This window comes from Richelia intracellularis HH01 (assembly GCF_000350105.1).
GTDB lineage: Bacteria > Cyanobacteriota > Cyanobacteriia > Cyanobacteriales > Nostocaceae > Richelia > Richelia intracellularis.
In genome coordinates this window covers 1-57,671 of sequence record NZ_CAIY01000011.1, presented here as the reverse complement: position 1 = coordinate 57,671, position 57,671 = coordinate 1, and the positions used below count along the sequence as shown (strand labels likewise).

Genomic DNA, 57,671 nt, shown 5'->3' with positions numbered 1-57,671 from the left:
TATAATAACCTCGTAGATTCCTCGTTTAGTTAGAATAGGTTTATAGACCTCTTAAATACTCTGTAAGAAACAATGGTATTGATTCAAAACGAATACTATATATCAGGGCAAGAATACTTAAATAAAGAGAAAATAAGCACTATTAAGCATGAATATATTGATGGCCAAGTATATCAAGTTTCTAGTACGAGAAGTGATGCCCATGTAACTATAAACTTAAATTTGGCTTCTCTATTATTAGGCCAGCTTCGTAACAAGGGTTATCGGGTATATATGGCTGATATGAAAGTACAAATAGAGGCTATCAATCGTTATTTTTATCCTGATATACTTTTAACTGGAGATTTACGGGATAAAGAGTACAAGTATTTTAAACGCTACCCCTGTCTTATAGTAGAAATCATATCAGATATGACAGAAGCATATGATAGAGGGAAAAAATTTGCTGATTACCGACAGTTGAAAACTCTTAAAGAGTATGTATTAATTTCCCAAGATATTATGAGTGTGGAATGTTTTCGTCGTAATGAATATGGACGCTGGGAACTATTTCCCTACACGAGGGGCAATAAAGTTGATTTTGCCAGCGTTGATGTTCGTTTTGATATTGGAAATATTTATGAAGATGTAGATTTGATTATTGATAATACACCGTAGAATCTCATTAATAGGAACAATAAGCTTGAGCAGTCAAAACAAATTATATACCGAATTTAATATTAGTATAAACTTACCAAGTATAAGAATTATTATATTAACTCAAGTAGTTAATATTACTGCTATATGAATAATATAATCATGGTTATAAAAGATATCATAGTGTGTGATAATACTTTTCAAGTATCCATCAATTCCTTAGTGTTAGAATATAGAGTCATTGAATTCAGATAGAAAATGATAAGTAAGAAAATACTAGTTTTACGTAAAAATTTTGACTATGAATTCACACAATACTAATTCATTTATCTTACTTAAGAGCCTATTATATAGAAGATAGAAATCAAATTTGATTTCTATCTTCTATATTCATGTGGGATTATATATTCATCAAACACTCTATTTTAATTGTTATCAAATACTCTTGTATTGCCATAGTATCCAATACTGGTACAGGTATCACTTAAAAAAACGGATAATTAACTTACTGACTGAGTATTTTCTTATACTCTTTTAGGTAGAAGTTCTACTAAATTCAAATATCATTGAGAATTATTTGAGTTCAAAATTAAGATTAGAGGTTGTTCCTTTTAAGTTTAGAGTAAAACTTACTTGTTGCTTACAGATGGGAATAAGTAGGTTCTCATTACAACCCTATGAATTCCCCTTTTCAATCTGGTTATTAGTTATATTAATACTCTTAATTTATAACCCAACAGCCTAACTGAGTAGCTTTATTTTTAAAGTTTTAACCAGCTTACTAATTTCTGTTTTCTAACAAATTTATGGGCTAGAGTTAAGTTGATTGACTAGCAACTCACATCTCAAACAAAAGAAACTATTTTCAAAAAAAATAAACCCTTATTTTAAAAAGTCAATAAGGTCGAAATTACAATAATTTTATTTGCTAAAGAATTAAAACATACACCTTCTCCAAAAATTTGATTCAAGTGTTACCAAAAATGGGGATAATTAAAATTAAAATTACTCGCATACATAGGACTGAAAATAGCAATGACCTGGTTTGTCAGGATAGAGGAAGGTAAGGTTGATAAATCTACCTTTGATAAATATGTGCCTGCCCATACAATTTACGTGCAAGAGCTAATTTCCAAAGGGCACAAGGCCAAAAGTGGCTATTGGGCAAAAAGAGGGGGAGGAATGTTATTGTTTGAGGCTAATTCACTTGATGAAGCCCAGGCAATTGTAGAAGCTGACCCCCTAGTAAAACATGATTGTATTAACTATCAACTAAATGAATGGCGAGTTGTTACTTAACAATACACAATCTGCGCATTTAGTGTTATACTCGGATAAGACCTGGACCTATGCAACCATGACACTTGAACTTTGTCAGGACCGGAAGGTAGCAGCAATAAGAGACGCTTATGGTAGGCTTAGTCTCCGGGTCGCCCACTCTATTGAATTAATAGCCATAATGCCTGGTTTTGGAGACATTGTAAAAAAAGCCTTTTATATTGGTGTAGGTATAGCCTCTTATGCGGGTGAGAAGACTGGTAATGCATTAATCGACTTGCAGTCGCACATCCAAAAACTAGCTGATGAAATGGTGGTAAGGGGGGAAATGAACACCGAAGAAGCCCGTCTTTTTATCGAAGATATGATGAGACAAGCTCAAAAGGCACAATCCCAATATAAAGCCCAGTCAGAATATAGTGTTGAATATAAGAAAAAAGGAGATTCAGAACCTCGCCATATTGAGATTTTGGACGAGGGTGGGCAGTCGACAAAAGAAAGCTCCTCAACAGTTAGCGTATATGGTTTACGAAAACGGGTTTTAAGCCTACAGGAAGAATTAAAACGCCTACAAGAAGATAAATAGTAATTACTAACTTTGTGATATTCCTTTGTAAAGGACTCTATTACTTATTTCTCGTTCATGCAATCCTGCCATTTGGATTAAATGCTGGGGGGTTATAGATATTTTCTTTTATGTATCTATGTCTGGATTTTCCAAATCACTGGTTTCTAATCTATTAGATTTAGAGAAAAGTTAGGCAAAAGTTTTTGGAAAGCTATTCAATATGTAAACTATAAAGTAGTGAAGCTTCTTGTCTGTTTTAATGGGATACCATATTATTTTTCCGAATTCACTGAATAAAAAAATGTATAAACTCGTCAATACAGATTGTGAAGGTTTGTTTGATCGGGTTATCAGAATGTTGAATTATTCTATCTTATAATATTAAAATACAATAAGAGATTTTAACTTGGTTTCCACGTATAGAGTGGATTAATTACTTGGGATACTAGTGTGCATGGTTTGCATTTTTTATCATAGTCTGTTTATAGAAATTTAATTATAATTATGTTTGCAGATTGTTAGCATGTATAATTAGGGATGAAAATACCGATTTTTTCGGATATTATAGACTAACTCTTAGAGTAGTTCAATTGAAACTGACCCTGATAATATATTACTAATTAATCATTTATTCTATGGTACAAGAAACTACATCAACCTTCAACCAGACCGTAAAATATGGCGAAAGGAATATTGTAGAGGGCAAACTAATTACATTCCCAAATCCGCGCATTGGCCGTCATTATAATATTAACATTAGTCTGCCAGAATTTACCTGCAAGTGTCCTTTTTCTGGATACCCAGACTTTGCCACTATTTACATTACCTATATACCATATGAGAAGGTAATGGAGCTCAAAGCCCTGAAACTTTATATTAATGGCTATAGAGATAAATATATATCCCATGAGGAATCTGCAAATCAAATACTTGATGATTTTGTAGAAGCTTGCGATCCTCTAGAAGCAACTGTCAAGGCAGATTTTTCTCCTCGCGGCAATGTGCATATGATAGTCGAGACAAAATATAGTCAGAATAATCATTAATATTAATTAGCCATATTGACGACTGAGTTTGGGGTTTAGGTTTTAAATATGGAAAATTCTTGAGTAACGGTTGAATATACATAATAAGTTTTCTTCTAATTCTCTTAATCTGAAAATGTAATGCCCCTGCTAACTAAAACTATAAAGGTTAAACTCTTTAGGGAGATACAGAAAAGTTTGGGAATATGAGAAAACATGACAAGAAGTTTTTTAGCTTTTGTTGCTTATTCAAATATCTATCGTTCTAAAGATTATAAAACATCATGTTTGTATGTATAGTTTGTATGAATTACTTGCATTATTTTCAACTTATAAATCTTTAGGAATGCTAATACATCAATCCAAATATTTACAAATTTGAGACGGTTGTTTAAATTTTTTATTAAACTGATTTTAAATAACAGTTGAATCAGTTACAATATCGAAATAAACTTTGAGATTAATATTTTCTAATAACTATTCTAAAGTTTTTATCTTTGAAAAGTTATTTTTTCTGTTTAATTACTTGGAATAGGCGATCTTGTATTTAGACATAAACACATACAATTTTTGATTTAAATAACCGGGATTTTTATTTCTCCTGGGAATAATCAAGTTGATCGAAAATATACAAAATTTCTTTTTCAAAAGTAATTTGAGCACGATTAGTTTTTCCGCCAATGTACAACCTACAATCTTTTTGCAATGCCCAAATTTGTGAGTGGGAAAAGTAACTGATTACCACGCCAAATATCAAAATAGCAAAACCTGTATAGACTCCTATTATTCCAGGGTCAGACTTGATTTGCAAGCCAGTACTTCCAACTATATCTAACAATTTCAAGGTTGCTCCATTAATCTCAGTAGACATTCCCGTACGTAAGATAGTAATTAGTTCACCTCGAGAATTATAAATTGATACTGTACCTTGTAAATCGTTAGTAACAAGTGAAACTCCTGAACTCAAATCTGATTTAGTGGGAATCCAAGTACCCCATAGCTTACCTTTACCTCGTTTATCAATTTCAGCCATTGGCAATTGAAAAATAGGACTGTTATTAATTTGGACTTTCACCCCCACAATATTCCAGCTGGTTTGGTAAAAAGTTATACCTTGGTAGCGTAGAGGCTCGTTAACAAAAATTTTTTTGTGATCAACTTCTTCTCCCCGAGCATTTAATACTGACATATCAGAATAGAATTGATCAATTCTGCCATTGGCAGTGTAGTCAATCCAAAAGCGATTGACCCGCACAGACCAGTCTAAAGCAAGTGGTTTTACTGCAAAAGGCCCGGTAGTTACAATATTTTTGATTTTGAAAGTACTTCCACTGGGTATCATTTCCTGGGCAACAAAACCAGTTAGTGCTCCCCAGATACTACCTAATAGGATTGTAATAATACCAATGTGTACGATAATTGGCCCAATTTTTCCAATAATCCCCTTGCGGGCATATAGGAGTCCTTGCTGTTCTGGAAAGACTTTATAATGACAATCATTTAATAAATTGCTCAGTTTTTCTATGGAAGCATAATTATTTTGGTCCAAATTAAACTCTGCACTCAATGCCAGCTTGGTAAACTGCTGTGGTTTATCATAAAACTTCCACCGTTGTGCAGCTTTTAGCATTGGCAATTGGCGGGTAAAGGTACAGGCAGATAAGCTTATGCCAAAAAATATAATTAATACCAAAAACCACCAAGTCCGGTAAACATCATTCAACCCCAATAACTGGATTACTTTCCAAGATAAAAAACCTAATATGGCTGGGCTTTCCGGATAATTAGCCTGATAAAAACTAGGTGGTTTACCCTGCTCAATTACAGTGCCAGTTACACTGAATAGAGCTATGAGTAAAAGTAGAATGATTGCCAAACGTAAATCTGTAATTAAATGCAAAAAACCCCTGGGCAAAAGTCTTTGCCCATTAAGCCACAACTTTGATGTTTTGTTAGTTGTATTATCTAAAGTCATTAATTAAAACTACTAATGGGAATCCGAGACATCAAGGAAAATATGCCAAATCCTAAGAGCAATACACCACTAACAGGGTTAATCCATGTTGACCAACGACGCAATTTCAGGACCCTCTTTAGTGAGGCAGTAAAAGTACCTACTATAATCAGAGGAGTTACGTAACCAAGAGTATAAGCAAGTAGCATAAGACCACCCAAGGTCAAATCCTGGGTGTTAGCAACCCAGCCCAGTAAACTTGCTAACACAGGAGTACTACATGGTGATGCGACTAAACCAAAACTTAAACCAGCTAAATATGCCCTTACTTCTGGTGGTAGTTCCTGAGAAATCCAATCAATCCCTCCCAAATTGGGCATTTTTAATGGCAAAGCCTCCAGTAAATTTAGACCCATGAGAATCGCAATTATGCTTACAATAATAGGTAAACCAATACCAATCTGCCCATAAACCTTCCCAATTGCAGCTGCTGCAATACCCAAACCTGCCATAGTTGTTGCTAGTCCAAAGGCAAACCATGTAGATTGAGTTGTAGCCTTTAGACGACTTTTATCTTCATAACCACCGATGTAACCAATAGTTATAGGCAGCATAGAAAGCATACAGGGAGTAAAGCTAGTAAATAGCCCAGCTGTAAAAATCACACTAATACTTATCAAACTGATATGGGTCAATTGATTTGCCACTAATGTATTAGCAAAATGTTGGATTATATAAGTCTGGGTTTTCAGAGTTTCCAGCATGGAGCCCATGGAAAGATGAAATACTTGAAACATTTAAATTCTAGCTTATTTTCCCTTATTTAATACTGAAAGGAAGATATTAACATCGAAAATAAGAGCCTTGGGAAATAAGAGCAAGCATTTACAATTAGTGGTCTGATACTGATAATACTAAACATGATATCTGGAACATTATGACGAAGATCTGCTAGTATTATGAAATAATTTAGATCAAAAATAATATTATCCAAAACCTAGTATTGCAAGAGTGTGTACTAGTTATCTGAAATTAATTAGAATACGTTAAAACTTTAGGCTAAAACATAGAAAAATCATCAACTAAATTTGAGGCAGTTGTCAGCTTCTGAGAATGTACGTGATAGTAAAATCATTTGTCAGTATATATTCAGCAATTTTATCGAAGATTGATCAAGTTATAATAAATAGCCAAGTTATGACCTAACGATGCAAAAATAATAAAATATCAGTTGTGATCCTAGTCAGGACTAGCATAATTCGTGGAAGATACTCTTTTATATATAAATATAAATAAAAAGACAAAATGAAAATCCAATTATCTTAACAGGTAGCTAAACATAGATGTTGTAATCAAATTATTAGTGTTAATTAGTTATTTATAATGTTTTGAAAAAATGTATTTATTAATCAATATAAAAGATAATGGCTATCCTAGTATTCTAATAATCTGGAAACTAATTGAATAAGCTATTAAAATTTATTCCTAAAATAACTTTTAAATACTCTTGTAGCCAAGATATATTTAGGGTATTTTGTGGTAGTTCTCGCTACTACAGTTATAGATGGATAGTGTTACTACAGAATGGTAAATTATGAGTCAAGTTATGATATTGATAAAAGTATAATTCGAAATCTATTATGTTTTATATCTTGCTAAGACTTGAGTAAATGCGGAATTGTATATTAATATCCTATGATAGGAAAGTTATAAGCCAAACTATATAGCTGAAGATTGAAAAAATAAAAATTCAGAGTATATCTAAGTTTACCGTAATTATTAAAGTGATTTTATGGGGATATCATACTAAGATAATGCAGATATAGATATTATAGTTAAACTTAAAATTCTGACCATCTTAAATTTGCTACTGCCAGATCATAAGATTCTTAATTTGATAAAAATCTCTAGTGACTTTCACAAAAAGTAGTGTCACAATAACTGCAAGCTAAATCCACAATTATTCCTCAAAAATTATAATTGCAATGGTTAGCAATAGAATAGCTTATGGATATAGTCGTTAAACAAAAGCAGACTGGTAAGTAGAATAATTGAATTAAACATAGAAAAACTCAATCTCAATGGAAGCATGGGTAAATATAGTAGTATGTGAAAGTATAAACAATTCTCCCTATTTTATCCGCTTTAGAGTAAGTAATTATTGAGAAAATGACCTTATAAAAAATAACTGAAGATATTAATTATGTAGTAATTATAAATTACTCTTGATATAACTTTATGTTTTTTAATGGGAGCACATTCATAGTTCGTAATTTGTTTGTAACAGATTATGGATATTTATTGTAAAAACTAGTAATTAAGTAGGAGACTTAGTTACTAGTTTTTACAATTACAATTATGGATACTATTTCCCCTTTTGGATACAAACGTCACTTTTGGCAAAATATTATTATCTTGACTTTGGGGTTTTGGCTCAGTGCCAATCTAATTATAGACTGGTTGATCATGCCTGGTTTATATGTTTCTGGAGTAATGAAGCAACCTGGTTTTATCCAAGCTGGGTATACAGTTTTTTGGAACTTTAATCGTATTGAGTTATTATGTGCAAGTTTAGTACTGACAGGAATCTTAGTCCTGAGTAAAAAGGAAGCGAAGTTAGATTTGACCATGTTGTGTTTAGCAGGATTATTACTGGTGATATGCCTTGTAGATACTTATATTTTGACACCGCAAATGTCTGCCATGGGCTTACAGATGAATCTATGGCAGATGAATATCAAAATTGCCAATATTATGAATACGTTACATGGATTTTATCTAATCATTGAAGCAGTTAAATTAATAGCTGTTTGCACCTTGTTTTCTCTATATTGGGGCAAATATTGTACAAGAAGTAAAGAGACTTAGGATAAAGGATGAATCTTAAATCCTAATCTAAAGGTTATCTACATATATCTACATATTAGATTATTAATTTCTAAGAGTTTAGATTTGCCAGGCTTTTATTTTCTCGTATCTTCTAATCTATTTATTAACTTTCTTGCCATATTAGAAATAGATGGCCAGTTTCTGCTGCGAATGCATGTCTGAGGAAATAACTGTCCACCCAAACCCACAGCGATTGCACCTGCTTGAATAAATTCCCTAGCGTTATCTAAATCTACACCACCTGTAGGTATTAAGGGAATTTCCCTCAAAGGGCCTTGAAGATAATTAATATAGTTGGCTCCTCCTACTGTCATTATGGGAAATACCTTAACACAACTTGCACCCATATTCCATGCAGTAACAATTTCTGTGGGAGTCAAAGCACCGGGTATCATTGGTATACCTAAAGATTGAGCATAGGTAATCATATTTGGATCTACATGTGGGGCAAACAAAAACTGTGCTCCTGTGGCAATTGCATCTTTGAGGTGATGCATATTTAGAATAGTTCCTGTTCCAATCCAACAATGGGGTAATTCTAAACGTAATTGAGCAATCAAACTCCCTGCTTCTGCGCTGTTCCAAGTAATTTCAATTATTTCCATACCTCCTGATACTACAGCCATAGCCATTTGATATCCTAATTGCCTTTCCGAAGCACGAATAACTGCAATTGCGCGATGTTGTTTAAGAACTTGCAACCAAGTCATACTGAGTAAAGTTTCCTATGACAAAACAAGCAGTTATATGGTTTCAAGCCACAAAAAAATACCTTGACTTCCATGCAGCTATATTTATATCAAATTTGTGTACATAAACTTTCACCAATTTGCTGACATATCTAACGGATGCATCTCAAACATAGCTACTCCTTATCATTTTGTTTTTTTTAAATAGGCTTATAATTTAAGTACAACATTTGTACTAATAAATACATTTATATGGGTCTTATTATGAACTGTTACTATTAATTTAACGTCAAATTAAAAAATAATAAGCCATACTAAATGTTATATACCAGAGTCATTGTTATGGTTTAAAGGCATTTACCTATAATTAATGAAGTATTAAGACTTAAATTTACTATGGGAAAAGAATACTAAAATAGTATCAAAGTAAGAACCTCTTTTATTTTGGATTTAAAATTTAATCGTTGAAGTTATTGATTCATGCTTTTTAATTCTTAGACAAAACATCTACATGCATAAATATATCTATTGTATCCAACAATTTATATATTATCATCAATTGAAAATAATACTGATAATTGGGTATACTTTGTAAGTACTATATTATTAATTTTTTATCATTACTGAGTTTCTATCTCAAAGTTCTTTATGGCTTATTATTTAATATAAATTTGCTGATAAGATTTACAGCTATTATTATCATAATTATGATAGCAGGAGTATTTTTATTATGGTTGTTATATTTTATATTTTTACATAAATCATAAGGCTATTAATCAGCTAATATTAACATTATTGTATTTACGGATATGATATTAGGAACTGTGTAATTATTATTTTTACTATATTTAATTCATATTTTCTTAGTTCAATATTATGTTTTTATATACAAACTTATGAATAGGAGTTATACAACTAGTAAAGTCTAATTGAAAGTAATACAAACTCACTAAACAACAAATAAGTGAAATTACAGATATATTCCGGTGCTAATATATCTGTTTTAATAAACCGCTTGAAAAATCCGTTATTTGTATTTTTGATACTACTTGGTACTTAAAAAAAATATAGTAAATTATAGTTGCCATATTTTTAATTCCTTGAATATCTAGAATTACCTCATTATATGTTTTTTGAGACTTAATATACAATCCCTGATAAAATTGTGTGTCTGCTATTTAATTTCCTTATTTGCAATATTCTATGAAAATTTTTGTATACTATTAACTGTGGAGGTCAATCTTTCAGATGGGAACCAATATAATTAATCTTTCCTTATAACACCCCATATATAGCAAAATATGGCTTCCTGTATTTTATAATCAGACAAGATTATAGACTTCATGACTCTAGTCATCTATTATTATGGGTTTTTGGAATAAAGTTACTGACAAATTCATATTGTTCATATGTTAAGTTGCTTGGGTACACTTTACTCATTTAACTTAATAAGTGAAATTTTTACTATTTGTGCACTATCTATGCTTAGAAAACTTTTTTTACTCTTATACTTGACTTTTGACTTTTTAAAAGCCTTTTTATTTTTATGGAGAGAATACAGAACAAAATTGCAATACCCATACTTTCAAAAGTATATTTATCTATTATCCAGTATTCATGTTTTATAAATGCTCATAGAAGATTTAACTTTAACTCCGTGTAAATACTTAATTTAGCTTTAGTCAGCGAACCCCATGAATCCACTGAATAATGGTTTTACTATATTCTTGAGTCTGCTAATTGAAGCAATACCTTTTTTGTTAATGGGGGTTTTATTTTCAAGTTTTTTATTGTTTTTTATCGATGAGCGTAAACTTTTAGCGATGGTTCCCAGGAACCCCTTATTAGGTGCGATATTTGGCTGTATGATTGGCTTTGCATTTCCTGTGTGTGAATGTGGTAATGTACCAGTAGCACGAAGATTTTTAATGCAAGGAATACCTGTTCCCGTGGCAATTGGATTTTTGTTGGCCGCACCAACAATTAATCCAATTGTTATTTGGGCTACTTGGACGGCATTTCGAGGACAACCGGAAATTGTTTTTTTACGGGTGATTTTGTCCTTTGTAATAGCTTCTATTATTGGCTTTATATTTAGTTTCCAAAAAGATGTATCTCCTATCGTTCAACCAAAATTAGCTCGTTATCTAAGGTTTAATCCGACGACTAAGCAAAGACAATCATATATAAAGCAAGAAAGCTTAATATCTCAGCCAGCATATAATTCAAATTTCTTGAAATCGGGGAACTATTGGTTGGGTAACCAAGCCAGCTTGACCTCAAATATTGAGAGTAATTTATCAGGTACTCTTGAACCTATAGCTAGCAAATCAACTCTAGATAAAATACAACTAGTACTGTCAAATACCATACAAGAACTACGTGAATTAGGGGCAGTACTAGTATTAGGAAGTGCTCTTGCAGCCACAATTCAAGTGTTAGTTTCCCAAGAATTAATTATCAGTCTTGGTGCAGGTTCAATCTCCTCAATTCTTGCCATGCTAGCATTAGCTACGGTGGTATCTATCTGTTCTACAGTAGATTCTTTCTTTGCTCTATCTTTTGCTTCTACTTTTACTAGTGGTTCCTTGTTAGCATTTCTTGTATTTGGTCCAATGATTGACCTCAAGGGTATTGGTTTACTACTATCAATTTTTAAGCCCAAAACAGTATTTTATTTCTTTGCCTTGGCTGGGCTATTGACATTTTTGTTTACTCTGTTTATTAACTTGCATATCATTTAAATGACTAGTCATTTATTTCTGCCTATTTCATATAATTTCACAATGACTAATAGATATGAACTTGCCTAATTTCGGAGTAAGAGTCTACAGAATTTTACTCCCCTGGCTAGATATTTTAGCAATATCAGCCTGGGGAATTTTGATTTTGAAATACTGGTCTACAGGCAAGCTGAGTTTGTTGATTCACCCTAATTATTTTACCCTGGTTTTGCTTACTGGTATTATCTTAATAATTATCAGTATTGCTAGAAGCAGGCAGTTGTGGCAACAACGTCATTGTGAAGTAAGATACTCAGTTCAGCACATTAGTATTTTTCCACCTGGTTGGGGCAGCACTTTACTTTTGGTCACAGCAGTTTTGGGGTTTGTGTTCACCCCTCAGGTTTTTGCCAGTGATAAGGCAATACAAAAGGGAATAAATGATTTATTGGGCTTATCTCGTATACAACCCCAGTCATTTAGGGTTTCCGTAAATCCTGAGGAAAGATCACTCATAGATTGGATACGCACTTTAAATGTATATCCAGAACCAGATGCATATGTAGGGCAAAAAGCCAAAATTCAAGGTTTTGTGATTCATCCTCAAGATTTTGGAGATGATTTTTTTTTGCTTGCACGCTTCGTACTTACTTGTTGCGCTGCAGATGCTTATCCTGTAGGATTACCCATCAAAGTATTAACTTCCCGTCAGGAATATAAACCAGATTCATGGCTGGAAGTACAAGGAATCATAGGAGCAACAACTCTATTAGGGAAGCGCCAATTAATTATTAATGCTAGTTCCCTAAAAAAGATTCCACAGCCGAATAATCCCTATGAATATTAAGTTGGGCAGAGGAGGTAACAGAAAAATCGTTATTGCTAATTCAAAATTACGTCATGTCTATCAATAAATTTTTTTTACAACCACTTGATCGAATTGCAATCACTATTTTACTGTTTGTCTTTTTGTTAATTTGGTTATTGATTTTACGAGGTGATATTGTCCAGCCTAGTGTTAGGGAATTCAGTTGGGAAAACAAGAGAATCGGAGCTGATGAAGTATCCTTTGGGTTGACTTTTAGTCGTCCCATGGATATCAAAAGTGTGGAGGAGAACCTTATAATTGATCCTCCCCTAGCAGGCAAGTTTAGCTGGGTAGGACGGCGACGTATGGTTTATACTCTGTTAACTCCAGCACCTTATGGGACGGATTATCAAGTTAAATTGCAAAAGGCACAGGATTATTTTGCAGCTAAAGCAGGTGGTAAAAAATTTATTCAGCCTTTCATCGGTAAATTTTCCAGCCGTGATCGCGTGATTCTTTATATTGGAGCAGAATCAAATAACCAAGGTCGCCTAATCATGTACAACTTAACACGGCAACAGAAACAAATACTAACACCACGAGACCTAGTGGTTACGGAATTTAAACCTTATTCAAACCGAGAGAAAATCCTATTTACTGCTCATTCTGCTCGTAATGAAGATATACTATCTGCAAAATTATATACAGTTACTACAGGTCTTTCTACTCGGCAAAATAAAAAACCGACCCAACCAGGACAGTTCAAATTAACTCTAGACAGTGAAAAATACCAAATACTCAAATTTGATCTATCTCCTAATGGAAAAACCATCGTAGTGCAAAGAGGTAATAAAGACAACCCAAGTGATTTTGGATTGTGGTTTATGTCAGATACAGGTGGAGAATCTGCAAAAGACTTTCAAAAACTGGAAAGTCAACCAGGAGGGGATTTCATAATTACTCCAGATGGTCAAGCAGTTGCAATTTCCCAAGGACAGGGAACTGCAATTCTACCCCTACAAATAGATGCTAATAAGCCTTTAGATTTTCTACCCCAATTTGGGTTGGTGAAAGCATTCTCAAAAGATGGGGCTTCAGCTGCAATGGTTAAATTTAATGCAGACTATACCCGCGAACTCTTTTTAGTTACTAATCAGGGTCCTCAGAAGCAACTTTTTAAAACAACAGGTTCTATTTTGAGCTGTCAATTTGATTCTGCATCACCCACGATCTACTGTCTATTAACACGGGTGTTGTCTGGAGAAATTTATCAAGAACAGCCTTATATAGTGGCAATCAATTTGAGAACTGGGGAACAAAGACCATTACTTGTATTGCCTACAGGACAAAATAATATCCGTATGAATCTGTCTCCTGATGGTTTGGGTTTATTATTCGACCAAGTATACTTGCAACCCACAAATTTCCAACAATCTCCTGGCATCAACTTGAGAACGGATGGTGGTCAACAAATTGCTAGTAGCCAACTATGGTTAATGCCTTTGTTACCTATTGCGGATCTGAAAAGCTCCAAGGCTATAACACCAGATAAACTCCCTTTAGTTGGTTTTAATCCTCAATGGCTGCCTTAGTAATTTATAAATCGATTATTCTATGTGAATTTAGATCTAAAAATAATCTAACTATTTATCTGCCCCAATATTTATTAGGGTTGTTAAGAAATAACAGGTAACAGACATTAGATTGAGTAGAAATTATGGCAGGAATGTTAAATATTAAGCAGGACTTAAAACGATAGGGAAGAGAGCAGAGATAAATTGTTATATTATGACTGTTTAACTTCAAGTTTTATTTTATTTTTGAGGCCGAATGCTATTTTCGTTTGATATAGTTATTGATTCAAGATGATGACTAGTACTCATAGAGTATAAGAATTTCTTCTATAATAAACTGGGATTAAGATAGACGAAATCATCAAGAAATATAATTAAGATGATATGGAGGAAGTTTTAAGCCTTCTGGGGAAATTAAGTAGGCTATGATTAGTTAATTTCAATGCCTTGAGTTTAAATGGATAAAATAGGCTTTCATAACAGCAAGGGGGTATTAGTTATAAATAAGTTATTCTTATTAGGAGAAGTTATTTATAAAAGGTTACCATTGCCCATGAAAAAATGAGAGTAGTTTTTTAGTAGTACTCTTAACAAAAATTTATTTGTAATTTCTTTGAATGTGGAAAATTTGAAAATAGTAATATAATATTTACTATCCCCCATACAAATATTAAGTAAGGTAGTGAGTCCATCCAAATATGGGGGAGTGAACTTAATTACAATCACTACCATTAATTTACAGATTAAAGCCAGAGCAAATGTTTAGCTATAAGACTGTATAGCTTCTGGTCACCGAATACCGATAAATAAATGAATTAATATGTCTAAATATTTACACAATAATCAAAAAAAACCAGGGGGAATTTCTATGTCTAATAGGTCTATCCTAAAGCCAGGAGCTGCAATCATAACAGCAATTTATATTTGCACAAGTGCAATTCTACCAACAGCATCCTCCTCGCCTGCGATAGCACAAGTGCTTTCCAACCAAGTTAGAAGACTTGCAATTAGTGCAGGTGCGGTATTGCCCACTACATATTCTAAAGATAAAATAGTTATTACTTCTAAGAAAATACAAGAAATTACATTAGAAATACCCAATAATATTATTGACAAGAACGGAAAAATACTAATACCAGCCCGCAGTCAAGTTAAAGGGCGACTAGAACCAGCTAGTCTTAATGGGAAAGTTGGTTCTCAATTCATTGCAGAAGAAATAATATTTCCTAATAGTATGAGAAGAAACATAAATGCTACCTCAAATATTATTACTAATAAAGGAGCTATGAGCAAAGTTAATAATAATATGAGGGTTCTAGAAGATACAGCTGCAGGTATTGGTGCTGTGGCTCTCATTTCACTACTAACAGGTGATAAAAAGATTAATGCATTGGAAATTTTTGCTGGTGGTAGCTTAGGTGCAGTTGCTGGTACATTATTCAGACGGAAGAAAATCGCAACTGTGGTGATTGAGCCAAATAAAGGGGATTTGAATATAACTCTGCGTTCTAATTTTATAGTCCCTGATAAATATTAGTATTGTAAATATTAATATTTTTGCAAGCACCTATGATACAACTTAACAGAATTATTGATAATGATTTTATAGGCTTAAATCAGCACTTCGATTACTTTGTATAAATTGTAACAAGTATTTGCTCTAATTTCCATTGTTGTTATGACTAAAAATTATTTCACTGTCAATAATTGTATATTGAAGATATTGTCTAAGAATTAATAGTAGATACAAGACAACAAAAAAGTTCTACCCTTAAGTCTTACTCTATAGAGGAAATAGTTACAATCAAGTAGTCATAGAGTTAATCTTAAGGACCTACTTTAATGATTAATATTACGCAGGAGAGTATTGATTTTCAGCAAAATATCAGGAAAGAAGTTTATGATGAAAGTCTCTATGTCTATTAATAATTAAGTTAAAGCCAAGTTGAATATAGAAAACAGCTAATAGCTTTTGATTATTTACTGGTAGTGACTAGATTAATTATCTAGTCTGATAATTCTTTTTGGATAATAACAACTAATTTATTGAGCCATTTTTGTGCAAGTTCGGCAACTTCAGCTTCTACCATCACCCTGATACATGGTTCTGTACCAGAAGCACGAACTAAAATTCTTCCTCTATCACCGATTGCATTTTTTGCAGAGGCGATTACCATTTGTAATGGTTGACATTCTTGCCAATTAGCAAACTTGCTTTTATCTTCCACCCTTATATTTCTCAATAATTGAGGATAAGTTTGGAAGCTTTTGTCTACTATTTCTGAAAGAGAAACCCCTGATTCGTTAACTAGAGATGATACATGTAAGGCTGTTAACAAACCATCTCCAGCAATTCCATAGTGATGGCAGAGTATATGCCCAGATTGTTCACCACCAAGCATACTTCCAGTATTGAGCATTTCTGCCTGAACATGCTGATCTCCTACTTTTGTACGAATAAAGTTGCCACCATTTTTCTTCCATACCTTTTCAAGGCCTAGATTTGCCATTACAGTGGATATAATTAAGTTGTTTGGCAATTTTTGTTTTTGTCTTAAGTAATTACCCCATATATAAAGAATATAATCCCCATTTACTTCTCTACCTTGATTATCAACTGCCAAGACGCGATCAGCATCTCCATCAAATGCAAAGCCCAAATCTGCTTCATTTTGTTTAACACTGGCCTGTAAAATATCCAAGTGAGTAGAACCACAACCCACATTAATACGATTGCCGTCAGCACTATTATGTAAACATATAACTTTTGCACCCATGGATTCAAATACTGAGGATGCCAATCCTACAGATGCACCCCAGGCAACATCTAAAACTATTTTCATCCCCTGTAGTTGATTGGTAGAAAATGGCACCTTTATTGCTTCAGAATAATTCTTTATGAGTTCAGGACGAGCGTAGCATTTCCCAAGGCCAGAAATGGTGATAGTCGGACATACATTTTCTCTAATACCCGTTTCAATCTCTGCCTGTAGCAATTGGTTTAATTTGGTGCCATTAGAACCAAAAATTTTAATTCCGTTGTCTTCTGGAGGATTGTGGCTGGCAGAAATCATTGCTCCACCCATGGCATTAGTCTGATTTATTAAGTAAGCAACACAGGGTGTAGGACATAAGCCCAAATACCAAACTTCTAATCCTGCTGCTTTTAAACCAGCACTTAATGCCATAGCCAAAACACCACTGGAGTTACGAGAGTCTTGACCTAAAATGACAGGCCCAATATGGGAGGTATGGATATTTAATACCACACCAGTCCAAAAACCAATTTGCAATGCCAATGGTACATCTAGTATATCCCCGACCTTACCTCTAATCCCATCAGTTCCAAACAGAGGAGTTTTAGGAAGGTTAAGTTTATCCCAAAGCAGGTTATTTGTGAAATTATTTACAGTAGGATTCAAGCTAATATTGCTTTGATTCCGAACTATTGGGGAAGCCATAAGTTCAAACGCTCCACGCAATCAGATTGGAGGACATTTAATCATATACCCGATTATTCAATTCCTCTTAAAATCTTAATAATTTATGGAGGAACTTGGTTGGTCACTTGTCATCTATAATTCAACATATGTAATATTTAAAGTACTTTAGAAATCAACAATCTTGGGTATTATAGATAGTAATGTCCATATAGAGTGCTTGTTATACAAAAATGCCAATTATCTCCACTACCATTTGTAAATAGTTGATAAGCTTAGAGATAATTAACCATGACAAAATATTGAATTTTAATTATATAAATAAGTTTGAGTACATTAATTTTTGTAATCAACCCAGTGATAGTAAGTATAAGGTAAAAAAATTATGATGGTTAGACGAAAGCATAATTAAATGAAGATATCACTTAAAAATTTTTAATAAAAACTCTCATTGAAAAGTTATAGTGTATTCTCACTAGTGACTTTTTTGAAGTCCACTGAATAATTTGAAAAACTCTCTAGATTATTTGTTTATTTGAGAAATTTAGCATGAGCAGCAATTTAGCAGGCAAATTGCGTGTAGGTACTAAGAAAGCCCACACAATGGCAGAAAACGTTGGATTTGTTAAGTGTTTTTTAAAAGGAGTAGTAGAAAAAAACTCCTATCGCAAATTAGTGGCAAACCTCTATTTCGTCTATTCCGTAATGGAAGAAGAAATGGAGAGACTGCAAAATCACCCCATTGTGTCTCAAATTAACTTTAAGGAAGTATATCGCAAACATAGTTTAGAGAAGGACTTAAGTTACTACTATGGTCTTAACTGGCGAGAGCAAATTCAGCTCTCTCCATTTGGTAAAGCTTATGTAGAGCGCATTAGGGAAGTTGCAGCAAACGAGCCAGAATTATTAGTTGCCCATTCTTATACTCGTTATTTAGGGGACTTGTCTGGGGGACAAATATTGAAAGGAATTGCCCAAACAGCTATGAATCTTACAGATGGTGGAACAGCATTTTATGAATTTACTGATATTAGTGATGAGAAAGAATTCAAGAATAAGTATCGTCAGGCTTTAGATCAGTTACCTATTGATAATGACACTAGTAATCGGATTGTAGATGAAGCTAACAATGCTTTTGGTATAAATATGAAAATGTTCCAGGAATTAGAAGGTAACTTAATTAAAGCAATTGGAATTATGGTTTACAATGCCCTTACTCGTCGTCGCAGGAGAAATACAGAATTGGTTACTGTTGATTAATATCATTTAGCATTTAGCGAAAACATAGAAATCTGGAATAATTATATATGTGGGGCAGAAACTCTGGATAGATGAAAGGCATATAATGCTTATATTCCTAGAATAATTGCCCCTGATTTGTTCCTTTGCAGTAATTAATATATTATGGAATAATATGGGAGCAAAAATACCTGTTACGATCATTACGGGCTTTTTAGGAAGTGGTAAAACCACTTTAATTCGCCATTTGCTGGAAAATAATCAGGGAAAGCGCATTGCTGTCTTGGTTAATGAATTTGGCGAGCTCGGTATTGATGGAGAGTTGTTGAAATCCTGTCAGATATGTCCAGAAGATGGAAATATCAATAATCGTATATTTGAACTAACTAATGGCTGTTTGTGTTGTACAGTCCAAGAGGAATTTTTGCCGACAATGCAAAAATTATTGCAAAGTCGAAATAGTATTGATTGTATTTTGATTGAAACAAGCGGTTTGGCTTTACCAAAGCCTTTAATTAAAGCTTTTCGGTGGCATGAAATTCGTTCTGGTGCAACGGTAGATGCAGTAGTCACAGTGGTAGATTGTGCTGCGGTAGCTGTCGGTGCATTTGCTAGTAACCCTGATGTAGTTGTAGGACATAGAGAAGCAGATAAGGGCTTGGAACATGAAGCTCATTTGAAAGAGCTATTTGAAGATCAATTAGCCTCTGCTGATTTAGTAGTTATTAATAAAACCGATCTAGTGGATAAAACAACAAAAGTTGCTGTTGAGACATTAGTAAAACGGGAATTATCTGGGTTTGTAAAAGTTATAGATAGTTGTGAGATAAAACTGGAACCTTCTCTTTTATTAGGATTTAATGCCGCTGCGGAAGATAATTTAAATGATCGCCCTAGCCACCATGATACAGAAGATGATCATAATCATGATGAAGAGATTGCATCTGCTCATTTTGTTTTAGATCGTACTTATGAACCAAATGAATTATTAAGACGTTTGCGATTGCTAACACAGGAATATGATATTTATCGTATAAAGGGGTTTGTCGATGTCCCTAATAGGCCTATGCGTTTAGTAGTACAGGGAGTAGGTAGGAGATTTGATCAGTTTTATGATCGCCTTTGGCGAGTTAATGAAACTAGACAAACCACTTTGGTGTTTATTGGTAAGAATTTAGATACTGCTGCAATAAGGCTAAAATTAGTTTAGGTGTAGAATTTTCGTGTCAGTAGTTAAGTTGATAAAAGTTAGTTTAATTCTAAGCTATATAAACAGATAAGAGTCCATATTACTATTTCAAGTTTCTACCTGGATTTATAGAATTGATAAGAGTTGGAATATCAATCTTAAGGCTTAGCATATAACTATATTCTACTTAGTCCTGACCAAGAAAATTTATGTAGTGTAACTTAATATAACCTAATATATGTGCTTAATATCACAGCAGTATAAATAAATCCTTTTAGACGATTTGAAAAATAAGAGCAAAATATGAAGCTTACAATGAGAATATTGGCAAATAACAACTCTTCTTCTATATAGAATTTCAGAAATTAAAGTGATTTTCCAAAACAAATACGAAAAAGTATGTCTAAAGGAAGTAATCTTCCAAAGATATTAATTGTTAAACTAATCGATTAATAATCAGAGTTGAAAATAAATAAATATTATGCTCCTAATATAGCTGATAAGCACTCAGAATATAGAAATAATATATAAATAATCATAAAAGATTTGGGTTGTTGGATATGATTATGCTTAAATATTTTCTGGAGCTGATTACTTAAGTATTAGTATTCTAATAGTTGTTGAATAATTATTTCCTAAAGGATTTAGGTCTTTCCCAAAATAATTAGCCCAAGAATTACACTGTTATAGATTCATTCAAGAGTATTTGTCGCAAATAGCATGAATTACAATATCAGCAAAGAAAAACCACTTAAATATTTAATATATAAATTAGGGATTTTAGTAACTATTCAGATACGCAATATTAATAATTAAATTACTTGAAATATCTTTGATGAAAACGATATTTCAACGCTATTTTTTGCTATTACAATGAAGTTAAACTTAATATATTGAACTCATTTTAATAGCTTTTCATAGCTCTTTGCATGTCTCGTTGATCCTGTCTTTGTTTAATAGTTTCTCTTTTATCATAAACTTTTTTACCTCTAGCTAGGGCAATGCTTACCTTCACCCAGCCTCGTTTTAAGTAGATTTTTAGGGGTACTAAGGTTAATCCTTGCTGTTCTACTTTACCGATTAACTTGCGAATTTCCTGACGATGTAATAATAGCTTACGAGTACGACGGGGTTCGTGGTTAAAATATTGACTACTAGCATTGTAAGGGGAAATATGAGCATTCAATAGCCAAGCTTCTCCATTCTTGATTAAAGCATAACCATCTTGAATATTTATCCTACCTGCACGAATAGATTTTACTTCTGTTCCGAATAGTTCAAGACCTGCTTCATAGGTTTCAAGGATTTCATATAAATAGCGTGCCTGACGATTATCACTAACTATTCTATAACCATTGTCTCGATTGTTATTTGTATTACTCTTGCTATTTTTGCTGTTCATCAAATATTTGGTTTAATTTCAATCCGATTAAAAAATAGATAATCAAAAATAAATATCTTGCTAGGTTAGTTAAAAACACTAAATAACATTATTATAACTAAATAATACATAGATTTATATATTTATCGTAAGTTAGTAGGTTGTCTTATGGACTTTACTTAGCATGAATACAGCTTACAATTGACTAAAATAATTAGTCAATTTTTATAATAAAATTTCTCTAAGTAGATTTGAGATAATTCATCAGTTAATTGACTAATTGTATGATATGATTTCAGGACTATTATTATATGTATCTGTTGGTAAGACTACCTAGTTTTATTAGATAGCCATTTAGATACAGAAAAAATAATTGAGAACTTATATCACTGGTGCTTTCAACAACCATGGGTTATATCAAATTCATCTTGGTTATGATGTAGAATCTAGGTTTAGAATCAAGCATTATAATCCCAAACATATCTCAATGCTTCATATGTTAAATATTCTGTAAAAGACCTTTTTCTAAACCCTTCATATCTCTGATTTTTATGCTTACCATTCTGCATATGAAAGTATGTGAGCTCTTCCAAATAGTTGATATAATAAATTCAAGTATAAACCAACAATTATTTATTATACTTAGATATGAGCTATATAATTACAAGTATTAAATAAATATATAGAAAGTTATAAATGTATTTTTTGTGTTTTTATAAAGATTTGTATGATAGAGCTTTCTAATAAATATATGCCTACAGAGAATAATTATTCTGTACACTTATACTCCTAATAAATAGCCAGAGCCTAGCTGTTATCTAGCTTATAATTTATAATTATTTCGGTAATTAAAATTTGACAGAAGTGGAACCTAATAATATTTAATTTGAGGTAATTGTTAATAATAAAAATATTAAAAGTATAGCAATGGTTAAGTCAAAATTTGAATAAGGAGATAAATCATTTGACCGCTATTTAAAACTTGGAATTATCCCTATAAGCCTTAACAGAGACCCTATTTGAAAACTACTTGGTTGCATTGCAGAGTATATAAAGATAATTGAATATAATCTATTTATCGGGACATAATTCAGGATTCAAGTTCAAACTTTACAAGCATATTTGCTTGTAAAGTTTGCTTACCAAAATTGGATTATAAAAGCTTTGCTTTTATTTGAGATTATGATGTGAGCCGAATAATTAGGCATGGCTACTTACGCGTAGATCTGTCATTAGTTAGTTCTATACTTATGCAAATATAATATTTGGATGATAGTAAAGATTTAGTATATTTAGCGGGTAATTTAAATTACTAATGCAGTGTGTACTTTTTAGATTATATCCTCTATTTGCTGGTTATAATTGAGGTAAATATTTTCCTCTAAGCTAATAAAAAAATTTAGATACTTATGGCAGTAAAAAGGATAGAAAAAGTTATTAATACTAGGAATTAATTGATGTATCTTTAATTTTCATGGTAGTTACTAAGATAGTTAGTATATTATCTCATTGGTAACTTTTTAGACAGGTAATATCATCTTATTCACAAAATTTATATAGACATAGGGCACTTAGGTTACAAAAGATACAGATTTTTTTGTTTGACTCATAATTAAATTGTACTCATCAGTACAAATTAAGCATCCCATAGGAATAAAAGTAGAAAGAATACTCAATAATTAGAAATTTTTGAATTATCTTCGGTTTGGTTTTGCCTTATGGGAGTCCAATAACTAGCAATTATACCTAACATCAGCCACCATAGGGTATGTATAGATGGGCGATACCACACAGTATCAACTAATCCATGTGTAAGCATTCCGATCATGGTTGCCAATGCACCCATTAACCAAAAGGCATCTGTCTTATCTATTACTCGCAAACTTTGTATCTGTTGAGTGGCAATATTGAAGGAGACTATAAGTAACCAAAAGAAACCAGCTAAACCAACAAAACCAGTTTCTACAATTATTTCTAAGAAAATAGAATAAGCGCTTAATGCAGTGTAGCCAGGAACTTGGTATAGTGGATAAATTTTATTAAAAGAATTATGCCCCGGTCCAATACCAATTACTGGGCGATTACTAATCATTTTAAATACAGCATCCCAAACATTGTGGCGAAAATTATTGCTGCTGTCCTTCCGGCCCACAAAAATACTAAAAAACCTTTCTCTCACCGGTTCTACAAATGCGAGTAATAGAATGAATAATATTGTTACAACTCCAACAATTGCTACAGGTAAATAAGTTCTCAGAGCAGGGGGAACTTTAAGGTTCCACCAGTAATATAAGAGAGTTATAAGGGCAAATAATGCCGCCAATAAACCAATCCAACCGCCACGGCTAAAGGTAAGAATTAAGCAAATGCTAGTAACTACAAGCATGATCATGGCTAATGTCTTTTGTAGCCAAGTTTGCCAAGCAAAAATAGCAACTGCACTTAAAATTACAGCAGCAATTAAATAACCAGCAAGTAGATTAGGATTACCCAAGTAACTATAAACCCTAGTTGTCTTTGATAAGGAAGATTCTGGATCTACCCAAGTAGCAAGTGCTGGTGTACCAATAAACCACTGTCTTATACCATATATACTAACGAAAAGAGATGTATGTAAAAATACTGTAATTACAATGTTACGCATCAGTGATGAACGCAACACCCTTGCACAAAGAAAAAATAGAGGTATATACAAGCTGAAAGTCGCTAAATCTTTAATTGAATCTTGTTTTGTTGGTGATAAAGCTGCAGAAGTTGCAGCAATTAACCAATATAACATTACAACTATATGAAGTGGGGTAATACTTGCTGCATTTTGTTTAGATGTATCATCAGATACTGTAATTAATCCCCAAAAGAGAAAGCAAATACCAAGTAGCCAACCGATTAAAGCAGTAGAGCTGTACGGTGATAAGATATACAAAATGCTAATAATTATTGTTGCAAGAAAATCTCCCCACTGCATGAATATACTACCCTGTTGCCACGACTTAAAATGACCTACAGTAATATGATGTAGTAAGCTTGTTGAAAGGTATGCTTTCATAGGAAAACTACGTAAGGTAAATATTTGCCAAACTAGATTCATTTAATACCCTCAGGATGTTATTGCTATAATGTTAGTCTGAATAATGTAGATATTGCAGTAATTAATTAAGTTCGATATTCACATTTAATTATTATTTCTCAAAAAAATTTGACTTAAATTAGTGACAATGATTAACTGAATTTCATTAATACTAAGAAATAGTTTGGGAAGTAAGTTTTAATTTAACCTTGTTGTATAACTTAAGATATATTCTTCATATATCCTAAGTTATTATTAATCTTTATGTCAGAAGCAGGTTTATGGTCTACAACCATACTAAAAAATTTAGTAATAGGAGTAAAAAATAATGTATGAAGCAAGATGACTATCCAGGAGTATCAATTTTTGGGAAATCAGTAATACCAATACAAAAATTAACTTTGTAACATAGCTAATGGATTTTAAAAAAGCATTTATGAATTTAGAGATAATGAACAATCAACATATTTATAGTCAAAGATAATCAATACATAACAATACAGTAATAATTTACATTGTAATGTCAGTACACTATTTCTTATAGGTAATGCTAGGTTAGCATCAAAATCTGTGTCTTATTATTTTCCTGCTTTTCTTATAGGATGTGTAATGATAACTGTCATTACACTATTAGACCAAGGTAAATTATTGTATAATTAGTGGTATCCTAAAAGTCTATTTACCCGAATTATATTCTAATAAGTTACTATCCCATTTACTCTGAATAGTGAAAACCTTAAATAATTCTTACTATTTCTAGATAGTAGCTTTCTAGTTTTAATTGATAATTCCCTGAAGGTAAATTTAGTTGGTTAGAATATTAGTATCAAACGCTATAGTGCTTCCGCAGATAAAAATCAAACCTTTAGTTATATTAAACATACAAAAATAATATTAAATATTACCCAATGGGCACATTCCCAGGGTTGACAGCATGAATATATTCGCTGCCAGATACGGGAAAATTTCTCCGATAAGCAGCTAACTCCACTTTACCCCACCCCAGTTGTAAAATGATTTCCAGAAATTGTGGATTTTCCCATTTCCACAAGCTACACCATTCAGTTCTGTAGGCTATTCTCTCCACATCAATTTCTTCAATTGCCTGATATTGTTTACTATTGTTTATATTCAGATACAAATCCATACACCCAGTAACTTCATACCAAAAATTCAAAATGGAACTCTTAGCTGCCTTGAGTATACCTAGATCACTAGGTAAAGTAATTAATTGAGAGTCAACTACTGGATAATGTAAGGTTTTTCCTTTGACATCTATTATTTGGCTAGTTATACCTGATACTTTATATTTTCTTTGATATTCATGAATTGAAGCTTTGAAATCTTGATAGGCTGTGAATTTTTGTAGACCCTCAGTTTTAATAAATTGGTCAATTACAGGATTACCTGATACGTTAACTTCTAACTTTAAACGTTCTCCTTTAAGGCAAGCACGACGTTCGTCTGCCAAAATTTGAATTAGCTCTTGGGTTGTGTAAACCTGGGACATAGTCATTCAATTTTGGATTTTGAATTTTGTATTGCATAGCCACGCTATGCTCCGTATTAACTTAAAGGCTTGAATTATAGAACTGTTAGTGTTCTTTATAGGTAAGTATAATCACTTGCACCCATTGGGTGATTGATTGTTTAATACTTTTTAGCGGAATATACAAAATTATCCTTGATTAACAAACAGGATGTCGTATCATATAGAACGAAAAAATAGGGCAGAGAAATATTTTTTCTGCCCATTAAATTATGGAGTTAATTCGCTACTGAACTCATTAAAAGAACGACGCTTTAGTGTTACTGACTCCTCACGTGGCAGTAAATTGAATACTACCCTTAATTTGTCATCGATATCTTCGTAGGGAACTTGACCATTCTTATTGAAAACTACCTTGCCAGCTTGGTCAAATACTACCACTTGAGGAACTCCTCCAGAATAGTAATAACCTGCTTCCGTTAGTTTAAAACTTTCCTTCTGGGGAATGGCATCTACATTAATGGGAATTATTTCTGCAGCCCTTCCGTAGAATTCCTGTAATTGGGAAACCACAATTGCGTACTGTTTACAATTGCTGCTGTTATCTACATAAAAAGTCAAAATAGCAGGTTTGTGTCTAGCCAAAGTCTCTTCCAGGGTTTGTGCTGGTGGTATAAGGGAACCATTACCAGCATAAACAACAAAAATGTTCCCATCATATCTATCATCATTTATGCCAGCAACTACTGGCTTGACAATGATAATAAACAGGCCAATTATCAGTGCAGTTATAAATAAAATCCTGCCACTAGAAGCGAATTTATTTTGTGGAAAATGTAGTTTAATACCCTTCATTAATTAACCTTTGAAATCCTTATTTTGTTCCTAATAGTCAACTATACAAGTCATGTAGGAAAGTCCCCAATTCTACTGATAAGGCTTTTTCTATGATATAGAGACTTTTCATCCTTGGCAGATTGGCTTTATGCTCATCAAAAGCAATGTAGTCGAATGCTATTTGCTGAATTTTATTAATTTACTTTGATAGTATGATTATGTTAAACTCCCACTTTTCAAGATAGCTCTAGATGTATAATGAAGAAATCTGGGGTTAATTAGGTTATTTATTCTCTTATTTTTTCCTACACATGATAGATAGAGTTTTTGGAAAATAAGAGGAGCTAGAAAACTATTAACTACAATGATAACAATTCCGATTATTGAGCTAACACTGAAACAAAATTGAGCAGACTAAGTAATTGCCTGCTAGACTAAGAAAGTCTTTAGTTCTATTGTATTATCAAAGGGTGATTGATAAAGTAATTCTAGGTTACCCTGACTAATCTCTTTTACAGAAAATAAATCTGTAAACTTATAAAATATCTAATTCCCACTCTAATTTACTTAAGACATCACCTATTATTGAATCTAGAGTAACTCAATATTTGATATGTACCACTTTGCTTCAGCAAACTTATGAATATATATATATATATATTTCTTGCAAATAAATTTAGAATATAATCTAGCAATAAAGTCACATTGCTATGATACAAATTAGTTATTGGAAGTATGATATAGCAAACTGGTTGAGTCTTTTGATTGAGTCGATATGTTTATGAACGAAAAAGTTAAACGTTTTATTCAAGGTATTAAATATCTAGAAAAATGAGAATAGAGTTATTATAGTGCCAATTGAGTAAAGACTTATAGCTATTTGATAGTTTTAAGTTTCAACAATATAATTTCTAGCACTTAATTACAGTAAGATCAGTAGTTTTCTATCATAAAAAACTACTGATCTTACTGTAATTAAGTGCGTAGCATCAGATTTATCTGATGATAACTTTCCTCCCATATTCATAAAAAATACCAAGTATCTTGAATCTATTTTAGAATAAAAATAAAGAGGTAATTTTATCAACTAAAGCCTTTAAAATATTTTTAATAGGTTTAAATAATATAGTAGAATTTGTTTTTATTATAAAAATGGCTGATAGATTTCAATGGAATTATATATTGCTTTATGTAATGGTAATACAGGATAAACTTCATAAACAAATAGGGTTAAATAATTGCGGCCTTAACTCCAACCTTCTTGGGAAAAAATCTAATCTCAATAATTTACTTAATAAAAGTCATTAGGAATTAGCGAGGGTAAGAATATGGAAAGGAGTATTAAATTAATAGACTGGTTAAAATTAGGTATTGCGGTTTTAGTCGCCAAGACAGTAACTTTAATACTACGATCACTACATCTAGGTGCAGCAAGTGTTTTACCAGGCTCAATTGCCCGTTTTATTGCACCAGGATTATTAGAACAATTTAGTCATCAGGTTAAGAGTGGGATTATTCTAATTACGGGAACTAATGGCAAAACTACTACCTCCTTACTATTAAGAGGAATATTAGAATGTGAGGGTTATCGGGTTGCTCACAATTCCACAGGAGCAAATCTGGAAAATGGGCTAGCAACAGCACTTGTGGAAAGTTCCAATTTAGTAGGTAAGTTAGATGTAGATTATGCCATTTTGGAAGTAGATGAGAATATTGTGTCCAAAATAATACATACTATTCAACCTCATATTATCCTATGTCTGAATTTATTCCGAGACCAGCTAGACAGATACGGAGAAGTAGACAAACTCAGTAAGTGTTTGAACGAAGCCATCACAAACTTTACTTCTGATGCGGTAGTAATTTTAAATGCTGATGACCCAATTTTGTCTTATATTGGCCAGCAACTAAACCAAAAAGTATACTTTTTTGGTTTAACAGAACCTGAGCATTATTTAGAAAGTATGCCCCATGCAGTAGATTCGATTTACTGCCCTAACTGTGGACATGCCCTTAAGTATCAAGGAGTTTATTTATCTCATTTAGGGGATTTTACCTGTCCTAGTTGTAGCTTTAGTAGGAGTCAACCTACCCTCAACAGTCAGGAGTGGGAACAGGTACTAATTGGCTTATACAATAAGTATAATACTATGGCTGCGGTTACTGCGGCTCAGGAATTGGGAGTTGGCATAGAAACCACAAAATTTGCAGTCAAAGCTTTTCAAGCAGCTTTTGGAAGAGCTGAGGAGCTAGAGGTTAATGGAAAACGAGTAAGGATTTTGTTGTCAAAAAATCCTGTAGGAACCAATGAAACCATTCGTGTAGTTACAGAGAGTGGAGATACCACTACCTTATTTGTATTAAATGATCGCACCCAAGATGGTAAAGACATATCTTGGATTTGGGATGTAGATACAGAAAAACTAGTAGAAAGAGGGGGGACTGTAGTTGTTAGTGGTAATCGTGTTTATGATATGGCATTACGTCTACAATACAGTCAGGATAGCCAGCACAGTAATGTCAACTTGATTGTAGAGCCAGATTTATATCGAGCGATAACTACAGCTCTAGAGAAAACACCTGCAGGGAGAACTTTACATATTTTACCCACATATACAGCTATGTTAGATGTACGAAAAATTTTGACTGGTAGTAAGATTAGATAAGAATTAAATGATTTGTCTTAGATGCCAGAATCTTCAGAAGGTGATACATTGAAGTTTTATTTAAATCAATTATCCTTGCACAATCTTGACTTCCTCATTAAATAAATCTGGAACAAATTGAAAATTATTTGCTGTAGGTTCTAATAAGTCTAAGTATGGATTTTAGACTAATAGTTGACTCATTTTATTAGGTATACTTTAACTCTTTTTCTTACATCAGAAATGTCAGTTTGAATAACCCCACTACCTAATTCAAATAGAAGTAATACTTAACTGGTCATTAATGTATAATAGCCCATATTCTAATGCAAATCTTCTAATGCGAATCACCATTAGATGGGTTCTCAACATTAATATATTATTATTATTTGTTCTTTATAAAATCAAATATCTGTAATTATTAATCTACTCCTGAAAAACTTTTAATATTATATTAATCTTTTATTTTACCCTCAATCTTAATTTCAGTTTATCTGAATACATTGATTGAATATTTACTAATCATTAATTTCCCCACTAATGTCTTTATGAAGATTAACAGCTTTTCGAAACATTCCCATCTTAAGTTAAATGTTTAATTTATTCTGGGGGCATGATAGAAAATAGGTACGCTTGCTTTTCCTATGCCTTAATTTATTGCTTCGATTTTTTATATAAATAAGTGTAAATATAATCTGGCATGAGGTATTCTTTTTTATTATTCTTATTGCAATATTATTGATATTAGTAAAACTTCGTAGTGCTCTTTTTAGTTATAGCTTTGATTAATAGAAAGCTTAATTTATCCAGATGCTTTTCAATCAGCAATATTACTTGAATACTCAAATTTTTTTGAAAATTTTTTAATGCTAAATATATGCTTTTATCTCAGTTTTTGTGGGCAGTAATCGTAAAATTAATGCTCAAATATTAATCTTAACATCTTCACTTTTGAAGTTTTGACTGTTAATCTTGATATACTCTTGCGTAATGTTATATTTTTATCTAAGCTTAATTATTTGAAAGACCATGTATTATTTACCAATAAATATATTCATACAATCAATAGTATGAATATATTTTACATTATCTTTAACATTGCATAGTTATCAGACAATATCTACTTATTATCTAAGTAGTTGGAGCACAATATAAAGTCACTTTACTTTTAATCTTATAGCGCCATATAGTTTTAATCTATCTGAATGAAGGTTGCTTGGCATAAATTTAAAGTATAAGTCATGAAAATTTTATAGCCAAATATTCATAGGAACTAAAAATTAAAGGGTATTCCTTTGATGAAAATACTTATTTTGTATTAAGATAAACCGGACTGAAATTTATAGAGAGATTAATACAAACTAATCAATAGTGCCATACTAATCAAAGCAGATTTGTAAACCACATAGGAAATAAAAATAATAAATCATGTAACTTCTTCATATCAATCAAATTATAACTCCACCTGCAACCAATTATTTTTTCTTTGTTGTAGCTTTAGCAGCTTTGCTCGTCTTTTTAGCAGCTTTGTCCCGCGCAATTGCAGTCAATCTATCTTTTTCTTTCTCCTCAGCAATTTTACTGGTATAATACTTATAGTCGCCTAGATAGACTCGAAATTCTCCATCCCTAATTTCCACAATTTTGTTGGCAATCTGGGAAATAAAGTAGCGATCATGAGATACCAGCAATACAGTACCATCATAGTTTTTAATAGATGATTCCAGCATTTGTTTTGCTGGTATGTCCAAGTGGTTAGTTGGCTCATCCAGAATCATTAAGTTGGCAGGGCTAAGCAACATTTTTGCTAAGGCTAAACGTGCCTTTTCTCCTCCACTTAAATCAACTACTTGATTAAACACAGTATTCCCCCCAAACAAAAATTTACCTAGGAGGGTTCGGACTTCCTCATTATTCCAGTCAGGTACCTCAGTATGAATAGTTTCCATGACTGTCTTTTTTAAATCTAAAGCTTCAGCCTGATTTTGCTCAAAATAACTTGGAATAACGTTATGTTCTCCTAAGCTTACCCTACCTTCTGTAGGTACTTCTATACCCATAATCATCCGCAGCAAGGTGGATTTACCTGCACCATTGGGGCCCAGAAATGCTATTTTATCACCTCTTTCAATTAACAGATTTGCACCTAAAAAAAGGACTTTATCATCATATACATGTGTTAGATCATTAATCTTCACAACTTCTCTCCCACTGCGAGGAGCAGGAGAAAACTGAAATTGCAAAGTCCTTACACTTCCTGCTATTGATTCAATACGTTCGATTTTTTCTAACTGTTTCTCCCTACTTTTTGCTTGAGTACTGCGGGTGGCACTGGCACGGAAACGTTCTATAAAGGCTTGTTGTTTCTCAATCTCTTTTTGTTGACGTTCATAAGCATTCATTTGTGCAACTTGGCTTTCCTCTTTTTGTTGCAGATATGTGGAATAATTACCAAGGTATGTTGTGGAGATACCCCGCTCAGTTTCAACAATCTGAGTACACAATCTATCTAAAAACTCTCTATCATGAGATACTATCACTATTGCATTATTTAAGCTTTTAAGGTACTTCTCTAACCACTCAATAGTTTCTAAATCTAGATGGTTTGTTGGCTCATCTAATAATAGCAAATCCGGCTCTTGAAGGAGGATCTTACCCAAGCCTATCCGCATTTGCCAACCACCACTAAAAGCACTGACCAAACGATTACTATCTTCTGCCTCAAACCCCATTTCTGGTAACATCTTGCCGATGCGTGCTTCTAAAGCATAACCATCAAGAGCTTCGAATTGTCGCTGTGCGCGGTCTAACTTGTGAATTAATTTCTCTAATTTTTCTGGGGAAGCAGTCTCCATTTCCTGTTGTATCTGGATTGAGGACTGCTGTACTTGATTTGCCTCTGTAAAAACAGTCCAAAACTCCTCTTTTACTGTGTGTGATGGTTCTACTTCAAATTCTTGATTCAGGTAAGCTATATTCAAGTTAGCGGGACGTATAATTTCCCCAGCAGTAGGCTCAATTTCTCCTAAGATGATTTTTAGCTGAGTGGATTTTCCTGCACCATTAACACCTACTAGACCAATACAATCTCCACTTTTCACTTCCCAATTTACATTTTTGAGAACTTCACCTGTGGGGTATATTTTACTGATATGTTCTAATCGCAGCATCAATTATCTCCAAGCTAGGACAGGTGGGTATAAGAGTTGTTTCCCGATCCTAACAAAATTTAATTACATTTTCCGTACAGCTTTTTCTATAAGGAGAATAATTTTGTCATTTGGAAGTTCTTATCAGTTATATCTAGAGCCAGCAAAGTCCTAGGCAGAAAACTTAGGACTTTGCTCTGCATTTTACACACCTTATACTTTATTCAATGATTAAATAAATTATAAACAAATAAGATAAACTTGTTTTATACTATTTTGCCTTTGTTCCACATTTATCTTATCTTTTTGCCTATATGAAGTTTTATTGGTAGCATTTTTATTCTCAATTACTTTAATATTTTTGGAATTTCTACTTTCCCAGATGAGAGAATTATCAACCAATATCACTTACATTATTTATAATAATTACTCTTACAAACTCCCATTCTTCATATCTTAGTTGACTATGATAATTAATCATTTGGGCTAATTAAATAGATAATGATAAGATCATCTTGAATTACTATTTTAAGTAGTATTAATTTGATGGATCTCATTAATAAATGATTTACAAGTCTATAGTTGATTATGGCAAATAGCAAGCCTTGGAGAAATAATAAGTTCTCTAGGTATCGAAATAATTAGATTTGATATTACTTCGTAATTTTGTCTAAACTTTTAGTTGTCAGTAATTTTATTGGAATATGCTTAAATTAATTTCACTAATCTAATTATAGATTATAAGGATATATCATTTATGATACTTGAGTGATAATAAGATATTAATACAAGATAACCTAGACACTATAAAAAGACTGATTAAATTTTTATTAGTAAGCTTAATCTACTAATTCAATATCATATTATTCCTAAATAATAAGAAATTTATTTTATTTTGTAACAAGTAAATCAGTATTATCTTGAAGTAAGATAATTTCAGAGAATGCATACAATAAGAAGTTAGAAAACTATTGATATAGATAAGTACCATTGATGATTTTTTGATAAATGAAATTAAAAATAAATGTGATTAGTAAAACTAAATATCTATATATCTATATACTGAAGCACAATTGCTATTGTTAATAAGCAACAGAATCAGGATCCTAGCTTAAAAGCTTCAACATACATACTATAAATGAAACCTACCTTAAAATAGTTAAGTGATTCTATCCAAAGAATATGTTTGTGCTGAGGCTTCAAACTATAAAATATTTTGCTACCTATCTCAGTAATTACAGTTATAATAGCAGCAATAATAATATCTATACTTTCTTGCTGGCCAGCGGTAGTCGCAACTACTGTGCCCATGAATGATCCAACTAAAAAGCTTATAATTAGCAAAGATGTACGTCGCCAAGGGTTTATAAACCACTGGCCTAAATTTCTAGAAATATCATCAAGCAAATTATTAAGGCGGGTATTTTGCATTATGTTGAGGTATTACAAGTATAAGTATTACTAATAGTATATTAGTAATACTTATACTTGTAATAGTCATTCTTTCTACTATCTGCAAATAAAAAATTATTTAAGTCAGATAATTATCTTATATCAAAAATACTCTGATGTGTGTATTTTTAGTAACTCTCATTAAGTACGCTAACTAAGCAAATATTAGTAGTCATACTCCTTTTGGGAATTGAAGTTTGCTAGACTCTCAATAATTACAGAAATAAAATAACCTATAAGGCACCTTTGATATTTTCTCAAGTAGTACACTTGGATAAATAGTTAAACCCTCAACATTTTTTAGGTTAGTATTTCTATGGTGGATAGGTAGCTATTACTTACAATTATTTGTTAGTAATGAGATTTTAACCTAAGTAACGTACCTGACAGTAGTTATTTTTATTGACTAAAAGTATATTTATGACAAGCTTATTTTAGCTAACATATTAGATTAAATTGATTAAAACCTTCATAATTTTTGATACTGGATAGCTTGCAGGAGAGAGTGTTGCAAATATTGTGTATGATTGACTTGAAAATATATAAACTCACTTGGTAACAGATAAAGGTAAAAGTAGAGGGAGCTTTCTAGGTAGAGTTAGTAGTTTTATGACTTTGAATAAAATTAAATAAATAACAAAAAGAGAAGCGTTAACAAAGCAACGCTTCTCGGGTTAACTAAACAATTATTTGTTCACTGTAAATAATAGTTATCTTTTAACTAGGTACTGCCATAGTTAGTTCTAGAGGCTCCCATCGGAAGACACGATCACCTCCTCTTTCCACGACAACTCTAACCCTCGGCTCAGAATTGGGTAAATTTACTAGGTAATCGATTTCTTGATCATCAAGTACATGTCCCTCAATAATCCATAAGACTAAACCATTAGATTTAGGGGGTAGTTGTTCTAGTTGGGAAGTGACAATCGGAGGTATATAGTACACATAACCTACTGCTGCACTATTAATATTACTCTTTTTACCTAGATGGGGAGGTCTGACCCCATGAACTCCAGTCAAGTAAGCTGCAATATCTCCTAAACCCTTTGCAGTTAGGCTTATTGTATGATAGCCTGCAGAACGCAATCGACGACAGTACCTCCCTTCATAACCACCCTCTAAAGGCGCATATACACCGAGAGAACCAAACTTTTTCAGATTGTGAATGAAATTCTTACCAGTGGTAATTAGTGTCATAAGTTTTCTTTCTATCCCACTTAGATATATATATTATCTACCCTAAGCACAACTATTTTGTACCGAATTACTGATTATTCATTCAGATCAACTTTAATCTCTATAAATCAAAGCTAGAGTTATTTATTGAATTTAACAAGTCATTAATCTTGAATGGATTAAACCGGAGAAAAATCACTGTCTCTCAAAAGCGCCTAAAGTTTCCACTGGACAAATATAAAATGATGAGATACAATTTAAGACTGTGGCTGGGTGTATATATTTTGGATCGCTACTTAGATATGGCAGTGGTAGCTAGTTACTGGTGACTTACACTAGTAGGTGAGAACAGTCAAAATCAGTGCTGATTATAACAGCAAGTCGGTCAGCGATATACAAAGTATTACCAGGCCCCGAGCTAGGATTTTTCCTCTTGAATGGGAACCAGGTTCTCTGAGATAATTCAGCCTTCAGAGATATCCTGAATGATATGAAATCAAGTGATTTAGTTAGAAATAACCCATGACTGAACTCACTGGTATGAAGTGTTAATAAGAGGGCTTAACTAATGGATACTGGATGGCTTTCCATTTAAGTCCTAGCCCGGTTCAGTAAAATGTGCCAGCCCAATATTGTGGCATTCGTGTAGTTGATGCCTTGGATGCCTACTTTGACGGGTTTTGTGCTTTTTCCTCTGGTTATTGGTGCTTTCCCATTTTGCCAATTAAGAAAGTTTAGCTATTTGGGGTAGTGGATTTAGGTTTAACTACTCTGAATGGCTTCCAGGCAGGAGTATATGGTGTTCATCACTAAACGCAAGTGAAAGTTGATTTGATTGGTTTAATCACAATTTAGAAAGGAGAATCAGTAACTGTGTCTGTAGGTATTCTCGGCACTAAACTGGGCATGACTCAGGTCTTTGACGAAACAGGGAGAGTTATCCCTGTTACAGTTGTTCAGGCAGGACTATGCACAGTTACACAAGTTAAAACGCAGCAAACCGATGGCTATTATGCTGTTCAGTTGGGTTATGGCGAAGTTAAGCCAAAGGCATTAAATAAACCTTTGCTTGGGCATCTTAAAAAGTCCTCAGCACCACCCCTTCGTTATTTGCGTGAGTATCGCTTGAATAACACTAGTGAATATACTTTAGGACAAAAAATTAAAGTAGATATTTTCAGTGCTGGTCAAGTTGTTGATGTTATTGGTAAGACTATTGGTAGGGGTTTTGCAGGAAACCAAAAGCGCCATAACTTTGGCCGGGGACCAATGTCTCATGGTTCGAAGAATCATAGACAGCCTGGCTCAATTGGTGCCGGTACCACTCCTGGCCGTGTTTACCCTGGGAAAAAGATGGCAGGTCGCTTGGGTGGTAAACAAGTAACTATCCGCAAGTTGACAGTGGTACAAGTACATCCAGAAAGGAACTTGTTATTGATTAAAGGGGCTATTCCTGGTAAGCCTGGAGCAATATTGAACGTTGTGCCTGCAAATATAGTAGGTAGTGCAAGATAAGTATGCACATCTTGTGTTAGAAGCTAGGATGAGCTAACAAATAATAACTAATGAGGGACACTCAAGGTGTTTAAGTGTGAAGTAAAGAATTGGCAAGGAGAGCAAGTTAGTCAACAAACCTTTGAACTAGAAATTGCCAAAGAGACGACGGCGGCTGGAATTGTTCACAGAGCGTTAGTCAGACAAATGACCAATGCCCGTCAGGGAACAGCTAGTACCAAAACGCGATCAGAAGTTAGAGGTGGTGGTCGTAAGCCTTGGCGTCAGAAAGGTACAGGTCGTGCCCGCGCTGGTTCCATTCGTTCTCCCCTTTGGCGTGGCGGTGGTGTAATTTTTGGACCCAAACCCAGGGATTATAATCTGAAGATGAACCGTAAGGAAAGAAGATTAGCATTGCGGACTGCCTTTGCTAGTCGTCTGGATGATTTAATTATAGTTGAGGAATTTAACAGTTACTTCTCTTGTCCCAAGACGAAGGAACTTGTTACCGCAATTGTTCGTTGGGGCTCACTATTAGATGAAAAGACATTGCTGATTCTTTCAGAGAAAAACGAAAATATTTACCTATCTGCCCGCAATGTGGAGAATCTAAAACTCCTAATTGCTGATCAGTTGAATGTGTATGACTTACTACATGCTGACAAATTAGTTGTTACAGCATCAGCCTTGGGGAAAATTCAGGAGGTCTACAGTGAATAATTTTGATCCTCGTAAACTCCCTGATTTAGTACATCGCCCTATTGTGACTGAAAAAGCAACTATGCTCATGGAGTTTAATAAATACACCTTTGAAGTATCTCCTAAGGCAACAAAACCTGAAATAAAAGCGGCTATAGAAGACTTGTTTAATGTCGAAGTGGTCCAAGTAAACACAATTTTGCCTCCCCGTAAAAAGAAACGTGTAGGCCGGTTCATTGGTTACAAACCTCATTATAAGAGGGCTGTAGTTACTGTAGCTAATGGAGATGAGGAAAAAATCAGACAAGTCTTATTCCCAGAAGTGTAGTTATTTGAGTAAGTGATATGGAACTATCCAAACTCACTTTGAAAATAATACAAACAATTAAAAACTCCTAATTCAAAGAATTTATTATGGGTACTCGTTCTTATCGCCCTTATACTCCTAGTACCCGCCAAGTCACAATTTCTGATTTTGCGGAAATCACTAAATACGAACCGGAAAAGTCCCTGACTACGACTGTACATCGTGCTAAAGGTCGTAATAACCAAGGACGTATCACAAGTCGTCGTCGTGGAGGTGGACATAAGCAGCTATATCGGATTATTGACTTTAGAAGAGATAAACGAAATATTCCTGCTAAAGTGGCGGCTATTGAGTATGATCCTAATCGGAATGCTCGTATTGCCCTGCTTTACTATCAAGATGGGGAAAAGCGCTACATTCTACACCCCAATGGATTGAAAGTCGGCACCACAATTATAGCTGGACCTGAAGTACCTATCGAAGATGGTAATGCTTTGCCTCTATCCAAAATTCCCTTAGGTACTGGAGTACACAATGTAGAACTTATTCCCGGTAAAGGTAGTCAAATAGTTCGTGCTGCCGGCGCAACAGCCCAAGTAGTAGCAAAGGAAGGTGCTTATGTCACTCTGAAATTGCCTTCTGGGGAAGTACGAATGATACGCCGAGAGTGCTACGCCACCATTGGACAGGTTGGTAATGCTGAAGTGCGTAACCTTAGTGCAGGTAAAGCAGGTCGAAACCGATGGAAAGGCAGGCGTCCTAAGGTGAGGGGCAGTGTTATGAACCCTGTGGATCACCCCCATGGAGGAGGCGAAGGTAGAGCACCTATTGGTAGATCTAATCCAATGACCCCTTGGGGAAAACCAGCATTAGGTAAAAAGACACGCAAGCCCAAGAAGGCTAGTAGTAAGTTAATAGTACGTCGACGTCGTAAGTCTTCTAAACGTGGTCGTGGTGGTCGTAATTCTTAAAGTGAATATATCGCATTTGTTGTTAGTCCATAGAAGATCGAAGATTATGGTTCAAGGTAACACAAACCATAGTTTTGACTATTAACTATAATATTTCTCGATGCAAAATTAATAGTGTTTAAATTATGGGTCGTTCTCTGAAAAAAGGTCCGTTTGTTGCTGATCATTTGCTCAAAAAAATTGAAAGACTGAATGAGAAAAATGAAAAGCAGGTAATTAAAACCTGGTCAAGGGCATCAACTATTCTACCTGATATGGTGGGTCATACTATCGCTGTCCATAATGGGAGACAGCATATACCAGTATTTATTTCCGACCAAATGGTAGGGCATAAACTAGGAGAATTTGCTCCCACACGTACTTATCGGGGACACTCCAAAGATAAAAAAGTCAGTAGGTAGTCATTGTTTTTATAGCAATGACAAGAGTGGAGAAAATTATGGCAAATAGTACCAAACAAGTTAAAGCAATCGCTCGTTACGTGCGAATGTCCCCTTTTAAAGTACGACGTGTTCTTGACCAAATACGTGGGCGTTCTTATAGGGAAGCACTTATTGTCCTGGAATTCATGCCCTATCGGGCTTGTAATCCTATTCTGAAACTTCTGAGGAGTGCTGCTGCTAATGCTGAGCATAATGAGGGATTAGAACGGGCACGATTATTGATCACCCAAGCCTATGCGGACCAAGGTCCGGTATTAAAAAGATTCCAGCCTCGAGCACAAGGTAGGGCTTACCAAATACGTAAACCGACCTGTCATATTACCATATCGGTCGCTGAAGATGCCAAGGAGTAAAATTACCTTTGCAAACAATATTTTGAGGAAATATTTATGGGACAGAAAATTCACCCAACTGGTTTTCGTCTAGGGGTCACGAAAGAACATCAGTCTTGTTGGTTTGCCGAACCTAGTCGCTATCCGGAGCTGCTTCAGGAAGACCATAAACTACGTCAGTATATTGACAAAGAATTAGGCAGATACGCACAAAATAATGCTGGAATTTCGGAAGTCAAAATTGAGCGTAAAGCAGACCAAGTTGATCTGGAAGTATATACAGCTAGGCCTGGTGTAGTTGTAGGTAGAGGTGGTCAAGGAATTGAAAAATTGCGTACTGGACTACAAGAGGCTTTGGGTGGTAAACGGCAAATCCGCATTAATGTAGTTGAAGTACAAAAAGTTGATGCTGATGCCTATCTAATTGGGGAATATATTTCACAACAATTAGAACGACGGGTATCTTTCCGTCGAGTAGTACGTCAAGCAATTCAACGTGCCCAAAGAGCAGGAGTTGAAGGTATTAAAATTCAGGTTAGCGGTCGTTTAAACGGTGCAGAAATTGCAAGGACTGAATGGACTCGTGAAGGAAGAGTCCCTTTACATACTCTCAGGGCTAATATTGATTATGCATACTGCACGGCAAAAACAATTTATGGCATCCTTGGAATTAAAATTTGGGTATTTAAGGGAGAGATAATTCCTGGGGAAGAAGAAAACACAATGCCATCAAGCGGACACCGTGATCCTCGTCGTCGTCAACAGCGACGTCGTCAGCATTTTGAAGACCGCTCCAATGAAGGATAGTGGTTAGTCAATACTACTTATTAACATAGGGGCTTTTATACAGTTCGTACTATTTATGGTTTATCCAAAAATGTACATGATCAATAATAAACAACTAGTAGTAAACCATGTTAAGTCCTAGAAGAACTAAATTCCGCAAACAACATCGTGGGCGGATGAAAGGTGTTTCTAAAGGTGGTAATAGCCTCAATTTTGGCGATTTTGCTCTCCAAGCACAAGAGCCTTCTTGGATTACCTCCCGTCAGATTGAAGCTGCCAGAAGGGCTATGACTCGTTATATCAGACGAGGCGGTAAAATATGGATTCGTATTTTCCCTGATAAGCCAATTACAATGCGTCCAGCGGAAACTCGTATGGGTTCTGGTAAGGGTTCACCAGAGTTTTGGGTGGCTGTAGTCAAACCAGGGAGAATTATGTTCGAAATTGCCGGAGTCTCAGAAACTACTGCAAAAGAAGCAATGCGACTTGCCTCCCACAAGTTACCAATTAAAACTAAGTTCATCACACGTTCTGAGCAGGAGCCTCAAGTGCAGGAGTAGAAGTAGGTTATGTCTCTTCCCAAAATATCAGAAGCAAGACAACTAAGTGACATACAACTATCAGAGGAAATTGTCACTATTAAAAGAAAATTGTTCCAACTACGTCTACAAAAAGCAACTAGACAGTTGGAAAAGCCCCATGAATTTAAGCACTTTCGTCACCGTTTAGCTCAATTACTAACAGTAGAGGTAGAGCGTGGACACGCAGCGGTTCAATCCACTAATCAGGAATAGTAAAAGATTATGGCAGTTAAAGAACGAGTTGGCTTGGTAGTTAGTGACAAGATGCAGAAAACTGTAGTAGTTGCTGTAGAAAATCGTGCTCCCCATTCAAAGTACGGCAAAATCATGGTCAAAACTCGGCGTTATAAAGCTCACGATGAAGAAAATAGTTGTAGAGTTGGTGATCGGGTCCGTATTCAGGAAACTCGGCCTCTGAGCAAGACTAAACGCTGGCAGATCAAAGAAGTTCTGACAAGATAATGTAATTATTATAAGTCAAGTTTATTACTTGTTGTTAACAATACCAAAAGGGAGAATAGTCGTCGTGATTCAACCTCAGTCTTATCTCAATGTTGCAGATAATAGTGGTGCCCGTAAACTAATGTGTATCCGTGTTCTAGGCGCTGGTAATTGCGTTTACGGCTATATTGGAGATCGTGTGATTGCCGTAGTTAAGGATGCCCAGCCTAATATGGCAGTAAAGAAATCTGATGTGGTAGAGGCGGTAATTGTTCGTACCCGCCATACTATCCGTAGAGATAGTGGTATGAGTATTCGCTTTGATGATAATGCTGCAGTCATTATTAACAAAGATGGCAATCCTAGGGGAAGTCGGGTTTTTGGACCTGTAGCGCGGGAATTGCGTGAAAAAAGCTTTACTAAAATTGTTTCCTTGGCTCCGGAGGTTCTCTGAAATGTTGAATAAGAAACAACAACCCAAGTTTCAGAAAATGCATGTTAAGACAGGCGATATGGTCCAAGTAATTTCTGGTAAAGATAAAGGTAAAGTGGGTGAAGTGATGCGTGCTTTACCGCAAATAAGCAGAGTTATTGTCAAAGGTGTAAATATAAAAACCAAACACGTTAAACCTCAAGCAGAAGGAGAATCTGGGAGTATTATTACTAAGGAATCTCCAATTCATAGTTCCAAAGTCATGCTTTATTCAACCAAACATAACTCTGCTAGTCGTATTTGTTATACATTTATTGAAAAAGGGAAAAAGGTACGAATGCTGAAGAAGACAGGGGAGATCCTTGATAAATAGTTATTAAATGAGGGGGAAAGTTAGTAAATGCCAGAAATCATAGTTATTTTTATGATTATCCCAAGATACTTTAGGAGAGAAATTTATGGCTGTTCAACTCAAACAAACCTATCAAGAAACAATTGTCCCCAAACTTATGAGGCAGTTTGATTATTCCAACATTCACCAAGTACCGAAGTTGGTAAAAGTAAACGTAAATAGGGGTCTAGGAGAAGCCTCTCAAAATGCCAAGGCACTGGAAGCATCTTTAAGCGAAATAGCAATAATTACAGGTCAAAAACCTGTAGTGACAAGGGCAAAAAAAGCCATTGCTGGATTCAAAATTCGGGAAGGAATGCCTGTGGGGGTCATGGTTACCCTTAGAAGCTGCAAAATGTATGATTTTCTAGATCGTTTAATTAATTTGTCCTTACCTAGAATTCGAGACTTCCGTGGTATTAGTCCCAAAAGTTTTGATGGCCGCGGAAACTATACTTTAGGCATTAGAGAACAGCTGATTTTCCCAGAAGTCGAATATGACAGCATTGATCAAATTCGGGGAATGGATATTTCTATTATTACCACAGCAAAAACTGATGAGGAAGGGCGAGCTCTACTAAAAGAAATAGGAATGCCTTTTCGGGATAAATAAGTTCATCTAAAGGGGAAGTGATGGCAGTAAATGATACAATTGCAGACATGCTGACGCGCATCCGCAATGCCAGTCTAGCAAGGCATCAAATAACAAAAGTGCCTGCAACAAGAATGACCCGTAGTATTGCCACAGTTTTACGGGCAGAGGGTTTCATACATGAATTTGAAGAAGTTGGTGAGGAGGGAAAACGTGATTTATTAATTTCCCTTAAATATAAGGGGAAAAATCGTCAACCCCTAATTAATGCCCTAAAACGGGTAAGTAAGCCAGGACTGCGAGTTTACTCTAATAGGAGTAACTTACCTCGGGTATTAGGGGGTATTGGTATTGCTATTATTTCAACTTCCAGCGGAATTATGACTGATAGAGAAGCACGACGCCACAATGTAGGTGGTGAAGTGTTGTGTTATGTCTGGTAATCAATAGCTATTAGTTATTAATAGCCATAATTGATAACTCCTAACTAATTGAAAAAGGAAATTTATGTCTCGAATCGGAAAACGCCCGATTTCAGTTCCAGCAAAAGTGCAAGTTATAATCAACGGCACTAATAACATAGTAGTAAAAGGTCCTAAGGGAGAACTGTCTCGTCAACTACCTGTTAATATTAACCTCTCCCAAGAAGGGGAATTATTAATGGTAAATCGTCGGGATGACACTCGCCAATCAAGACAATTGCATGGTTTGTGCCGAACATTAGTCGCCAATATGGTTGAAGGGGTTTCCCAGGGATTTCAGCGCCGTTTGGAAATTATTGGTGTTGGTTATCGGGCACAAGTACAAGGGAAAAGTTTAGTTTTAAATATTGGTTATAGCCACCAGGTGCAAATAGCTCCCCCAGAAGGTGTTGAATTTGCTGTTGAAAATAATACTAACGTAATTGTTAGTGGTTATGACAAAGAACTTGTTGGTAATACTGCAGCCAAAATTCGTGGTGTTCGCCCCCCAGAGCCTTATAAGGGTAAGGGAATTAGATATTTGGGGGAAACTATCAGGCGTAAAGCTGGTAAAACTGGTAAGGGTGGTAAAAAATAATGAAGCTCACTCGTCAACAATCAAAACAACGTCGCCATCGACGTATTCGTGGCAAAGTCTTTGGCTCTTCAGAGCGTCCGCGTTTTTCTGTATTTCGTTCCCAGCAACACATTTACGCTCAAATCATTGATGATACAAGTCATCATACCCTAGTGGCAGCTTCTAGCCTAGAACCGGAATTAAAATCCAAATTGTCTTCTGGAGCTAATTGTGAAGCTTCTAAAGAGGTAGGTCGCCTAGTCGCTACTCGCTCTAAGGAAAAAGGAATTACCAAAGTCGTCTTTGATCGTGGAGGGAATCTTTACCATGGTAGAGTTCAAGTGCTTGCTGATGCAGCGCGGGAAGCTGGTTTAGACTTCTAAGAATTTGGTATCAATAATGAGGTATAAAACATATGGCAACTGGTCGTCGTAAATCCAGTCGAACAAAAAAAGAGGAAACTAACTGGCAGGAAAAGGTAATTCAAATCCGCCGGGTAAGTAAAGTGGTTAAGGGAGGTAAAAAACTTAGCTTTCGTGCGATCGTTGTTGTTGGTAATGAAAAGGGTCAAGTGGGAGTTGGAGTTGGCAAAGCTTCTGATGTGATTGGTGCAGTAAAAAAAGGGGTAGCTGATGGTAAAAAGCACCTAGTTGATATTCCTATTACTAGATCTAATTCCATCCCCCATCCAATAAATGGCATAGGCGGTGGGGCAAAAGTCATTATGCGTCCAGCAGCTCCAGGTACTGGTGTAATTGCTGGTGGTGCAGTGAGAACAGTATTGGAACTAGCCGGAGTCCGTAATATATTGGCAAAACAACTTGGGTCTAATAACCCCTTAAATAATGCCAGGGCCGCAATTGATGCTTTATCTACTCTGCGTACATTCACAGAAGTAGCTGAAGAGCGTGGTATTCCTAGGGAAAATTTGTATAGTATTTAAATTTTGTGGCACATAACAAATAGTGACATAAATAAAATATTTGGGTATATGACTAACCATATACAAACAAGTAGTTATTTGTAGTGTGTTCTGCTCAAATCCGTGCTTAAAAAGCAGAAAAAATTACGGGATATAAAGAGTTTTTTGCTTATGAGACTTGAAGATGCCAAGCCACACCCAGGCTCGAAAAAACCTCGTGGTCGTGTGGGTAGAGGTATAGCTGCTGGTCAGGGTGCTAGTGCTGGATTGGGGATGAGGGGTCAAAACTCCCGCTCTGGTGGAGGTACTCGCCCTGGTTTTGAAGGTGGTCAACAGCCCTTGTATCGTCGCATACCTAAGTTAAAGGGTTTTCCCATAGTTAACCGGAAAGTCTACACTACCATCAATGTAGAAAAACTGGCTTCCTTAAATGCAAATACAGAGGTAAATTTGGCTTTCTTGCAAGAAGTAGAAATTTTAACAGGTGCCAAAGGCCCCTTGAAAATTCTAGGGGGTGGGAACTTGAATGTACCTCTAAAGGTTCAGGCAGCAGCTTTTACAAGTACTGCCCGAAACAAAATAGAGGCAGCTGGTGGTAGCTGTGAAGTGCTCATGAAGTGATGCTATGAGTACTTTATTTTTTATTTAGTTTTTACTTTCGCTACCATATTGTCTTACCAGTGCCCTACTTCACTATCAAGTTAGCCATATCATGAGTATTAGTAGAGAAAAACCGCCAACGGCTCAAGAAACTTTTATGCAGATGGCACAGGCAGCAGGACTTAGAGGCCGTCTACTTGTCACTGTTGGTATTCTAATTTTGATTCGCTTTGGTAATCATATACCAATCCCCGGTATAGACCGTGATAGTTTTGCGGTTGCTCTACAGGGGAATAACCAAATACTGAATTTTTTGGATATTTTTTCTGGTGGTGGGCTATCTGCATTGGGGGTTTTTGCCTTAGGTATTTTGCCTTATATTAATGCCTCAATCATTATTCAATTACTTACTGCTGCCATACCATCCTTGGAAAATTTACAGAAAAATGAAGGGGAAGCAGGAAGGCGAAAAATTTCTCAGATCACCCGTTATGTCTCCTTAGCATGGGCAATAATCCAAAGTAATTTCATTTCGGCATTTTGGCTGAAAGACTTTGCTCAAGACTATGGTTTAGTATTTATCGCAAATACATCTATTGCCCTAGTTGCCGGCTCTATGTTTGTCATGTGGGCTTCAGAGGTAATTACTGAGAGAGGCATAGGTAATGGTGCATCTTTACTAATTTTTGTCAACATTGTTGCCACACTGCCTAAAGCTTTGGGGGATACTCTAGATTTTGTCCAAACAGGTGGACGTGAAATAGTTGGGCGGGTAATTGTCCTGCTACTACTATTTTTGCTAACGATCGTTGGTATTGTCTTTGTCCAAGAAGGTGTTCGCCGCATTCCCATTATTTCAGCTCGTCGTCAGGTAGGTCGGAGGGTTTTAGCAGAACAGCGCAGCTATCTACCTTTGCGCCTTAATCAGGGTGGTGTAATGCCAATAATCTTCGCGGCTGCAATCTTAAGTTTACCTTTGTTAATTGAAAAACTTGTTAACAATCCCAATTATTCGAGTTTTGTTGGTACTTACCTGAATCCCAGCGGTTCCCAATCATGGTTTTATGCCCTAGTTTATCTAGTTTCAATTATTTTCTTTAGCTACTTTTACTCTTCCTTGATTGTTAATCCATTAGATGTAGCACAGAATTTGAAAAAAATGGGTTCAAGTATCCCCGGTATTCGTCCTGGTAAGGCAACTAGTGAATATATCGAGAGGGTATTAAATAGGCTGACATTTCTAGGTGCAGTTTTCTTAGGTTTAGTTGCAATTGTTCCAACAGCACTGGAAAGAATACTAGGTGTACCAACGTTTAGAGGCTTAGGTGCAACATCTCTGCTCATTTTAGTTGGCGTAGCAATTGACACTGCAAAGCAAGTGCAAACCTATGTTATTTCTCAGCGTTATGAGGGGATGGTAAAACAATAGTGACTCGATTTATTTTCCTGGGACCTCCAGGAGCTGGTAAAGGAACTCAAGCTGAGATTCTAGCAGACTATTCGCATATTCCCCACATTTCCACAGGTGATATTCTCCGTGCAGCTTTACAAGGGCAAACTCCTTTAGGCATGAAAGCTCAATTTTATATGGATAAAGGAGAGTTAGTACCTGATGACTTAGTACAGGATATGGTCAGAGAACGCCTAAGTCAGGATGATACCAAATATGGTTGGATTTTAGATGGTTTTCCTCGTACTGTGCTACAAGCTGCCTTTTTGTCATTGTTATTGGACGAGTTAGATCAACTGCAGGTAAAGGTTATTAATTTGGATGCTCCTGACAATGTGGTTATGTCCCGGTTATTAGAACGGGGAAGAAAAGATGATGCAGAAGATGTGATTCGTCGTCGCCTAGAAATTTATCGTTCCGACACTGCTCCTCTGATCGACTATTATCAGCAACGAAAATTACTAGTTGTAATTAATGGGAATCAAACCCCAGAAGAGGTAACTGCTGAACTAAAATCTGCTGTTAGTTCTTAAATAAACTATCTGTGTAAAAATGTTTGAGTGTAGTGCTCTTAATTTTACTTTGTGTTTATGACCACTATGTAAATAAATTACAAGACATTTATAGTTACTAATACCCGAGTATGCTAACAGGGCATTAGAAAAAACAAATACGAATATCAGCAGACAGAAGACCAGGTAGATAATAAGAACAGCAAATCCCCGAGTTGGTGGAGGAACAAGTTGTCTAAGCAAGATTTGATTGAAATGGAAGGAACTGTGACTGAGTCATTGCCCAACGCGATGTTTCGTGTTGATTTAGATAATGGGTTTAATGTTTTAGCTCATATATCTGGTAAGATTCGCCGCAATTACATCAAAATTCTTCCTGGCGACCGTGTCAAGGTTGAACTGACTCCTTATGATCTTACAAAGGGTAGAATAACTTATAGACTACGTAAAAAGTAGAGTTATGTAAGTGTTTTTATCATACAATCAATTCAGTAAACCTTCTAATTTATCTGACTGTTTTCTGAAGAAGATGTTATAATCTAATGTTTATAGTTAAATTAATAAGGCAATGAAAGTCCGAGCCTCTGTTAAGAAAATTTGTGAGAAGTGTAGGGTGATTAAACGTCGTGGTCGTGTGATGGTGATTTGTCCTAACCCCAAGCATAAACAACGTCAGGGATAGGGTTATTGCTCCAGGTAGTCATGCATTTGTCACATTATGTAAGCTAAGCAACAGTTTGTATTAGGGATAATGAGAGGGAGATAAGCCAAAATGGTACGTATTGCCGGAGTGGACCTGCCACGTGATAAACGGATAGAAATTGGTCTAACCTATATTTACGGGATTGGGCTAACTAGGTCCCATAAAATTCTAGCTGCCACTAGTGTTGACCCAAATATCCGTGTGAAAGACCTCAACGATGGGGATATAACTGCACTAAGAAGCGAGATCGAGAGCAACTATCAAATAGAAGGCGATTTAAGACGTTGGGAGGCAATGAACATTAAGCGCCTGGTAGACATTGGTACATACAGAGGTCGTCGTCACCGTATGGGTTTACCAGTCAGGGGGCAAAGAACCCGCACCAATGCTAGGACTCGTCGGGGACGAAGACAAACAGTAGCTGGTAAGAAGAAGGCTCCTGGTAAGTAAACTCCAATGCTTCCCTGGACATCCGGGTTATTATTTTAACGCTAGGAGATTTATTAACAAAGTGATAATCAAAGAGTTATTAGCAGTATTAATAACTGCAAACAGTTGATTGGTTTGATTTTACAGGTAAAACAATATGGCACGACAACCGACAAAGAAAAGTGGTAGCAAAAAGCAAAAACGTAATATTCCTAATGGAATTGCTTATATCCAGTCTACTTTCAATAATAGTATTATAACTATTACTGATCAGAATGGAGATGTAATTTCCTGGTCAAGTGCAGGTTCTAGTGGTTTCAAGGGTGCAAAAAAAGGCACACCCTTTGCCGCTCAAACAGCAGCAGAAAGCGCGGCGCGTAGAGCTGTAGATCAAGGCATGCGTCAGGTTGAAGTAATGGTAAGTGGGCCCGGTGCAGGTAGAGAAACAGCCATCAGAACATTACAAGGTTCTGGGCTAGAAATTACCCTAATTCGCGATATTACTCCTATTCCTCACAATGGCTGCCGACCACCAAAACGCCGTCGTGTTTAGAAGCTTTATTTTTGCTAAGACACATTCATAGGATACCAACATAAATAAGTTACTTAGCAGGGTGAATATTGTTAGATCACCTTGTTTCCTTGGGTCTAAAGATAGCTTATTCTAAGGATTAATGGTAATTAGTTCAAATTATCAGTAGTGTGAGGAAACGACATACAAAATATAATAAATGGGAAACTAGGAGTATAACACTAGTTTATTAACTAAGTAATGCTACCATGTCTGGATGAGATAAAAAAGTCTGATAAATAAGATTTTGGCAAGATTTATTTATCCACTTCCTGTTGCAAATTATACTGGTTTGATAAACGAAGTATGAAGTTCTTCAAACAGGCTGCAGCGAGGAGAAATAAAACTAGTGAGGCAATTTGATTTGCCTGATTGCAATACCTGAAAATAAGAGAGGCTACTCTGTGGCACAATTTCACATTGAATGTATAGATACTAGCAGCGAGGAAATCCGGAGCCATTACAGTAGATTTATTCTAGAACCTCTGGAACGTGGTCAAGGCACCACTGTTGGTAATGCCTTAAGAAGGGTGTTGCTATCAAATTTAGAGGGAACTGCTGTAACTGCCGTTAGAATTGCCGGCGTTGCCCATGAATTTGCTACAGTTTCAGGGGTAAGGGAAGATGTACTGGAAATTCTAATGAAAATGAAGGAGGTTGTCCTCAAGAGTTATTCAGCCCAACCCCAGATAGGTAGATTATTGGTTAATGGTCCAGTAACTGTTACCGCTGCCCACTTTGATTTGCCTAGTGAAGTCGAGGTAATAGATCCAACCCAATATATTGCTACCTTGGCAGAGGGAGCAAAATTAGAGATGGAATTCCGTATTGAAAGAGGTACTGGCTACCGTACAGTAGAAAGGGGAAGAGAAGAAGCTACTTCCTTAGACTTTTTGCAGATTGACTCTATTTTCATGCCAATAAGAAAAGTCAACTACAGTGTAGAGGAAACCAGGATCGAAGGAGGTATACCTAAGGATAGGTTACTTTTAGAAGTTTGGACAAATGGTAGTCTAAGTCCCCAGGAAGCACTTTCCTCCGCTGCTACTATTCTAGTAGACTTATTCAATCCTTTGAAAGATATTTCTATTGAACAGACAGATACTGTAGTAGATGTGGATCAAGATCCGACTGCACAAATTCCTATCGAAGAGCTGCAGTTATCTGTAAGAGCTTATAACTGTCTGAAGCGTGCCCAGGTCAACTCTGTTGCTGATCTATTAGACTTTACTCAGGAAGACCTGCTAGAGATTAAAAACTTCGGCCAGAAATCAGCCGAGGAAGTTGTGGAAGCATTGCAGCGACGTCTAGGTATTACTCTGCCCCAAGAAAGATCTGGGAAAAATAATTAACATATTGAATTATTATTTAGTGTATTATGCGTCATCTTCGCCGTGTGAAAAAACTTGGTAAGCCTGCTGATCAACGTCGGGCTTTACTACGCTCACTAGCCACAGAATTAATCCGCAATGGCCAGATTACTACTACCATGACAAGAGCAAAAGCCGTTCGTGGGGAAGTAGAAAAAATGATCACATTAGCAAAAAACGGCTCCCTAAATGCCCGCCGTCAGGCATTAGGCTATTTATTTGATAAGCAATTAGTTCACGCTCTATTCGAACAAGCTAATAGCCGTTATGGTAGCCGTAATGGTGGCTATACTCGCATCCACCATACAATACCCCGCCGTGGTGACAATGCACAAATGGCAATTATTGAACTAGTTTAAGTCATTGGTTATTTAGTGATAACAAATGACAGGGGACAACTTTATGTTAGAAGCTTTGCCCACACCTAACCAACGAGTAGCCCTTGTAATACAGTACTTGGGTACTAGCTTTCATGGTTGGCAAAGACAACCGCAAAAACCTACAGTTCAAGAAGAGATTGAAAATGCAATCGCGACGGTTGTTGGTCATAGAGTAACACTCTACGGAGCAGGGAGAACTGATAGTGGGGTGCATGCTGCTGCACAAGTAGCTCACTTTGACATTAAGGGAAAAATTCCGCCTCGTAGGTGGTCATTTATCCTTAACAGGCATTTGCCAAAGAGTATTCTAATCCATGCTTCTGCTAGGGTAGATAATAATTGGCATGCCCGTTTTAGTGCTTCTTATCGGCGCTATCGTTATACACTTTATACAGGAGCAAGGGCTAACTTATTTTTACAGCCATTCAGTTGGCATTATTATAAGCCTATAGATGAAAACCTCATCCAAAAGGTTATCACCCCTCTAGTTGGATATCATAATCTTGCGGCTTTTCATCGTTCTAACTCGGGTAGGAAACATTCCTGGGTAGAAGTACAAGCAGCAGAGTGTCGTCGCCGTGGGTCACTAATTCAGATTGAAATTCAGGCAAATGGTTTTTTGTATGGAATGGTGCGTTTACTAGTAGGAATGTTAGTCCAAGTTGGTACTGGCAAAATTTCATCGGAAAGATTTACCAAAATCTGGCAAAGTCAGCTTCGGGAAGAGGTTAGATACGCTGCACCAGCTCAAGGTTTGTGTTTACTGAGAGTAGGTTATCAAAATTTCCCCTTTCCTCAACATGTCTGGTATGATAACCAACCTCCATATTTCTTTGATAAATTGAACAAAGAGATGAAATCGGGAGAAGTAACTGCCTAATTTTTTATTGCTGGAAGTTCTATTAAAATAGTTCCTGAGAGGAAAAAATTCCACAAAACTACACTACATATTAAGAAAAAACCCTATGAACAAGACATACTTTCCATCAATTCATAATCTGGAAAAATACTGGTATATTGTGGATGCTGCAGATCAAAGGCTTGGTCGTTTAGCAAGTGAGATTGCCATGGTATTACGGGGAAAAAATAAACCCAACTATACTCCTAATATTGATACTGGTGACTTTGTTATAGTTGTTAATGCGGAGAAATTAAATGTAACTGGTAAAAAACGCAGTCAAAAACTATACCGACGTCACTCCGGGCGTCCTGGTGGGATGAAAACCGAAACATTTGAAAAATTGCAAGGTCGTATTCCCGAACGAATCATTGAAAAAGCGGTAAAGGGAATGTTACCTAAAAATAGCTTGGGTAAAAAATTATTTACTAAGCTGAAAGTGTATGCAGGTCCTAGCCATCCTCATGAGGCTCAAAAACCTCAACAGTTAAACATTAAAACTATTCCAGGAGTAGAAAATCAGTGCAAGTAACAGATGCCAATAATAGACATGTTGTATATTGGGGTACAGGTCGCCGTAAGTCTGCAATAGCAAGAGTGCGCCTAATACCAGGTGGAGGAGAATTGAAGATAAATGGTAAAAATGGAGAACATTATTTTCAGTATAATCCTAAATATTTGAGTGTGATCAAATCACCTCTAGAAGCTTTGGGTTTGGATAGTGAGTATGACATTTTAGTTAAAGCTGAAGGTGGGGGCTTAACAGGACAATCTGATGCCATTCGTCTTGGTGTGGCTCGTGCTTTATGTCAATTAGACCCAGAAAATCGTTCCCCTCTAAAAATAGAAGGATATCTTACCAGGGATCCCAGAGCAAAAGAACGGAAGAAATATGGTTTGCATAAAGCTCGTAAAGCAGCCCAGTACTCCAAGCGTTAAATAAATTTTGGATTTTTAAAGTTATGCTTGATTTGAATTATAAGTAGATGTTACATCATAGTTTTTTCTAGATCTAGTAAAGGTTATTATTTATGTAAATAGCTAGGGAATTATGAATAACTTTAAGACTTAATTCATATCAACGATAATTTTGTAGAATTTAAAATCTCAAACTAACAATTCCATTTCATCAAGGCTAAAAGTTATAATCCATATATAAATAAGCATAGAAAGAAGAATGGCTAAATCTAATATTCATCCAGAATGGTATCCAGAAGCTAAGGTTTACTGTAATGGTCAGGTTGTGATGACTGTTGGTTCCACCAAGCCTGAATTGCATGTTGACATTTGGTCTGGCAACCATCCTTTCTATACTGGTACTCAGAAGATTATAGATACTGAGGGTCGTGTAGACCGCTTTCTTCGTAAGTATGGTATGAGAAAAAGCCAGTCTTCTAGCGAAGATGGAAAAAAATAGCTTTTTAGCTCTCTTTTCACGACGATCCAGGATAATTAGGGTCAGGTGTTATTTTTTTGAGCGAGATTTGCTATGGCCGAAATATATTTGTTGGAGAAGCTAAAATCTGTAGAGCAAACTTTTCATGAACTAACCCGTAGTCTTGCTGATCCAGATACTGCCAATAATCCAGATGAGTATCAACGATTAGCAAAAATACGTTCTGGGTTAGAAGAAGTCATGGAAACTTATAATAGTTGGAAAATATCTACCTCAGAATTGGAAGGGGCCAAAGAGGTTTTAAGAGAATCTCAAGGTGATCTAGAACTTCAAGAAATAGCAACTTTGGAAGTTCAAGAATTAGAAGAGAAAATTGGCAGGCTAGAAGTTAGGCTGAAAATTCTGCTATTACCCCGTGATCCCAATGATGAAAAAAATATTATGTTAGAAATTCGTGCTGGTACTGGAGGTGATGAGGCCAGTATTTGGGCTGGCGATTTGGTACGAATGTATTCCAAATATTCTGAAAGTCAAGGCTGGCGGGTGAAGCTAGTCAGTGAGTCTCTGGCAGAGATGGGTGGCTTTAAGGAGGCAATTTTGGAAATTCAAGGTAATGGTGTTTACAGCAAACTTAAGTTTGAAGCAGGAGTACATCGGGTACAGAGAGTTCCTGTTACAGAAGCAGGAGGTAGAGTACATACTTCTACAGCTACAGTAGCAGTCATGCCGGAAGTAGATGAAGTGGAAATTCATATTGATCCTAAAGATATTGAAATGTCTACAGCACGTTCTGGTGGTGCGGGTGGACAGAATGTAAACAAGGTAGAAACAGCAGCAGACCTATACCACAAACCTACTGGTATACGCATTTTCTGTACTGAAGAGCGAAGTCAATTACAGAACAAAGAACGAGCATTACAAATTTTACGTGCAAAATTGTATGAAATCAAGTTAAGAGAGCAGAAGGAGGCAGTAACTTCCATGCGGCGTTCACAAGTTGGAACTGGTGCTCGTTCTGAGAAAATACGTACTTATAACTATAAAGATAACCGTGCTACTGACCACCGTTTAAATAAAAACTTCTCTCTTACTCCTGCTTTGGAAGGGGATATAGAAAATATCCTTCAGTCTTGTATTTCCCAAGATCAACAAGAAAGTTTAGCAGAGTTGGCTGCTTCTGCTAACAGCTAATTGTTTATGGCAATTAGCTGACATTTTTTGTGAGTAAAATTTGTTTTTTATGTGTTTTAAGCGTTATATACAGCCCTGTCTAAACTAGTAGTTAAGGAGATAATATATCTTGGTGAGTGAGAATAAAACTAGTTCTTGTTAACTCTAAAGATATCTTGCTATGTATACCCTTTAAAATCAAGACTGAAATAGGGTTTGAATCTCGAGACTATAAAAGCTGTAAAGCACCCTCATTAATCTCTGAAAAACATAGTAATAGTAAACTCTTCTGGGAAAAAATAATACAAAGTCAGGCTCAAGTAAATTTATTTTAATTTATATGAATTCTTTTAACTATAGTAAGGAAAAATGAAACACCTATAGTAGTTTTAGGTCAATCAATAAATTCGAAGCAGCTAATTAATTCAAATTTAGCAGCAAAATCTAAGAACCAAACTCTTCTTAGTATCCCAAATTATTTATCTAACTTGAATAGGTTGATTATACCTTTGAGGGGGTAATTATAAGTAGAACTGAGATGGTCATTTGAATACAAAAATAAATAAAACTTATTGCTGCTTACAATATAAATTTCAATGTGTTGGTTGCTATAGATTTATCTTGTTTTTTACCTTTCTCAGTATATGACAACAGAGTAAACCAATAATTACTAAAATAATTACCATCAGTGGAAAGGCAAAATTAATACTTGCACTGTTCCAGATATTAAAAATTGGTTGATTTAGTCGAGTATTGCTACTACCAACTACTACAGTAACTTTAAACTTTAAATTGAAAGGTTGAATATGTTGCTTTGAAACTGGTGTACCATTTAACTCTAGTTGATACCTGCCAGGACTAGGGAAATTTAAAGTTGCTCCAATAACACCCTGACGATATCTGTCTGCTGTAATCGCTGTTTTGCCTAGCTTTAGAACCGGTATATCTCCTAATACATAAGGCTCTGCATAAACAACAAGTTGATAGTAATATTCTTCAAGGCTAATTGCCTTACCACCCTTACGAGTAAGAGCAAACCAAGCTTGAGAAGATTCTCCTGCACGTGGCATATCATTGGGTTCAATATGTAAAATTGCTCCTATATTATCTTTAACTTGAACTTTATGTGCATCTGCTGTTGAAACACTCATCGTGAAAATTAATAAACTTAATAAACCATAATTAGAAAAAATAATTTAATTAGATTTACTAGGAGGAACATAAAATTTTTCAAGTGATAAAAATAACCAAAAGCGTTGCCATCTAAGTAAGAATACGATAATAATTGCAATCGAAAGCAAAGTAATTGCAATTTTATTCTCTAAAGTACATCGAGAGGAACCAAAATAATGAGAGCCAATTATTAGGGTGTGAATAAAAGTACAAACTATAGCTGGCAAGCTAAGTAAATGGACGCGTCTCCACCATTTGCCTAATTTCTTTTGTAAAGAGTTAAAACTAGTTATAGCGCTGGGAATCATTAAAATAAGTCCACAAAAACCTATAACTATGCCCCACTTGAATGATGGATTGAGGAACCAAAAAGCAGCAAAATTCCATTGGAAAGAATGCTCAATGGTATGGGCAGTATGTAGCATAGAGAGAATAAAAGCGCCTACACCCAAAGCACGACGATAGCGTAAGGGGAATTTCCATAAAAAACTAATAGGGCGGGCAATTAATGTTGTAAGTAACAATAATAGAGCTCCATGTCCAGTGTAGTCGACCATTGTATCACCTGTCCTTAGCAAGGTGAGAATACCAATAGTAAGAGTAATCCAACCCCCCATCCTAAATAACTGGCTATGCCTATCTTTACTAATAAAAGATGCAAAGATGCTAACCCCTAACATGGTGGGTAAAGTTCCCAAACCAAAAGCCAGCATTGTAAGTCCACCCATCAGTAAATCACCAGTTTCTGCAGCTTTTATTTGGGCAGTATATAAAAAACCACAGGGCATTAATCCCCAAGTCATACCTAATAGTGTAGATGTCCACCATTTATTAGCCGAGGATAATTGCATCATTCCTGATTGTAGGCGACTGTGTACTTCAGTCTGTATAAGGGGATGAAGTATAGGTAAGTGTGGAAAAAACCCTGGTTTTATTTGTGCTAGACCAAGCCAAATGAGTAGAATGCCAGTAATAATAGCCATGATTTGGCGTAATTGACTGCCAACCCCTGCCATTTGCCCACTAGCCACTAATACAGAACCAATTCCTCCTATACCGAATCCTACAATTGTGTAACTCAGAATTCTACCTAAATTCAGCGGAGTGTTGAATTGTAATTGTTGCTGCCAAGAGGATGTTTTTTGCTTATAAGAGAGGGAAAAGGCTATTGTCAAAGGACCACACATACCTGCACAGTGACCAAAGCTTCCCAAGAACCCTAAGAGGGCAACCAGCCAAAAGTCTAGCATTTTATAAATGGTGATTATCAAAGTTACTTTTTAATAGGGTTCAAACTATATTTTCCCTATAATAATTAATTTACTATTCTCAATTTTATACATTAACGGCTTCTGCACATCCAAGTAAATTACGACTTAACAGCTACCTTTTTATAGGTATTGGTATTTAAATTAATAGCAACTTTGCCACTACCTAAGCTAGGACTTAATTAGTAGTATAAATCATCATAAACATCAGCTTTGTGCTATTAAAAAGTATTATATCAGACAGTTTGACTAGCCTTATTTGAATTCTCTAGCAATACGTGGAAATTAGTAACTTTTGCTTTTAACTTGTACCCTATTCTTATCCCATTCACAATTAAATCAACCAATAGTAAAGCTTGACCGCAAGTAATATCAATGGATTATTCTCATACCAACTGTTACATTTACAACAAATGTTATTTTTACCAGAAATCATATGTTCTGCCAACCACAAAAAATTGATGCAACATAATTCACTCATCACTGGGAAAGACTCTCTTAACATTGCAGATATTAAACCTTTTTTCCTTAGATAGTTTATACCAATTTCCAGTTTAACTCTTCTGTCAAAAGACAAGGTGTCAAACTTGAATATAGGAACAAAATAAATTTACTCATGGTAAGCTGTAGTAAATAAACTAAATAAAAAAAGTAAGTTTATCTTAAATCATTATGATTAACTCATGAATAAACATAATAGAATATAACCTGAATTTATTTATAAAAACTTAGTACCAGTAAAAATCTAATTATAATTTCTAGAAAATTAGCGAAAAAATATCTCTAAGATAAATTAAAATTGCAGTTTGTCCCTAAATTACTGGTAGCTATTTAATATCTAAATATTTAAACTTTTCTTTATATTAAAATAGAAAGAAATTGCATGCTGCTTATACAATCACTAATAAATAAAAAAAAGATAACCTGTACACTAAAATTAACTAGGTATGTTAAAAACATGAGCTTTAATATACCTATCAAGTACTAAGATTACAATGAAAGTATCGGAGCAATTTGTATAAATAGTCATCATAATATAATAGAATAATTCCCTAATGATGGTAATAGTTGATAGTGCAGCTATTACCATCATTAATTAAAGATTGTTTCTAC

Annotated in this window: 56 protein-coding genes and 1 other RNA gene; 44 read left to right on the top strand and 13 right to left on the bottom strand. The window is 35.0% G+C overall.

The window, feature by feature from the left end:
• Nucleotides 1–72: 72 nt before the first annotated feature.
• The 5 genes from RINTHH_RS01075 (at nucleotide 73) to queF (ending at nucleotide 3,528) form a co-directional block, all read left to right on the top strand.
• Nucleotides 73–657 carry a Uma2 family endonuclease gene (locus RINTHH_RS01075; protein ID WP_008231805.1) on the top strand — a complete coding sequence of 195 codons (585 nt, stop codon included), beginning with the start codon at nucleotides 73–75 and terminating at the stop codon, nucleotides 655–657.
• Nucleotides 658–1,671: 1,014 nt separating this feature from the next.
• Nucleotides 1,672–1,935 (top strand): YciI family protein, encoded by a 264-nt coding sequence (locus RINTHH_RS01070; protein WP_008231804.1) that lies wholly within the window; start codon nucleotides 1,672–1,674, stop codon nucleotides 1,933–1,935.
• Nucleotides 1,936–1,974: 39 nt separating this feature from the next.
• An RNA gene (ffs, locus tag RINTHH_RS10285) (signal recognition particle sRNA small type) lies at nucleotides 1,975–2,071 on the top strand.
• Nucleotides 2,072–2,095: 24 nt separating this feature from the next.
• Nucleotides 2,096–2,500 (top strand): phasin family protein, encoded by a 405-nt coding sequence (locus RINTHH_RS01065; protein ID WP_008231803.1) that lies wholly within the window; start codon nucleotides 2,096–2,098, stop codon nucleotides 2,498–2,500.
• Between the two features lie 617 nt (nucleotides 2,501–3,117).
• Nucleotides 3,118–3,528 carry a preQ(1) synthase gene (queF, locus tag RINTHH_RS01060; protein WP_008231802.1) on the top strand — a complete coding sequence of 137 codons (411 nt, stop codon included), beginning with the start codon at nucleotides 3,118–3,120 and terminating at the stop codon, nucleotides 3,526–3,528.
• Nucleotides 3,529–4,099: 571 nt separating this feature from the next.
• On the opposite strand, the gene RINTHH_RS01055 is transcribed toward queF, so the two are convergent.
• Complete coding sequence (locus tag RINTHH_RS01055) at nucleotides 4,100–5,482, bottom strand: cytochrome c biogenesis protein (RefSeq protein ID WP_008231801.1); 1,383 nt, start codon at nucleotides 5,480–5,482, stop codon at nucleotides 4,100–4,102.
• Entirely contained in the window at nucleotides 5,482–6,225 is a 744-nt protein-coding gene (locus tag RINTHH_RS01050; RefSeq protein ID WP_044304329.1) for a cytochrome c biogenesis protein CcdA, read from the bottom strand. Before RINTHH_RS01050 ends, RINTHH_RS01055 begins: the two co-directional genes overlap by 1 nt.
• A 1,594-nt stretch (nucleotides 6,226–7,819) precedes the next feature.
• Between RINTHH_RS01050 and RINTHH_RS01045 the strand changes: the two genes are divergently transcribed.
• Nucleotides 7,820–8,329 carry a DUF4149 domain-containing protein gene (locus RINTHH_RS01045; RefSeq protein WP_008231799.1) on the top strand — a complete coding sequence of 170 codons (510 nt, stop codon included), beginning with the start codon at nucleotides 7,820–7,822 and terminating at the stop codon, nucleotides 8,327–8,329.
• 95 nt (nucleotides 8,330–8,424) lie between these two features.
• Here the strand turns inward: RINTHH_RS01045 and RINTHH_RS01040 are convergent, their stop codons facing one another.
• On the bottom strand, nucleotides 8,425–9,060 hold the full coding sequence (locus RINTHH_RS01040) for a bifunctional 4-hydroxy-2-oxoglutarate aldolase/2-dehydro-3-deoxy-phosphogluconate aldolase (protein ID WP_008231798.1): 636 nt from the start codon (nucleotides 9,058–9,060) through the stop codon (nucleotides 8,425–8,427).
• A 1,673-nt stretch (nucleotides 9,061–10,733) separates the two neighbouring features.
• Between RINTHH_RS01040 and RINTHH_RS01035 the strand changes: the two genes are divergently transcribed.
• The 4 genes from RINTHH_RS01035 (at nucleotide 10,734) to RINTHH_RS01015 (ending at nucleotide 15,681) form a co-directional block, all read left to right on the top strand.
• Nucleotides 10,734–11,783, top strand: a complete 1,050-nt coding sequence (locus RINTHH_RS01035; protein ID WP_008231796.1) for a permease — start codon at nucleotides 10,734–10,736, stop codon at nucleotides 11,781–11,783.
• A 55-nt stretch (nucleotides 11,784–11,838) separates the two neighbouring features.
• Complete coding sequence (locus RINTHH_RS01030; RefSeq protein ID WP_008231795.1) at nucleotides 11,839–12,609, top strand: TIGR03943 family putative permease subunit; 771 nt, start codon at nucleotides 11,839–11,841, stop codon at nucleotides 12,607–12,609.
• A 53-nt stretch (nucleotides 12,610–12,662) separates the two neighbouring features.
• Nucleotides 12,663–14,162 (top strand): hypothetical protein, encoded by a 1,500-nt coding sequence (locus RINTHH_RS01025; protein ID WP_008231793.1) that lies wholly within the window; start codon nucleotides 12,663–12,665, stop codon nucleotides 14,160–14,162.
• Nucleotides 14,163–15,012: 850 nt separating this feature from the next.
• Nucleotides 15,013–15,681 (top strand): hypothetical protein, encoded by a 669-nt coding sequence (locus RINTHH_RS01015; protein ID WP_044304327.1) that lies wholly within the window; start codon nucleotides 15,013–15,015, stop codon nucleotides 15,679–15,681.
• A gap of 469 nt (nucleotides 15,682–16,150) precedes the next feature.
• Here RINTHH_RS01015 and glmM read toward each other — a convergent pair whose 3' ends face one another.
• Entirely contained in the window at nucleotides 16,151–17,605 is a 1,455-nt protein-coding gene (gene glmM / locus RINTHH_RS01010; protein WP_008231788.1) for a phosphoglucosamine mutase, read from the bottom strand.
• A 528-nt stretch (nucleotides 17,606–18,133) separates the two neighbouring features.
• Here glmM and RINTHH_RS01005 point away from each other — a divergent pair.
• Nucleotides 18,134–18,844: a biliverdin-producing heme oxygenase gene (locus RINTHH_RS01005; protein WP_008231786.1), complete on the top strand. Its 711-nt coding sequence runs from the start codon at nucleotides 18,134–18,136 to the stop codon at nucleotides 18,842–18,844.
• Between the two features lie 154 nt (nucleotides 18,845–18,998).
• Nucleotides 18,999–20,033 (top strand): cobalamin biosynthesis protein CobW, encoded by a 1,035-nt coding sequence (gene cobW, locus RINTHH_RS01000; protein ID WP_044304319.1) that lies wholly within the window; start codon nucleotides 18,999–19,001, stop codon nucleotides 20,031–20,033.
• Between the two features lie 883 nt (nucleotides 20,034–20,916).
• Here the strand turns inward: cobW and smpB are convergent.
• The 4 genes from smpB to RINTHH_RS00980 form a co-directional block, all read right to left on the bottom strand.
• Nucleotides 20,917–21,414, bottom strand: coding sequence for an SsrA-binding protein SmpB (gene smpB / locus RINTHH_RS00995; RefSeq protein ID WP_008231782.1), 498 nt, complete (start codon nucleotides 21,412–21,414; stop codon nucleotides 20,917–20,919).
• Between the two features lie 1,651 nt (nucleotides 21,415–23,065).
• Nucleotides 23,066–24,481 (bottom strand): IctB family putative bicarbonate transporter, encoded by a 1,416-nt coding sequence (locus RINTHH_RS00990; RefSeq protein ID WP_008231780.1) that lies wholly within the window; start codon nucleotides 24,479–24,481, stop codon nucleotides 23,066–23,068.
• An 880-nt stretch (nucleotides 24,482–25,361) separates the two neighbouring features.
• Entirely contained in the window at nucleotides 25,362–25,970 is a 609-nt protein-coding gene (locus RINTHH_RS00985) for a hypothetical protein (RefSeq protein ID WP_008231777.1), read from the bottom strand.
• Between the two features lie 249 nt (nucleotides 25,971–26,219).
• Nucleotides 26,220–26,804 (bottom strand): thylakoid membrane photosystem I accumulation factor, encoded by a 585-nt coding sequence (locus tag RINTHH_RS00980; RefSeq protein ID WP_008231773.1) that lies wholly within the window; start codon nucleotides 26,802–26,804, stop codon nucleotides 26,220–26,222.
• Between the two features lie 1,310 nt (nucleotides 26,805–28,114).
• On the opposite strand from RINTHH_RS00980, the gene RINTHH_RS00975 reads away from it, so the two are divergent.
• Nucleotides 28,115–29,452, top strand: a complete 1,338-nt coding sequence (locus tag RINTHH_RS00975) for a Mur ligase family protein (protein WP_008231772.1) — start codon at nucleotides 28,115–28,117, stop codon at nucleotides 29,450–29,452.
• 1,454 nt (nucleotides 29,453–30,906) lie between these two features.
• On the opposite strand, the gene abc-f is transcribed toward RINTHH_RS00975, so the two are convergent.
• The 3 genes from abc-f to ndhN all read right to left on the bottom strand — a co-directional run bounded on the left by abc-f (nucleotide 30,907) and on the right by ndhN (nucleotide 35,229).
• Nucleotides 30,907–32,601 (bottom strand): ribosomal protection-like ABC-F family protein, encoded by a 1,695-nt coding sequence (gene abc-f, locus RINTHH_RS00970; protein ID WP_008231771.1) that lies wholly within the window; start codon nucleotides 32,599–32,601, stop codon nucleotides 30,907–30,909.
• A gap of 1,077 nt (nucleotides 32,602–33,678) precedes the next feature.
• Nucleotides 33,679–34,011: a DUF565 domain-containing protein gene (locus RINTHH_RS00965; RefSeq protein WP_008231770.1), complete on the bottom strand. Its 333-nt coding sequence runs from the start codon at nucleotides 34,009–34,011 to the stop codon at nucleotides 33,679–33,681.
• Between the two features lie 738 nt (nucleotides 34,012–34,749).
• Nucleotides 34,750–35,229, bottom strand: coding sequence for an NAD(P)H-quinone oxidoreductase subunit N (gene ndhN / locus RINTHH_RS00960; protein WP_008231769.1), 480 nt, complete (start codon nucleotides 35,227–35,229; stop codon nucleotides 34,750–34,752).
• An 852-nt stretch (nucleotides 35,230–36,081) separates the two neighbouring features.
• Between ndhN and rplC the strand changes: the two genes are divergently transcribed.
• The 31 genes from rplC (at nucleotide 36,082) to prfA (ending at nucleotide 54,138) form a co-directional block, all read left to right on the top strand.
• Nucleotides 36,082–36,723, top strand: a complete 642-nt coding sequence (rplC, locus tag RINTHH_RS00955; protein WP_008231766.1) for a 50S ribosomal protein L3 — start codon at nucleotides 36,082–36,084, stop codon at nucleotides 36,721–36,723.
• Nucleotides 36,724–36,789: 66 nt separating this feature from the next.
• Nucleotides 36,790–37,422: a 50S ribosomal protein L4 gene (gene rplD, locus RINTHH_RS00950; protein ID WP_008231765.1), complete on the top strand. Its 633-nt coding sequence runs from the start codon at nucleotides 36,790–36,792 to the stop codon at nucleotides 37,420–37,422.
• On the top strand, nucleotides 37,415–37,729 hold the full coding sequence (locus tag RINTHH_RS00945; RefSeq protein WP_008231764.1) for a 50S ribosomal protein L23: 315 nt from the start codon (nucleotides 37,415–37,417) through the stop codon (nucleotides 37,727–37,729). Before rplD ends, RINTHH_RS00945 begins: the two co-directional genes overlap by 8 nt.
• An 86-nt stretch (nucleotides 37,730–37,815) precedes the next feature.
• Nucleotides 37,816–38,679: a 50S ribosomal protein L2 gene (rplB, locus tag RINTHH_RS00940; RefSeq protein WP_008231120.1), complete on the top strand. Its 864-nt coding sequence runs from the start codon at nucleotides 37,816–37,818 to the stop codon at nucleotides 38,677–38,679.
• A gap of 125 nt (nucleotides 38,680–38,804) precedes the next feature.
• On the top strand, nucleotides 38,805–39,080 hold the full coding sequence (rpsS, locus tag RINTHH_RS00935; RefSeq protein ID WP_008231121.1) for a 30S ribosomal protein S19: 276 nt from the start codon (nucleotides 38,805–38,807) through the stop codon (nucleotides 39,078–39,080).
• 38 nt (nucleotides 39,081–39,118) lie between these two features.
• Entirely contained in the window at nucleotides 39,119–39,475 is a 357-nt protein-coding gene (gene rplV, locus RINTHH_RS00930) for a 50S ribosomal protein L22 (protein ID WP_044304324.1), read from the top strand.
• A gap of 36 nt (nucleotides 39,476–39,511) precedes the next feature.
• Complete coding sequence (gene rpsC / locus RINTHH_RS00925) at nucleotides 39,512–40,261, top strand: 30S ribosomal protein S3 (protein ID WP_008231761.1); 750 nt, start codon at nucleotides 39,512–39,514, stop codon at nucleotides 40,259–40,261.
• A 107-nt stretch (nucleotides 40,262–40,368) separates the two neighbouring features.
• A complete protein-coding gene (gene rplP / locus RINTHH_RS00920) occupies nucleotides 40,369–40,800 on the top strand; it encodes a 50S ribosomal protein L16 (RefSeq protein ID WP_008231760.1) in 432 nt (143 codons plus the stop codon).
• 9 nt (nucleotides 40,801–40,809) lie between these two features.
• The gene (gene rpmC / locus RINTHH_RS00915; protein WP_008231759.1) at nucleotides 40,810–41,034 is read left to right on the top strand and encodes a 50S ribosomal protein L29; all 225 of its coding nucleotides are present in this window, start codon (nucleotides 40,810–40,812) and stop codon (nucleotides 41,032–41,034) included.
• Between the two features lie 9 nt (nucleotides 41,035–41,043).
• On the top strand, nucleotides 41,044–41,283 hold the full coding sequence (gene rpsQ, locus RINTHH_RS00910) for a 30S ribosomal protein S17 (RefSeq protein WP_008231126.1): 240 nt from the start codon (nucleotides 41,044–41,046) through the stop codon (nucleotides 41,281–41,283).
• 64 nt (nucleotides 41,284–41,347) lie between these two features.
• Nucleotides 41,348–41,716 carry a 50S ribosomal protein L14 gene (rplN, locus tag RINTHH_RS00905; RefSeq protein WP_008231127.1) on the top strand — a complete coding sequence of 123 codons (369 nt, stop codon included), beginning with the start codon at nucleotides 41,348–41,350 and terminating at the stop codon, nucleotides 41,714–41,716.
• A 1-nt stretch (nucleotide 41,717) separates the two neighbouring features.
• A complete protein-coding gene (rplX, locus tag RINTHH_RS00900; RefSeq protein WP_008231757.1) occupies nucleotides 41,718–42,068 on the top strand; it encodes a 50S ribosomal protein L24 in 351 nt (116 codons plus the stop codon).
• A gap of 85 nt (nucleotides 42,069–42,153) precedes the next feature.
• Entirely contained in the window at nucleotides 42,154–42,699 is a 546-nt protein-coding gene (gene rplE, locus RINTHH_RS00895; RefSeq protein WP_008231129.1) for a 50S ribosomal protein L5, read from the top strand.
• 20 nt (nucleotides 42,700–42,719) lie between these two features.
• Nucleotides 42,720–43,121, top strand: coding sequence for a 30S ribosomal protein S8 (gene rpsH / locus RINTHH_RS00890; protein ID WP_044304316.1), 402 nt, complete (start codon nucleotides 42,720–42,722; stop codon nucleotides 43,119–43,121).
• 64 nt (nucleotides 43,122–43,185) lie between these two features.
• A complete protein-coding gene (gene rplF, locus RINTHH_RS00885) occupies nucleotides 43,186–43,737 on the top strand; it encodes a 50S ribosomal protein L6 (protein WP_044304315.1) in 552 nt (183 codons plus the stop codon).
• Complete coding sequence (gene rplR / locus RINTHH_RS00880) at nucleotides 43,737–44,099, top strand: 50S ribosomal protein L18 (protein ID WP_008231146.1); 363 nt, start codon at nucleotides 43,737–43,739, stop codon at nucleotides 44,097–44,099. The genes rplF and rplR overlap by 1 nt, the downstream gene beginning before the upstream one ends.
• A 32-nt stretch (nucleotides 44,100–44,131) precedes the next feature.
• Complete coding sequence (gene rpsE / locus RINTHH_RS00875; protein ID WP_008231754.1) at nucleotides 44,132–44,659, top strand: 30S ribosomal protein S5; 528 nt, start codon at nucleotides 44,132–44,134, stop codon at nucleotides 44,657–44,659.
• Nucleotides 44,660–44,809: 150 nt separating this feature from the next.
• Complete coding sequence (gene rplO, locus RINTHH_RS00870) at nucleotides 44,810–45,259, top strand: 50S ribosomal protein L15 (RefSeq protein ID WP_044304312.1); 450 nt, start codon at nucleotides 44,810–44,812, stop codon at nucleotides 45,257–45,259.
• 91 nt (nucleotides 45,260–45,350) lie between these two features.
• Nucleotides 45,351–46,667, top strand: coding sequence for a preprotein translocase subunit SecY (gene secY / locus RINTHH_RS00865; RefSeq protein ID WP_008225915.1), 1,317 nt, complete (start codon nucleotides 45,351–45,353; stop codon nucleotides 46,665–46,667).
• Nucleotides 46,667–47,221, top strand: coding sequence for an adenylate kinase (locus RINTHH_RS00860; protein WP_008231741.1), 555 nt, complete (start codon nucleotides 46,667–46,669; stop codon nucleotides 47,219–47,221). Before secY ends, RINTHH_RS00860 begins: the two co-directional genes overlap by 1 nt.
• Nucleotides 47,222–47,431: 210 nt before the next feature.
• Nucleotides 47,432–47,656: a translation initiation factor IF-1 gene (gene infA / locus RINTHH_RS00855; RefSeq protein WP_006276978.1), complete on the top strand. Its 225-nt coding sequence runs from the start codon at nucleotides 47,432–47,434 to the stop codon at nucleotides 47,654–47,656.
• A gap of 112 nt (nucleotides 47,657–47,768) precedes the next feature.
• A complete protein-coding gene (gene rpmJ, locus RINTHH_RS10280; protein WP_008231729.1) occupies nucleotides 47,769–47,882 on the top strand; it encodes a 50S ribosomal protein L36 in 114 nt (37 codons plus the stop codon).
• Nucleotides 47,883–47,972: 90 nt separating this feature from the next.
• A complete protein-coding gene (rpsM, locus tag RINTHH_RS00850) occupies nucleotides 47,973–48,353 on the top strand; it encodes a 30S ribosomal protein S13 (protein ID WP_008231727.1) in 381 nt (126 codons plus the stop codon).
• 136 nt (nucleotides 48,354–48,489) lie between these two features.
• Complete coding sequence (rpsK, locus tag RINTHH_RS00845; protein WP_008225790.1) at nucleotides 48,490–48,885, top strand: 30S ribosomal protein S11; 396 nt, start codon at nucleotides 48,490–48,492, stop codon at nucleotides 48,883–48,885.
• A 422-nt stretch (nucleotides 48,886–49,307) separates the two neighbouring features.
• On the top strand, nucleotides 49,308–50,255 hold the full coding sequence (locus RINTHH_RS00840) for a DNA-directed RNA polymerase subunit alpha (RefSeq protein ID WP_044304323.1): 948 nt from the start codon (nucleotides 49,308–49,310) through the stop codon (nucleotides 50,253–50,255).
• Between the two features lie 26 nt (nucleotides 50,256–50,281).
• Nucleotides 50,282–50,632 carry a 50S ribosomal protein L17 gene (rplQ, locus tag RINTHH_RS00835; protein WP_008231722.1) on the top strand — a complete coding sequence of 117 codons (351 nt, stop codon included), beginning with the start codon at nucleotides 50,282–50,284 and terminating at the stop codon, nucleotides 50,630–50,632.
• A gap of 43 nt (nucleotides 50,633–50,675) precedes the next feature.
• The gene (gene truA / locus RINTHH_RS00830; RefSeq protein WP_008231720.1) at nucleotides 50,676–51,533 is read left to right on the top strand and encodes a tRNA pseudouridine(38-40) synthase TruA; all 858 of its coding nucleotides are present in this window, start codon (nucleotides 50,676–50,678) and stop codon (nucleotides 51,531–51,533) included.
• An 85-nt stretch (nucleotides 51,534–51,618) separates the two neighbouring features.
• A complete protein-coding gene (gene rplM / locus RINTHH_RS00825) occupies nucleotides 51,619–52,083 on the top strand; it encodes a 50S ribosomal protein L13 (RefSeq protein ID WP_008225780.1) in 465 nt (154 codons plus the stop codon).
• Nucleotides 52,074–52,490 (top strand): 30S ribosomal protein S9, encoded by a 417-nt coding sequence (gene rpsI / locus RINTHH_RS00820; protein ID WP_008231718.1) that lies wholly within the window; start codon nucleotides 52,074–52,076, stop codon nucleotides 52,488–52,490. The genes rplM and rpsI overlap by 10 nt, the downstream gene beginning before the upstream one ends.
• Nucleotides 52,491–52,728: 238 nt before the next feature.
• Entirely contained in the window at nucleotides 52,729–52,968 is a 240-nt protein-coding gene (gene rpmE / locus RINTHH_RS00815) for a 50S ribosomal protein L31 (RefSeq protein WP_008225776.1), read from the top strand.
• 72 nt (nucleotides 52,969–53,040) lie between these two features.
• Nucleotides 53,041–54,138 carry a peptide chain release factor 1 gene (gene prfA, locus RINTHH_RS00810; RefSeq protein WP_008231716.1) on the top strand — a complete coding sequence of 366 codons (1,098 nt, stop codon included), beginning with the start codon at nucleotides 53,041–53,043 and terminating at the stop codon, nucleotides 54,136–54,138.
• 587 nt (nucleotides 54,139–54,725) lie between these two features.
• On the opposite strand, the gene RINTHH_RS00800 is transcribed toward prfA, so the two are convergent.
• Nucleotides 54,726–55,268 (bottom strand): hypothetical protein, encoded by a 543-nt coding sequence (locus tag RINTHH_RS00800; RefSeq protein ID WP_008231711.1) that lies wholly within the window; start codon nucleotides 55,266–55,268, stop codon nucleotides 54,726–54,728.
• A 45-nt stretch (nucleotides 55,269–55,313) separates the two neighbouring features.
• On the bottom strand, nucleotides 55,314–56,540 hold the full coding sequence (locus tag RINTHH_RS00795; protein ID WP_044304308.1) for an urease accessory protein UreH domain-containing protein: 1,227 nt from the start codon (nucleotides 56,538–56,540) through the stop codon (nucleotides 55,314–55,316).
• Between the last annotated feature and the right edge of the window lie 1,131 nt (nucleotides 56,541–57,671).

Excerpts from the sequence above, each read along its gene's own strand:
- RINTHH_RS01075 (WP_008231805.1), top strand. The coding sequence starts at position 73 with ATGGTATTGATTCAAAACGAATACTATATATCAGGGCAAGAATACTTA.
- RINTHH_RS01070 (WP_008231804.1), top strand. The coding sequence starts at position 1,672 with ATGACCTGGTTTGTCAGGATAGAGGAAGGTAAGGTTGATAAATCTACC.
- RINTHH_RS01065 (WP_008231803.1), top strand. The coding sequence starts at position 2,096 with ATGCCTGGTTTTGGAGACATTGTAAAAAAAGCCTTTTATATTGGTGTA.
- queF (WP_008231802.1), top strand. The coding sequence starts at position 3,118 with ATGGTACAAGAAACTACATCAACCTTCAACCAGACCGTAAAATATGGC.
- RINTHH_RS01055 (WP_008231801.1), bottom strand. The coding sequence starts at position 5,482 with ATGACTTTAGATAATACAACTAACAAAACATCAAAGTTGTGGCTTAAT.
- RINTHH_RS01050 (WP_044304329.1), bottom strand. The coding sequence starts at position 6,225 with ATGCTGGAAACTCTGAAAACCCAGACTTATATAATCCAACATTTTGCT.
- RINTHH_RS01045 (WP_008231799.1), top strand. The coding sequence starts at position 7,820 with ATGGATACTATTTCCCCTTTTGGATACAAACGTCACTTTTGGCAAAAT.
- RINTHH_RS01040 (WP_008231798.1), bottom strand. The coding sequence starts at position 9,060 with ATGACTTGGTTGCAAGTTCTTAAACAACATCGCGCAATTGCAGTTATT.
- RINTHH_RS01035 (WP_008231796.1), top strand. The coding sequence starts at position 10,734 with ATGAATCCACTGAATAATGGTTTTACTATATTCTTGAGTCTGCTAATT.
- RINTHH_RS01030 (WP_008231795.1), top strand. The coding sequence starts at position 11,839 with ATGAACTTGCCTAATTTCGGAGTAAGAGTCTACAGAATTTTACTCCCC.
- RINTHH_RS01025 (WP_008231793.1), top strand. The coding sequence starts at position 12,663 with ATGTCTATCAATAAATTTTTTTTACAACCACTTGATCGAATTGCAATC.
- RINTHH_RS01015 (WP_044304327.1), top strand. The coding sequence starts at position 15,013 with ATGTCTAATAGGTCTATCCTAAAGCCAGGAGCTGCAATCATAACAGCA.
- glmM (WP_008231788.1), bottom strand. The coding sequence starts at position 17,605 with ATGGCTTCCCCAATAGTTCGGAATCAAAGCAATATTAGCTTGAATCCT.
- RINTHH_RS01005 (WP_008231786.1), top strand. The coding sequence starts at position 18,134 with ATGAGCAGCAATTTAGCAGGCAAATTGCGTGTAGGTACTAAGAAAGCC.
- cobW (WP_044304319.1), top strand. The coding sequence starts at position 18,999 with ATGGGAGCAAAAATACCTGTTACGATCATTACGGGCTTTTTAGGAAGT.
- smpB (WP_008231782.1), bottom strand. The coding sequence starts at position 21,414 with ATGAACAGCAAAAATAGCAAGAGTAATACAAATAACAATCGAGACAAT.
- RINTHH_RS00990 (WP_008231780.1), bottom strand. The coding sequence starts at position 24,481 with ATGAATCTAGTTTGGCAAATATTTACCTTACGTAGTTTTCCTATGAAA.
- RINTHH_RS00985 (WP_008231777.1), bottom strand. The coding sequence starts at position 25,970 with ATGTCCCAGGTTTACACAACCCAAGAGCTAATTCAAATTTTGGCAGAC.
- RINTHH_RS00980 (WP_008231773.1), bottom strand. The coding sequence starts at position 26,804 with ATGAAGGGTATTAAACTACATTTTCCACAAAATAAATTCGCTTCTAGT.
- RINTHH_RS00975 (WP_008231772.1), top strand. The coding sequence starts at position 28,115 with ATGGAAAGGAGTATTAAATTAATAGACTGGTTAAAATTAGGTATTGCG.
- abc-f (WP_008231771.1), bottom strand. The coding sequence starts at position 32,601 with ATGCTGCGATTAGAACATATCAGTAAAATATACCCCACAGGTGAAGTT.
- RINTHH_RS00965 (WP_008231770.1), bottom strand. The coding sequence starts at position 34,011 with ATGCAAAATACCCGCCTTAATAATTTGCTTGATGATATTTCTAGAAAT.
- ndhN (WP_008231769.1), bottom strand. The coding sequence starts at position 35,229 with ATGACACTAATTACCACTGGTAAGAATTTCATTCACAATCTGAAAAAG.
- rplB (WP_008231120.1), top strand. The coding sequence starts at position 37,816 with ATGGGTACTCGTTCTTATCGCCCTTATACTCCTAGTACCCGCCAAGTC.
- rpsS (WP_008231121.1), top strand. The coding sequence starts at position 38,805 with ATGGGTCGTTCTCTGAAAAAAGGTCCGTTTGTTGCTGATCATTTGCTC.
- rplV (WP_044304324.1), top strand. The coding sequence starts at position 39,119 with ATGGCAAATAGTACCAAACAAGTTAAAGCAATCGCTCGTTACGTGCGA.
- rpsC (WP_008231761.1), top strand. The coding sequence starts at position 39,512 with ATGGGACAGAAAATTCACCCAACTGGTTTTCGTCTAGGGGTCACGAAA.
- rplP (WP_008231760.1), top strand. The coding sequence starts at position 40,369 with ATGTTAAGTCCTAGAAGAACTAAATTCCGCAAACAACATCGTGGGCGG.
- rpmC (WP_008231759.1), top strand. The coding sequence starts at position 40,810 with ATGTCTCTTCCCAAAATATCAGAAGCAAGACAACTAAGTGACATACAA.
- rpsQ (WP_008231126.1), top strand. The coding sequence starts at position 41,044 with ATGGCAGTTAAAGAACGAGTTGGCTTGGTAGTTAGTGACAAGATGCAG.
- rplX (WP_008231757.1), top strand. The coding sequence starts at position 41,718 with ATGTTGAATAAGAAACAACAACCCAAGTTTCAGAAAATGCATGTTAAG.
- rplE (WP_008231129.1), top strand. The coding sequence starts at position 42,154 with ATGGCTGTTCAACTCAAACAAACCTATCAAGAAACAATTGTCCCCAAA.
- rpsH (WP_044304316.1), top strand. The coding sequence starts at position 42,720 with ATGGCAGTAAATGATACAATTGCAGACATGCTGACGCGCATCCGCAAT.
- rplF (WP_044304315.1), top strand. The coding sequence starts at position 43,186 with ATGTCTCGAATCGGAAAACGCCCGATTTCAGTTCCAGCAAAAGTGCAA.
- rplR (WP_008231146.1), top strand. The coding sequence starts at position 43,737 with ATGAAGCTCACTCGTCAACAATCAAAACAACGTCGCCATCGACGTATT.
- rpsE (WP_008231754.1), top strand. The coding sequence starts at position 44,132 with ATGGCAACTGGTCGTCGTAAATCCAGTCGAACAAAAAAAGAGGAAACT.
- rplO (WP_044304312.1), top strand. The coding sequence starts at position 44,810 with ATGAGACTTGAAGATGCCAAGCCACACCCAGGCTCGAAAAAACCTCGT.
- secY (WP_008225915.1), top strand. The coding sequence starts at position 45,351 with ATGAGTATTAGTAGAGAAAAACCGCCAACGGCTCAAGAAACTTTTATG.
- rpmJ (WP_008231729.1), top strand. The coding sequence starts at position 47,769 with ATGAAAGTCCGAGCCTCTGTTAAGAAAATTTGTGAGAAGTGTAGGGTG.
- rpsM (WP_008231727.1), top strand. The coding sequence starts at position 47,973 with ATGGTACGTATTGCCGGAGTGGACCTGCCACGTGATAAACGGATAGAA.
- rpsK (WP_008225790.1), top strand. The coding sequence starts at position 48,490 with ATGGCACGACAACCGACAAAGAAAAGTGGTAGCAAAAAGCAAAAACGT.
- rplQ (WP_008231722.1), top strand. The coding sequence starts at position 50,282 with ATGCGTCATCTTCGCCGTGTGAAAAAACTTGGTAAGCCTGCTGATCAA.
- truA (WP_008231720.1), top strand. The coding sequence starts at position 50,676 with ATGTTAGAAGCTTTGCCCACACCTAACCAACGAGTAGCCCTTGTAATA.
- rplM (WP_008225780.1), top strand. The coding sequence starts at position 51,619 with ATGAACAAGACATACTTTCCATCAATTCATAATCTGGAAAAATACTGG.
- rpmE (WP_008225776.1), top strand. The coding sequence starts at position 52,729 with ATGGCTAAATCTAATATTCATCCAGAATGGTATCCAGAAGCTAAGGTT.
- prfA (WP_008231716.1), top strand. The coding sequence starts at position 53,041 with ATGGCCGAAATATATTTGTTGGAGAAGCTAAAATCTGTAGAGCAAACT.
- RINTHH_RS00800 (WP_008231711.1), bottom strand. The coding sequence starts at position 55,268 with ATGAGTGTTTCAACAGCAGATGCACATAAAGTTCAAGTTAAAGATAAT.
- RINTHH_RS00795 (WP_044304308.1), bottom strand. The coding sequence starts at position 56,540 with ATGCTAGACTTTTGGCTGGTTGCCCTCTTAGGGTTCTTGGGAAGCTTT.